This window comes from Streptomyces parvus, from assembly GCF_014648875.1.
Taxonomy (GTDB): Bacteria; Actinomycetota; Actinomycetes; order Streptomycetales; family Streptomycetaceae; genus Streptomyces; species Streptomyces parvus.
This window is the reverse complement of sequence record NZ_BMRY01000015.1, coordinates 115,343-169,139: the sequence shown is the minus strand read 5'-3', so window position 1 is coordinate 169,139 and position 53,797 is coordinate 115,343. Positions and strand designations below refer to the sequence as shown.

Below are 53,797 nucleotides of genomic sequence, written 5' to 3'. Positions count from 1 at the left end.
CGGGCCTGCTCGCCGCCTACGACCCCGCCGAGCTGACCCTGACCATCGACACCGAGCCCAGCAACGGTTCCGTGTCGGTGTCCTCGGCCACGGTGACGTACACCGCGCGGGACGGGTACGTCGGCGAGGACGAGCTGACGTACGAGGTCAGCGTGAAGGGCACGGACGTTCCCGCCGCCACCGCCGTCGTCCGCATCACCGTCACCGCGCCCGCTTCCTGACCGATCCCCGCCCCTATTCGCCCTGGTGACAGAGCTACTGGCGGCCGCAGCAACGGGCGCCTTCGTCTCCAACCGCTGGGGGTGCGGTGGCCGAGCCTGTCCGTGTGCGCAGACTGACCGACCAGGAGGCGCAGAAGCAGCAGCAGATCGTGCGCCGGGGCAGCACCAGCTCGGTGCTCTATCGACGCGCGATGATGCTGCCGGCCTCGGCCGGCGGGAGCCGGGGGACGTCCCCTCAAGACTGCAGCATGAGCACACTTCCCATCCCGTGCACGGCTCCTCGTGAAAGGCTGGGAGCATGATGGGTGGACCGTCCGAGAACCCAGAACTCTGGGCATTCCTGGAATCACTGCACCGCGGCGAGTTGCTTTCCGGCACCGTCACAGCGATCGAACGGTTCGGTGTGTTCGTGGCACTGGACGACGGACCCGACCATCCGGTCTTCCCCGGCGTCGGGTTCATCTCCTTCGCTGAACTGTCCTGGCGACATTTCGAGGCAGCCTCCGATGTCGTGCAGGTCGGACAGCGCCTCTCATGCGAGTTTCTCCAGTTCGACACGTGGAACCTGGAGGCCAGACTGTCCTTGAAGGCCACACAGCCGGACCCTTTTCTGATATTCGCTGACACCATCACGGTGGGGCAGAAACTGCCTGGCCAGGTCACCAAGCTGATCCCGTTCGGCGTCTTCGTCCAGGTCGCCGAAGGAATCGAGGGACTGGTTCACCTGCGAGAGCTCGCCTGGACAGCTGTGAAGACTCCATCAGATGTCGTCCAGGTCGGCGACAAGATCACGGTGGTCGTCACCGAGATTGACCGAGAGCGACGCCGGCTGGCCCTTTCCCGACGCCAAGGCTCATCCGCCGACGTGTGATGCGCTGCCTTACTGTGCATTCTGCGCCCATACCGCCAACTGCAGCCGGAAGAACCCGTTCTGCTCGACCGGTCCGACACAGCCGTCTTCGCGCAGATTCTCGAGTCGGCCTTCTTGCACCTGTTCGTGCTGGAAGTCGATGGAGCCATCGTGGCCACGACGTACCTGAACGTGATCCCGAACCTGACGCGATCCGCGTCACCGTACGCGGTCATCGAAGACGTCGTCGTTGATCAGGCCCTACGGGGAACAGGCCTGGGCACGCAGATCATGGCCGGCACGCTGCAAGCAGCCTGGAACGCGGGCTGCTGCAAAGCAATGCTGCAAACAGGCTCACGCACACCGGCCACGCACGCGTTCTACCTAGCCTGCCTTCCAAGTGCGTACGGTGGCACCGGCTAAGTGCCGGTCGGGCGGACTCCCGTCAGGCGAACCGGGCGAACCCTTCGAACCCGCCGAACCCGTCAAGCGAACTGGTCGAAGCCCATCTTGGCCACCATCCCGGTGACCACGAGGACCAGCACGATCCTGACGAATCCGGACCCCCTCTTCATCGCCGTACGCGAGCCGATCATCGCTCCCGCGATGTTCCCCACGGCCATCCCCAGGCCGAGGGCCCACAGCACGTTGCCCTGCCAGGCGAAGACCGCGAGCGCCCCGAGGTTGGAGGAGGCGTTGATCACCTTCGCCATGGCCGCGCTCTCCAGGAACTGGGTCGCGAGGAGTGTGGTGAAGGAGATGATGAGGAAGGTGCCGACCCCGGGTCCGAACACTCCGTCGTAGAAGCCGATGCCCACGCCCGCGATGAGGATCGCCGCCGTGCGGCGGCGCGGGGTGACGACCAGGTCCCTCTGCTGGACCCCGAAACTCGGCCGGAAGGCCACGAAGAGCGCCACCGAGATCAGCAGGCCCATGATGACCGGCCGGAAATAGCTTGTGGGGACGCTCGACGCCGACAGAGCGCCGAGTGCGCCGAAGGGGACCGCGAGTCCGGCGGCCGGCAGCAGGACCTTCCGGTCCAGCTTCGTGCGGCGCTGGTACATGTACGCGGCGGTCGCCGTGCCCATGACCGCCGCGATCTTGTTGGTGCCCAGCGCCACCGCGGGCGAGTACGTGGGAAAGGCCAGCAGGAGCACGGGTATGAGCAGGACCCCGCCGCCCCCGACCACCGCGTCGACCCAGCCCGCCGCCGTCGCGGCGGCGAGCAGGCCGAGCACCTCGTACAGGTCCACGCTTCCCCGTCCCCGATTCCCGGTTCCCGATGCCCCCCGATGCCCCCGGCCGGCCCGGTCAGCGGTAGTCGTCGGGGTGGTCCTGCATCCAGGCGTTGACGCTGTCACGGGTGCCGACGATCTCGGAGAAGTGCTTCTCCAGATGCGGCTCGGAGCGGTCGTCGCCCAACTTGGTGAACAGGGCCTTCATGTCGGCGAGCGGCTTCTTGAAGTGGCCGGGCCCCTTGGTGTCCGCCCGCATCGACTCGTCCAGCTCGGTGAGTTCCCGGGTCACCCGGCCCAGGAAGTAGGCACAGTCGCCCGCGCCCGGGGTGCAGGTGTCGTCCAGCGTCGCCTGGAGCGTCGCGAAGGCGTCGCGGACCAGGGCCGGGCCCGGTGAGGGGGCAGCGGTGGGGTCAGTCTCACCCGCCTCGGCCGCCTCGGCCGCCTCGCCCGCCTCCCGCTCGGCGCGGTCCGCGTTCTCCACGGAGTTGACGGTCCGGGCGGCGTCCACGTCGGGGCCGTAGCCGCCCGATGCCTGGGTGCAGGACACCAGCGCGGCAGCCGCGACCACGGCAAGTACGCCTGCGCGCAGCCCCGTTCGCGCCGGATGGTGACCGCCGGTACGGGCAGCGTTACGGAACAGCATGAGACCCCCCTCGTGCGAAGGGTCCAGACCTTACCCCGGCTCTCGGATCACTGATGGAGATCACGCAGGTATCGCGCCATCTCCCCGTACGCCGCAGGCATGTTGCATGTTGTCCACGCGGGCGTCGTGGCCGCCGCCTCCTGGGCCGTCACCCGGCGGGCCGAGACCACCTGAGCCGTCCTCGCGGACCCGGTCCGGGACGCCCGACCGGACCAGCCGGGGGCTTCGATCGGCAAAGGCGGTCGACGACCGACGATATCCCGTCCTACGTCCCACAGCGTCTCACCATCAGTCGTGAAAGCGCAGGTCACAGGCATGGTCGTCCCAGGACATCCCATCATGGTGGTGGAACGCGAGCCAGCCTCTAGGCTCCGAAATCGCACCGCCGGCACCGTGGGGAAATGCCCGCCCGGTGGGGAGCACCCACCCAGTGGAAGAGGAACATCATGCCGCGATCGACCGCCCGCCGCCGTACAGCCGCTGTCGCAGCTGTTGTCGGTCTCGCCCTGTCCGGCTCCATCCTGTCGGCGCCCACCGCGCAGGCAGCCCCCAAGCTCACCTGGGAGGAAATCGGCTACAAGAAGGAACTGAAGGAGGACGGCACTCGCGGCTTCCAGCTGTTCCACCACCCGCACAACATCGGTGCGGTCACGTGGGCCGCCGATCCGCTGATCGGCTCGTGGACCGGCGACTCGCTGTACATCACCGACAAGGAGAGTGACGGCTACTACGTCGTGGGGCAGGTGGTCTCGGACGGCAAGACGATCATCAACATCAACACCCAGGGGAAGCCGGCGCCCTCCAAGGTCAAGAAGACGAAGAATCTCAAGGAGAACACCAAAATCAAATTCCGTGCCTGCATCAAGAGGGGCACCACGAGTTACGGCTGCACCAGCTGGTTCCACACCAAGGCCTGACCGGGAGCACGCCACCCGCGTATCCGACTCCTGCTTCAGCCCCGCCCAGGCCGTGTGGCAGGAGAAGCGGTGGGCGTCGCCGCCGTGTCCCGGGCCGCCCCTCGCGTGACATGGTCTGACAGCTGACCGAAAGAAACCCGGCGCCGCGTTGAACGCCCGCCGCCCCGAGCCCGTACTCCCCGGCAACTCCCCCGCGTAGGCCGGGTGCGTACCCGTACCGGACTCGACAGGACCGTACGGGCACGCACCCGGAGCGGCGGGACTCCGAAGGCCACCCGGGGCCCCGAGGTCCCCTCAGCCCCCCAGCGCGTGCGACACCGTGTAGATCGCCAGGCCCGCCAGCGCGCCCACCACCGTGCCGTTGATCCGGATGAACTGGAGGTCGCGGCCGATGTGCGCCTCGATCTTCTTCGAGGTCTGGTCCGCGTCCCAGCCCGCGACCGTCTCGCTGATCAGCGAGGTGATCTCCGCGCGGTACGTCGTCACCACGTACACCGCCGCGTCCTCCAGCCAGCCGTCCAGCTTGCCCTGGAGCCGTTCGTCGCTCGCCAGCCTCGCGCCCAGCGACATCAGCGAGGCGCGCGCCCGCAGTCGCAGTTCGCTGCGCTCGTCCTCCGCCGCCGAGAGGATCATCGTGCGGACGGAGGACCAGGCCGAGGCGATGACGTCCTGGACCTCGCTCCGGCCCAGGATCTCCGACTTCAGGCGCTCCACCCGGGCCCGGGTGTCGGCGTCGGTCTGGAGGTCGGCCGCGAAGTCGGTGAGGAACGTGTCGATCGAGCCGCGCGCCGGGTGCTCCGGCATGTCCCGCATCTCCGTGACGAACCGCAGCAGCTCCTTGTAGACCCGCTCCCCCACTCGCTTGTCCACGAACCTCGGCGTCCAGCCGGGCGCCCCGCCCTGCACCGCGTTCATCACCGAATCGCCGTGCTCCACCAGCCAGTCGTGCGCCCGTACGCAGATGAGGTCGACGACCTTGCGGTGGCCGCCGTCCGTGACGACCTTCTCCAGCATCTTGCCGAGGCCCGGGCCGACCTCCACCGCGTCCGCCCGCCGGGTGATCGCCTCGCCGACCACCGCCTGGACGTCGGAATCCCGAAGGACCGTCAGCGCACCGCGCAGCGCCGTCGCCAGCTCGGCGGTGACCCGGTCCGCGTGCGCCGGCTCCGCGAGCCACACACCGAGCCGCCGGCCGACCCCCAGAGCGTGAATTCGGTCACGAATGACGTCTCCGGAGAGAAAGTTCTCGCCAACGAAGGAACCGAGGGACTGTCCTAGCTGATCCTTCTTGGTGGGAATGATGGCCGTGTGCGGAATGGGCAGACCCAGCGGGCGGCGGAAGAGCGCCGTCACCGCGAACCAGTCCGCCAGCGCGCCCACCATCCCCGCCTCGGCAGCCGCTGCGACGTAGCCCGGCCAGCCCCCCACGCCTGAGTTCTTCGCCCAGGTGGCCAGGACGTAAATGAGCGCGACGAGCAGAAGGAGGCCGGTCGCCGTGAGTTTCATGCGCCGTACGCCGCGCTGCTTCTCCTCGTCGGCGGCGGTGTACGCGAACGAGGCCAGCGGGCCCGCGCCCGCACCCGCACCCGCACCCGCCCTCGGCTCCCGCGCCGATCGCCCCGAAGGCGGCTCCGATCGCCCCGGCGGCAGCGCCGAGCGCTCCGGGCCCTGCGGCCCCTGCGCCGCGTCCTTTCGCACCGCGTCCCCGTCCTGCCCCTGCTCGCCGGATCCGGTCCGTTCCATCCGCTCCACCCGTCCGCGTACGCCTCGCCCCCGTGACGTACGCATTGTCCCTACCTCCCCTACTCCTGGGCCGCATGTGGAGTTCCCGACGGCCTGTCGCATCATGGGACCAGCACGATCATCACAAGGAGAACCACCGCACATGCCAAGGCGCCAGGGGTATGCCCTGCTCATCGCCCTAGTGGCGGGCACCGCCGCGCTCGCCGCCGCCGTCGCCTTCGCAACGACGCTGCTCTCCGGCCCCCGGTCGGCACCGCTCCCGCCCGCCGAGACCCAGGCGGCGGCCCGTAACCCGGTCGACCCCGCCGCCTCCGGCCCCTCGTGGATCGCCACCTGGACCGCCGCGCCCGTCGGCGCCGAAGCGGGCACCGAGGGCGGGCTCCCCGGGCGCACCGTCCGCAACGTCGTGCACACCAGCATCGGCGGGGACGCCGCCCGCATCACGCTGTCCAACCTCTTCGGCACGACCCCCCTGGTCGTCGACCAGGCCACCGTCAACACCCGGCCGGTGACCTTCAAGAACGCCGCCACCGTCACCGTCCCCGCGGGCGGACGGGTCGTCAGCGACCCGGTCGTCGTCCCCGTGGCCCCCGACTCCGACCTCCAGGTCAGCTTCCGCACCCCGCGCGGCGGCGGGCCGGTCACCTTCCACGGCTACACCCACCAGACCTCGTTCCTGATCGACGACCGCGGCACCTTCACCACCAGCAACTGGCGCTACCTGACCGCCGTTGACGTCCGCAGCGAGCAGGCGGTCGGCGCGGTCGTCGCCCTCGGGGACTCCCTGACCGCGGGCAGCGGCTCCACCACCGACGCCAACGCCCGCTGGCCCGACGTCCTCGCCGACCGGCTCGGCGGCCGGTACGGGGTCGCCAACGCGGGCATCGCGGGCAACCGGATCGTGGGCGTCGGCCGCGGCACCGGGGGACAGTCGGGCACCGACCGGCTCGACCGGGACGTCCTGGGGGTCGCCGGGGCCCGGACCGTCGTCATCGCGCTCGGCATCAACGACGTACAGCAGTACCCGCAGGAGGCCGACCCCCAGCGCATCGTGGACAGCCTGCGCGCCCTCACCGACCGGGCGCACGCCCGCGGTCTCCGGGTCGTCGGCGCGACGCTCACCCCGTTCGAGGGCTTCGCCACCTGGACGCCCCAGCGCGACGCCGTCCGCCACGCGGTCAACGAGCAGATCCGGGCGGGCAAGATCTTCGACGCGTACGTCGACTTCGACGCGGCGGTACGCGACCCCGCCGCGCCGAACCGGCTCCTCGCCTCGTACGACTCCGGCGACCACCTGCACCTCAACGACGACGGGTACCGCGCGCTCGGCGACCGGGTGGACCTGAAGTCACTGGACCGGGCCCGCACGCCCCGGTCCGACGCGCTGTGACTCGCGCTGCGACCCGTTGAGGCGAGCCGAAGGGCCTCAGAGCTTCTTGCGGCCGCCGCCGGTGCCGTCGCCGTCGTCCGGGCCCTCCAGCTCGCGGCGGCGGCGCGCCTCCAGCTCCGCCTCCTTCGCCTCCTTCAAGCGGCGGCGCTCCGCCTTCGTCCGCTTGCGGTCCACGCCGACGCCGCCCATCAGGGCGAAGCCGGTGATCCGCACCCGCGGGGAGTCGGGGGCGATCTCGCCGTCCTCGTTGGAGCCCTCGCCGAAGCCGCCCATGATGCCGATGCCCCGGACCTCCATGTTGAGCTCCGGCGGCGCGGTCACATGGATGCCGCCCATGATCGTGAAGCAGCGGATCACGGTCTCGCGGTCCTCGAAGTGCGCCTCGCGCAGATCGATCTCGCCGCCGCCCCACATCGCGAACGCGGTGAACTTCCGGGCCACCGTCCAGCGGCCCTTCCGGTTGAAGCCGCCCCAGAGGGCGAACCCGCCCGTGGAGGTCGCGGGGCCGCCGATCCGCGCGGGCCAGTTCGCGGCCGAGCCCCCCAGCGAGGCGGGCGCGGACGAACCGACCGGAGCGAGCGCCGAACCCGGCGCCGGCAGGTCCTGGACCAGCGGCTCCAACTCCCCGTGCGTACGGGCCTTGTAGGCCGTCTCCAGGCGCTGGTCGAACTCGTCCATATCCAGTCGGCCCTCGGCCACGGCCTCGCGCAGCAGTTCCGCGATCCGCTCACGCTCGGCATCGGAGGCGCGCATTTCCGGACGTTCACTTGTCATACCGCGCAGCCTATTGAACGCACCCGTTCCCGGCACAGACCCGCAGGCCCACGACCTGCGCGCGCCGCGCCACAGCACCCGTCACGGGGTCGACTCGTACATCCTCGCGATCACGGCCTCGATGTCCGGCTCCCGTACCGACAGGTCCACCAGCGGGTAGTCCGCGGCGATCCGCGCCACCAGCGGGGCCGCCGACGCGGCAGCCGGGAACGCCAGCCACTGGCGCGGGCCCTCCACCTTGACGGCACGCACGGCGGGTTGACCGCCACCGTCCGCCGACTCCAGCCGGATCGGCGGGAGTTCGCTCTCCAGGTCCACCACCAGCATGCGCTCGCTCTCCCCCACCTCGTGGAGGCCCGTCAGCGAACCGTCGTACATCAGACGGCCGTGGTCGATCACCATCACCCGGCCGCACAACTGCTCGATGTCGGTGAGGTCGTGCGTCGTCAGCAGGACCGTCGTCCCCCGCTCGGCGTTCAACTCCTTCAGGAACCGGCGCACCTTGGCCTTGGAGACGACGTCGAGACCGATCGTCGGCTCGTCCAGGTACAGCACCTCCGGGTCGTGCAGCAGCGCCGCCGCGATGTCTCCGCGCATCCGCTGGCCGAGCGAGAGCTGCCGTACGGGGACCTCCAACAGCTTTTCCAGGTCCAGGAGTTCGACACAGCGGTCCAGATTCTCCCGGTAACGCCGTTCGGGGATGCGGTACATGCGGTGCATCAGCCGGTAAGAGTCGCGCAGCGGCAGGTCCCACCACAGGGTCGTCCGCTGGCCGAAGACGACACCGATGCGGTGCGCCAGGCGCGTACGTTCGCGGGAGGGGTCGATGCCCGCGACGCGCAGCCGGCCGCCGCTCGGGGTGAGGATGCCCGTCAGCATCTTGATCGTGGTCGACTTCCCGGCCCCGTTCGGGCCGATGTAGCCGACCATCTCGCCGCGCGCGACCCGGAAGCTGATCCCGTCCACGGCCCGTACCTCGTGGCGCTCCCGGCGCAGCAGGCCCGCCCGGCGGCGGACCTCGAAGACCTTCTCGACGCCGTCGAGGCTGATGAACCCGTCGTCCGCCATGTCCGTGCTCTCCCGCGTAGTGCCGTCCGGCCCGGTCGGCTCCTGGTTCCGGTGGTTGCTGTGGTTCCGGTCGTTGTCGTGGTTCCGGTGGTTGCTGTGGTTCCGTTCGTTGTCGTGGTTCCGGTGGTTCCCGTCGTTCCCGTCGTTCCCGTCGTTCCCGTCGTTCCCGTCGTTCCCGTCGTTCCCGTGGTTCCTCAACTGCCCGTGCTCCGGTAGGACCGCAGCCCCGCCCGCCATGCCAGGCCCGCCAGGCCGCAGGCACCCGCCGCGACCAGCGGCGACAGGAAGGCCACCCACCGCGGCAGATCCACCGGGTACTCCCGCCCCAGCACGTACAGCGCGGGCAGCCAGCTCGCGAAGGCCAGCGGCACCACGAAGGTCACACCGCGCACCAGGTCCTTCGCGAAGACCGTGGGCGGGTACTGGAGCAGTGTCGTCCCGCCGTACGTGAAGGAGTTCTGCACCTCCGACGCGTCCTGCGCGACGAACTGGAACGCCGCCCCCGCGATGAAGATCGCCCCGAAGATCGCCGCCCCGCCGATCACCGTCATCGGCAGCATCAGCATCTTCAGCGGCGTCCACGCGATATCGAGCGTGACGAGCGCGTAGCCGAGCACCAGCAGTCCCTGCGTGATCCGGCCCAGCCGGCGCAGCGCGAACCGGTCCGCCGCCACCTGCGCCAGGACCGGCACCGGGCGTACGAGCAGGGTGTCGAGCGTCCCGTCCCGCACCCGCCCGCCGACCCGGTCCATCGACCCCAGCAGCAGGTCGCACACGCCGAACGCCGTCGCCGACAGGCCGTACAGCAGAGCGATCTCCGGCAGGGAGTAGCCGCCGAGCGCGTCGACGTGCGTGAACATCAGCAGGATCGTCACGAAGTCGAAGGCCGTCACCGCGAAGTCCCCGAACAGGGTCATGGCGAACGACGCCCGGTACGCCATCGTCGAACGCACCCACATCGCCATGATCAGCCCGTACGCCCGGACCCCTTCCAGCATCCGGGGCCGGTCCTCGAAGGCGAAGCCGGCCGGCTCGCGTTCCCCGCCGTCGGCCCGTACCGCCACCGGCTCAGCCACCCTGCACCACCACTCTCCTGGTCGCCGCGGTCTGGAGCAGACGGCCCGCCCCGAGCAGCACGAGGGCCCACCCGGCCTGGAACACGTACGCCTGCGCCAGCCCCCATCCGGTGTGCTTGCCGAGGAACACATCGGCCGGCACCTGGAGGAGCGAGGACCACGGCAGCGCCCGCGCCACCTCGCCCAGCAGCCCGGGGAACAGGTTCAGCGGCAGCAGCATCCCGGAGAAGAACAGCCCCGCCAGCATCGCCATCCGCATCGCTCCCGCGCCGTCGAGCAGCCAGAACGCCGACATCGCCACCAGATAGCGGATCGCGAAGCTGACCACGACACCCAGGAACACCGACAGCAGGAACGCCGGCCAGGTCCACAGCGACCCGGGGAACGCCAGGTCGAAGGCGAGCGCCCCCAGGAACATCGGCACCACCCCGCGCCCGAGCAGGTGGAACGCCGCCCGGCCCAGGTCCGCCGCCAGCCACCACAGCTGGAGGTCGACCGGCCGGTAGAGGTCGACGGCGATGTCCCCCGTACGGATCCGCTCGACCAGCTCGCTCTCGAACCCGCCGCCCATCAGGGCACTGCTCATCAACAGGGCCTGGCCGAGCCAGACGTACGTCAGCGCCTGGGAGGTGTCGTAGCCGCCGAGCTGCGGACGCTCGTCCCACAGGGCGATGTAGGTGTACGCCATGATGAAGCCGAAGACGGTGTTGGTGAACACCCCCGCCGCCGTCGCCGTCCGGTAGGTGGCGTAGCGCCGGAACCCGCCCGCCGCCACCACTGCGTACAGCCGCACGCCGCCCCCTCTCCCCCGCCGCCACCGGCTCCTGGCACCAAAGCGCACGACCCTAGTACACGCACGAGAGGCGCGGCGACTTCTTTTCTTCCGGCCGGAGAGCAACGGGCCGACGACCGGAGGAGGGAACGAGACAGTAAGAAACGCAGATTTCCTGACGAACCGGGCACTATGGGAGAACTGACCACGTCTCAGGAGCCCCCACCGACATGAGCGACGAGCCACAGAGCTGGGCCCCCCGCGACTCCTCGGGCGCGGGAGCCTCCCCCGGAAACGACCGCCCGACAGCCTCCGGGGAGCAGCCCGGAAAGCCCGGTGAGCCGGGGAGGAAGCCCGGCAGGAAGGCGCGGCCCCGGCGCACCGGCTGGCGGCGCGCCATCCCCACCTGGCGGATGACCCTCGGCACCCTCGCCGGCCTCGTCGTCCTCCTCGGCGCCGGGATCTTCGCCGCCTACCGGCTCGTCGACATCCCGGCCGCCAACGCGGCGGCCACCGCCCAGTCCAACGTCTACCTCTACAGCGACGGCAGCGTCATCGCCCGGGACGGCGACGTCAACCGGGAGAAGGTCAAGCTCTCCCAGGTCCCCCCGACCGTCCAGCACGCGGTGCTCGCCGCCGAGGACCGGGACTTCTACTCCGACGACCGCGCCGTGGACGTGAAGGCGATGATCCGGGCCGGCTGGAACACCATCACCGGCAAGGGCAAACAGGGTGGCTCGACGATCACCCAGCAGTACGTGAAGAACTACTACCTCGGCCAGGAACGCACCGTCCTGCGCAAGGCCAAGGAAGCCATCATCGCGGTCAAGCTCAACCGCGAGGAAACCAAGGACCAGATCTTCGAGGGCTACCTCAACACCAGCTACTTCGGACGCAACGCCTACGGCATCCAGGCCGCCTCCCAGGCGTACTACGGCAAGAACGTCGAGGAGCTCACCACCGCCGAAGGCGCATACCTCGCCTCCCTGCTCAACGCCCCCAGCGCCTACGACGTCGTCGCCCACCCCGACAGCAAGCCCGCGGCCCAGCGCCGCTGGAACTACGTCCTCAACGGCATGGTCAAGGAACGCTGGCTGACCGCCGCCGAACGGGCGACGACGCGGTTCCCCACCCCCGGCGAGGCCAAACCGCCGAACGGGCTCTCGGGGCAGCGCGGCTACATCGTCCAGGCCGTCGAGGACTACCTGAACCGGCGCGGCATCCTCGACCCGAAGACCCTCGCCACCGGCGGCTACCGCATCACCACCACCCTCGACAAGGCCAAGCAGGACGCCTTCGTCAAAGCCGTCACCGACAACGTGATGTCCAAGACCAGCAGCGACCGCGCCGCCGACCGCAACGTCCGCGTCGGCGGCGCCTCGATCGTCCCGGAGACCGGGAAGGTCGTCGCCCTGTACGGCGGCATCGACTACACGAAGCAGTACGTCAGCAACGCGACCCGCCGCGACTACCAGGTCGGCTCCGTCTTCAAGCCGTTCGTCCTCACCTCCGCCGTCGTCAACGACTCCACCACCCAGGACGGCCGGCGCATCACGCCCAACACCGTCTACGACGGCACCAACAAACGCACCGTCGTCGGCGTGCAGGGGTCCACCGACTACGCCCCCGCCAACGAGGACGACGTCGACTACGGCGACATCACCGTACGCATCGCCACCGACAAGTCCGTCAACTCCGTCTACGCCCAGATGGCGCAGGACGTCGGCCCCGCCAAGGTCCGGGAGACCGCGATCGCCCTCGGCATCCCCGCCGACACCCCCGACCTCACCGCCGCCCCCTCCATCGCGCTCGGCACCGCCAACGCCAGCGTCCTCGACATGGCCGAGGCCTACGCCACCCTCGCCGACCACGGCCGGCACGGCGGCCACGTCCTCGTCGAGAAGGTCACCAAGGACGGCGCCGAGATCGAACTCCCGGAACGCACCACCGAACAGGCCGTCAGCCGCGAGGCCGCCGACACCACCACCGCCGTCCTGCGCAGCGTCGTGGAGGGCGGCACCGGCACCGCCGCCCAGACGGTGGGCCGCCCCGCCGTCGGCAAGACCGGCACCGCGGAGGAGGACCGGGCCGCCTGGTTCGCCGGGTACACCCCGGACCTCGCGAGCGTCGTCGCCGTGATGGGCCAGAACCCGGACACGGGCGCCCAGACCCCGCTGTACGGAGCCCTCGGCCTGGCCCGCGTCAACGGCGGCGGCGTACCGGCCGAGACCTGGGCCGCCTATACGGAAGCGGCGCTGCGCTCGTCCCCGGTCCAGGAGTTCGACCTGCAGACGGCCCCGGGGTCCGACGAGGAGGACGAGCTCCTGGTCGACGAGAACGCCGACGGGGGCACGGACCCGTCCTCCTCCTCGGACCCCGACACCAGCCCCGACGCCACTGCCGGCACCACCCCGAGCGGCAGCGCCCCGCCCACGCCCGGCACGAGCACGGGCGGGACCACAGGCGGCGACACGACGGGCGGGACGACAGGCGGGACGGACGAGGGACCGGTGTCCGTCCCGGACCGAAACGACTAACGGCTGTCGGCTGTCGGCTGTCGGCTGTCGGCTGTCGGCTGTCGGCTGTCGGCTGTCGGCTGTCGGCTGTCGGCTGGAGCCTCAGTGCCCCGAGGTCGCCTTCAGGCCGACCACGGCCACCAGCAGCAGACAGACGAAGAAGATCCGGGCGGCGGTCACCGGCTCGTTCAGCACGACCATGCCCAGGATCGCCGCACCGGCGGCGCCGATACCGACCCATACGCCGTACGCCGTACCGATCGGCAGCGTCTTCGCCGCATGCGACAGCAGCACCATGCTCGCCACGATCCCGAGGCCGGTGAACACACTCGGCCACAGCCGGGTGAACCCCTCGGTGTACTTCATCCCGATCGACCAGCCCACTTCGAGCAGACCGGCGACGACCAGCAGAACCCACGCCATGACAGAACCTCCGACGACGAACACACGGACAACTTCACGGGTGCGTCGTCTTTGCCAACCCGGTACGGCGCATCTCGTCGGGGTGGTTCCACCGTAGCAAGAAATACGGAAAGGGCCTGGTGACACCGGTCACCAGGCCCTGAACAGCACGGTCCTACAGATACAGCCCGGTCGAATCCACCGACCCCTCGAACCGGTCGGCGGCCACCGCGTGCAGGTCGCGCTCCCGCATCAGGACGTACGCCACGCCCCGCACCTCGACCTCGGCCCGGTCCTCGGGGTCGTACAGCACCCGGTCGCCGGGCTCCACCGTCCGCACGTTCTGCCCGACCGCCACGACGACGGCCCAGGCCAGCCGGCGGCCGACCGCGGCCGTCGCCGGGATCAGGATGCCGCCGCCGGAACGCCGCTCGCCCTCGGACGCGTCGTTCCGCACGAGGACGCGGTCGTGCAGCATCCGGATGGGCAGCTTGTCGTCGTGCGGGGCGCCGTGGGTGATGTCGCCGGTGGTGGTGTTCTCGCTCACGCCCGCAACCTACCTGCCGTGCGCCGGGCCGTACGCCCCCGGGTTCGGATCATGCGCGACGGCGGCGCTTCGACACGGTGAGCAGCCCCACCACGCCGACCACCAGCAACGCCGCGGGGATCACCCGCTCCAGCCGGGGCGAGCCGTCCTCCGCGACGAACTGGGCCTTCACCTCCGACACCGAGCGGTTCACCGCGACGAAGGCACGGCCGGCCGTCCGGTCCACGGACTGGGCCGCCTTCGCCTTGGCATCTCCGATGATCGTCTTCGGGTGTACGCGCACCCCGATCTCGTCGAGCACCACAGCGAGCTGCTCGCGCCTGCTGATGATGTCCGCCTCGATCTGCGCAGGGGTCCTGGCATCCGACACTGCGCCGCCTCCGTGGTCGTCGTCCGTTGAACCTTCGTCTGAAACCTTCGTCGACAGTCTGTCAGCTCGAACCTCCGCACACCCGGCGGCACCCCTATTACCCTCGGTCCCGTCCGACCCGCGCACCACCCGAGGAGAACCACATGAGCGAGCGACTGAAGCCCGGCGACACCGCTCCCGCCTTCACCCTTCCCGACGCCGACGGCAACGAGGTGTCGCTCGCCGACCACAAGGGCCGCAAGGTCATCGTGTACTTCTACCCGGCCGCTCTTACCCCCGGATGCACCAAGCAGGCCTGCGACTTCACGGACAACCTCGACCTCCTGGCGAACGCCGGGTACGACGTCATCGGCGTCTCGCCCGACAAGCCGGAGAAGCTCGCGAAGTTCCGCGACACGGAGAACCTCAAGGTCACCCTGGTGGGCGACCCGGCGAAGGAAACTTTGGCGGCGTACGGCGCCTTCGGCGAGAAGAAGCTCTACGGCAAAGTGGTGACGGGCGTGATCCGCTCCACCGTCGTCGTCGACGAGGACGGCAAGGTCGAGCACGCGTTCTACAACGTGAAGGCGACCGGACACGTCGCGAAGATCATCAGGGACCTGGGCGTCTGACGGCGGCCGGGGACACCCCCGGGACACCCTCCCCTCACACGGTCCCGGCCCGTCGCCGCACGCACCGCGGCGTGTCGAGATCGTGTGAGGGAGATCGCATCGACCCATGAAGTCGGTTTGCGGCCGACAACTCTGCGCAGAAGCCTTTCCTGGAACACCCTTCGAGGAAAGGACCCCGGCCATGGCGGCCCCGGACCCCCAGCAGGCGGCCGACCCAGCAGCGGTCAAACGCCACCCCGCGCTCTTCCGGGCCATCCGGAAGCGCCAGAATCCGCGGCTGCGCCGGACGGACATCACGGTCACGGACGACGCAGCGGTGAAGCGGGCCGTGAAGGCCGCCTCCCTGGGTAACGCCATGGAGTGGTTCGACTTCGGGATCTACTCCTACCTGGCCGTGACCATCGGCCACGTCTTCTTCCCGTCCGGGAACGACACGACCCAGCTGCTGTCCTCCTTCGCGACGTTCGCGGTGGCCTTCCTGGTGCGGCCGCTCGGCGGGATGTTCTTCGGCCCGATGGGGGACAAGGTCGGCCGCAAGAAGGTCCTCGCGCTGACGATGATCCTGATGGCGGTCGGCACGTTCGCAATCGGCCTGATCCCCTCCCACGACACGATCGGCGTCTGGGCCGCGGTCCTGCTGATCTTCTTCCGGATGCTCCAGGGCTTCTCGACGGGCGGGGAGTACGGCGGCGCCTCGACGTTCATCGCGGAGTACGCCCCCGACAAGCGGCGCGGCTTCTTCGGCAGTTTCCTGGAGTTCGGCACCCTGGCCGGCTACGTCGGCGCGGCGGGCCTGGTGACGGCCCTGTACGCCCTCCTCACCGACGCCCAGATGGAGGCCTGGGGGTGGCGGATCCCGTTCCTCGTCGCGGGCCCGCTGGGCCTGGTCGGCCTCTACCTGCGACTGAAGCTGGACGAGACCCCGGCCTTCCAGAAGCTGGAGGGTGGCACGGCGCACGCGAGCGAGGCGGCGGACGGCGTCGAGGCCACGGCCAAGGGCGACCTGGCGAAGATCTTCCGGCAGTACTGGCCGACGCTGATCCTCTGCATCTGCCTGGTCGGCGCGTACAACATCACCGACTACATGCTGCTGTCGTACATGCCGACGTACCTCTCCGACGAACTGGGCTACAGCGAGACGCACGGGCTGCTGATCCTGCTGGCGGTGATGGTGTTCCTGATGACGCTCATCGCCCAGGTCGGCAAGCTCTCCGACCGCTTCGGCCGCAAGCCGCTGCTGATGACCGGGATGCTGGGCTTCCTCGTCCTCTCCCTCCCCGCCTTCCTCCTCATCCGGGTCGACGGCATCCTCCCGATCACGATCGGCATGCTGATGCTGGGCCTCTCGCTGGTCTGCATGCTCGGCACGATGTCGGCCGCCCTCCCGGCCCTGTTCCCGACGAACGTCCGCTACGGCTCCCTCTCCGTCGGCTACAACCTCTCCGCGTCGATCTTCGGCGGCACGACCCCGCTGGTGATCACGGCCCTGATCAGCTGGACCGGCTCCAACCTGATGCCGGCGTACTACGCGATGGCGGCGGCCCTGGTCGGCGTGATCGCGGTGGCCTGCATGAAGGAGACCGCCCAGCAGCCGCTGATCGGCTCCCCGCCGTCGGTGGAGACGGACGAGGAGGCAGCGGAACTGGTCCAGGCACAGGCGCCGGATCCGAAGTTCTGAGGGCTGCTGCTTCGTGCGCCCTCCGCCGTGCGCCCTCTCCGGATTGCGGACGTGACCATCCGATAAACGGGTCGTTACTCCGTACGAGGCTGCGAACATGCGGCCGGGACCGGAGGGGGCAGGGGCATGGGGAACAGCCCGTACACGCGGGAGCGGCTGGCGGAGGCGGCAGCGTCGTCGCGGACACTTTCTGAGGCGTTGACGAAGCTCGGGGTCGACCCGAAGAGTCCGACGCGGCGGTATGTCCGTGACCGCATGCGGAAGATGGGCATAGCCACGGAACACTTCGAGCGCGAGGGCACTCGCTGGACCAGAGAAGTGCTGGCGCCCGTGGTCGCCCTGTCGACCAGCGTCTACGACGTGTTGCGGCGCCTCGGCCTGGAGGCTGTCGGGGGCCACCACAGCAACATCAGCAGGCGCATCAAGGCGTACGGCATCGACACCTCACACTTCGCCCCGCCCTCGCGTGCCGGGAAGACGAAGCGTCGCCTTCCGCCCGAAAAGCTGCTGGTGGACGACTGCTCACCGCACCCTCGCCGTATTTCCAGCTCCCGTCTCAAGACCGCCATGGCCGCGCTCGGTGTCGCGGAACGCTGTGCCCTCTGTGGAACGGAACCTCTCTGGCGTGATCGGCCGCTCCCGCTGGAGGTCGACCACATCAACGGCAGGTGGAGCGACAACCGTCCGGAGAATCTTCGGCTCCTCTGCCCCAACTGCCACTCGGCGACGGACACGTATCGTGGCCGCGGCAAGGGGCGTCGCGCCGGGCATGGTGGCGGCAGATGAACGAGAGACAGCAGTACACCCGCGAGCGGCTGGCCGAAGCCGCGGCATGCTGTTCGGACCTCGACGAGGTCGTCGTGTTCCTGGGTACTCGCCCCTACGCGAAGCTCCACCGTCATCTGCTGAGGCGGTTCACCCACTTCGGGATCGATGTCTCGCACTTCAGACACTGCGGCTCGCACACCGCCGCCTCACGCCCGTCACGGGACACGCTCCGCGAGGCGGTCACGGCCTCACGCTCCGTCGCGGAGCTGCTCCGCAGACTCGGACGCCCCGAGAACGGGCAGCAACGCAAGCTTCTGCGGCAGTGGATCGCCGAGGAGTCCCTGTCGACCGCGCACTTCCTCGGTCAGGCGCACCAGCGTGGCAGGCCGGGCCCGACCCCCGCCAGACGCCCCGAGCAGGTACTGGTGAAACACGTCGGCACCCATCGCACGAGGACGGTGCTGCTCCGCCGGGCCTTGCGTGAGATCGGCGTGGCCGAGCAGTGCGACGAGTGCGGAACCGGGCCGGTCTGGCGCGGATCGCCCATCACTCTGGAGGTCGACCACATCAACGGCGACTGGAGCGACGACCGGGCCGAGAACCTCCGGCTGCTCTGCCCGAACTGCCATGCCGTCACGGCTACCTGGTGCCGAGGGGGCGCACGCAGAGTCACGCGCCGGGGAACTCTCGCTCAGGCCGAGCAGCCTCGCCCGGTACGATGACATGCGTCTGGCGGCGGTGGTGCAACTGGCGACACAGCAGACTTAGGATCTGTGGCCCGTGAAACGGCTTGAGGGTTCGAATCCCTTCCGCCGCACGTATACGGCCTGCAAATCGAAGGATCGATTTGCAGGCCGTTCTCGTCCGGTGCACTCCGGCTAGCCCACCAGCTCCCGCACCACCGGCACCAACGCCCGGAACGCCTTCCCCCGGTGGCTGATCGCGTTCTTCTCCGCCGGGGTCAGCTCCGCGCAGGTACGGGTCTCGCCCTCCGGCTGGAGGATCGGGTCGTAGCCGAAGCCGTTGGTGCCGGACGGGGTGGGGCGGAGGATGCCGTTGAGGCGGCCCTCGACCACGCGTTCCGTGCCGTCGGGGAGGGCCAGGGCCGCGGCGCAGGCGAAGTAGGCGCCCCGGTGAGGGGTGTCGATGTCGCCGAGTTGGGCCAGGAGCAGGTCGAGGTTGGCCTGGTCGTCGCCGTGGGTGCCGGACCAGCGGGCCGAGAAGATGCCGGGGGCGCCGCCGAGGACGTCCACGCAGAGGCCGGAGTCGTCGGCGACGGCCGGGTGGCCCGTGGCGCGGGCAAGGGCGTGGGCCTTGAGGAGTGCGTTCTCGGCGAACGTGACGCCGGTCTCCTTGACGTCGGGGATGTCGGGGTACGCGTCCGCGCCGACGAGGTCGAGGTCGAGTCCCGCGTCGGCGAGGATGGCGTGCAGTTCGGTGATTTTCCCGGCGTTGCGGGTGGCAAGGATCAGGCGCTTCATGGGGCCATTGTCGCCGGGCCGGCACTTCCGCCGGCCCGGGGTGGCTCGGCCTACGGGCTGCAGACCTTGCCGATCTCCGTCGCCGCGTCCGTCACCGGGGTCACGTCGGGGGTGGCGTCGCCCGCCTCGATGGACTTGCGGACCTCCGTGACGCCCTTCTGGAGGTCGTCGACGGCCTTGGAGAGGTCGGCGTTGTCCGTGGTGTCGTCGAGCTTCTTCAGCTCGCGGTCGATCTCGTCCAGGGACTCGGAGGCCTGGGTGATGTCCTCGGAGGCGTTGGAGACGGCCTGCTGGAGGTTGCTGACGCTGGTGGCGATGGCGTCGGCGGTGCGGACGCAGTCGAGCGCCTTGTCGAGGCCGGCGCAGCCCACTGCCGTGGTCAGCGTCAGCAGGGTGGCGGCGGTGGCGAGTGCGAGGCGTTGGTGGCGGCGCGAAGCCATGGTGCGGGTCCCTCCCCGGGGGTCGGTACGTGGACGGACGCACGGTTCGACCCGTGCGCCCGCATCCGTAACGACGCTCTGTGGTGCGTATTTGGTTGCTTCTTTACCCGGGGAGGGCGAGTCGCTACGCGTTCTGCGTGGTTGCGAGTGCGTCACGCTGGAGTGCGGCGAGGTCGACGCAGCCCGCGGTGGCCAGGTCCAGGAGGGAGCCCAGCTCCTTGCGGTCGAAGGGGGCGCCCTCGGCGGTGCCCTGGACCTCGACGAAGCGGCCGTCGCCGGTGCAGACGACGTTCATGTCGGTCTCGGCCCGGACGTCCTCCTCGTAGCAGAGGTCGAGGAGCGGGGTGCCGTCGACGATGCCGACGCTGATGGCGGCGACGGTGTCGGTGAGCGGCTTGCGGCCGGCCTTGACGATCTTCTTGCCCTGGGCCCAGGTGACGGCGTCGGCGAGGGCGACGTACGCGCCGGTGATGGCCGCGGTGCGGGTACCTCCGTCGGCCTGGAGGACGTCGCAGTCCAGGACGATGGTGTTCTCGCCGAGGGCCTTGTAGTCGATGACGGCGCGGAGCGAACGGCCGATGAGGCGGCTGATCTCGTGGGTGCGGCCGCCGATCTTGCCGCGTACGGCTTCGCGGTCGCCGCGGGTGTTGGTGGAGCGGGGCAGCATGGAGTACTCGGCGGTGACCCAGCCTTCGCCGCTGCCCTTGCGCCAGCGCGGGACGCCTTCGGTGACGGAGGCGGTGCAGAAGACTTTGGTGTCGCCGAAGGAGATGAGGACTGAGCCTTCGGCGTGCTTGCTCCAGCCGCGTTCGATGGTGACGGGGCGGAGCTGTTCGGGGGTGCGGCCGTCGATGCGAGACATGGGGCCGACTTTATCCGTTGGCGGGGGTGGCTCCGTTCGGGTGCGGCGGATCCGGTGACGGGCGCGGTGGCGTGGCCGTCACCGTACGGGCGCCTGCGCGGTGCGGTGGACCCGGTGGCCTTCGCCGTACGGGGGCCTGCGCGGTGCGGTGGACCCGGTGGCCTTCGCCGTACGGGGGCCTGCGCGGTGCGGTGGACCCGGTGGCCTTCGCCGTACGCGTACGCCGCAGGCCCCGTCCCCCTGCGGTGGGGGTACGGGGCCTGCGGGTGCGGGCGCCTCGCGGAGGCGGGGCCGCGGGGTCCGGCGTGGGGTCAGCCGGTCACATCATGTCTTCGATGTCGGCGGCGATGGGGTCCGCGTCGGTGCCGATGACGACCTGGATCGCGGTGCCCATCTTCACGACACCGTGGGCGCCGGCGGCCTTGAGCGCGGCCTCGTCGACCTTCTCGGGGTCGTGGACCTCGGTGCGGAGGCGGGTGATGCAGCCTTCGATCTCGTCGATGTTGTCGATGCCGCCGAGCCCGGCGACGATCTTCTCAGCCTTGGTGGCCATGTCCTTCTCCCTGTTTCACGCGCAGACGGCCGCCCGCTGCGGGTCCGTTTCGTCACGGTAACGCACGGTTGGCCCAACTTCGCGGGCGGGTAACCGGACGATCCCGAAAGATGACGATCACCGGCCCCCTGCCTTCGGGGCGGGGCCCGGACCGTGACGCAACTGGTCTACACCAGTTTGCAACGACCGCCAAACGTGAAGTGTTCCGGGAGGACGCCCATGAGTTCGAACGCCGCTGCGGCACCGCAGCAGAAATGGTGGAACGGACCGGTCCAGGGCCTGCAGAAGGTCGGGCGGAGTCTTCAGCTCCCGGTGGCCGTCCTCCCCGCCGCCGGTCTGCTCGTCAGCCTCGGCAACCTGTTCAGCTCCTACCTGGACGGCGCGTTCTGGGACAAGACCTCGAAGGTCCTGCTCAACGGCGGCGGCGCGATCCTCGACGGCGAGCTCGGCCTGCCCCTGCTCTTCTGCATCGGGGTCGCCATCGGCTTCGCGAAGAAGGCGGACGGGTCCACCGCGCTGGCGGCGGTCGTCGGCTTCCTCGTCTACCGGGGGGTGCTGACCGCCTTCCCCATCGACGGCACCGTCACCGACGAGCTGCCGGACGGTGAGCCGCAGAACCCGGGGGTGCTCGGCGGCATCCTGATCGGCCTGCTGACCGCCGTCGTCTGGCAGCGCTACCACCGGACCAAGCTGGTCGACTGGCTGGGCTTCTTCAACGGGCGCCGACTGGTGCCGATCATGATGGCGTTCCTCTGCGTGGTCCTCGGCGTGCTCTTCGGGCTGCTGTGGCAGCCGGTGGGCGACGGGCTGACGTGGTTCTCCAAGCAGCTGATCGACCTCGGCTCCTGGGGTGCGGCGATCTTCGGCTTCGCGAACCGGCTGCTGATCCCGATCGGTATGCACCAGTTCCTGAACACGTTCTTCTGGTTCCAGGCGGGCGAGTACACCGGAACGGACGGCCAGACCGTGCAGGGCGACATCTCCCGGTTCTTCGCCGGGGACCCGTCGGCCGGCCAGTTCACCTCGGGCTTCTTCCCGATCATGATGTTCGGTCTGCCCGCCGCGGCCCTGGCCATCACCCACTGCGCGCGGCCCGAGCGCCGCAAGGAGGTGGGCGGCCTGATGGTCTCGGTGGCGCTGACGTCGTTCGTCACAGGGGTGACCGAGCCGATCGAGTTCTCGTTCATGTTCGTCGCGCCGCTGCTGTACGGCGTGCACGCGGTGCTCACCGGGGCGTCCATGGGCATCACCTGGCTGCTGGGGGTGCATGCGGGGTTCAGCTTCTCGGCCGGGTTGATCGACTACGTCGTCAACTGGCATCTGGATACGAAACCCTGGCTGATCATCCCGATCGGCGCGTGCTTCGCCGTGCTCTACTACGTGATCTTCCGCTTCGCGATCACCAAGTTCGACCTCAAGACACCGGGGCGCGAACCCGAGGAGATCGAGCGGGAGATCGAGAAGGATCTGACGAAGTAGCAGAACAGCGGGGCTTTGACCCCGGCGCGCAAGGCCCTCGGACCGCCCGGTCCGGGGGCCTTCGGCATGTCACCGAACGTGCCGAGTCTGCTACTGCGAATGAGATGGGAATTGAAGGTTCCTTATCTATCCCTCACCGTGCTAAAACTGGTCTACACCACTGAGTGGTCCAGACCACGGCGCTCTGCCGCAGGGTCTGCCGAGTCGCCGCCTCCCCGCATCAACGACCTGGGCGGCACCGTGTCCGATGGAGGAAGTTGATGACCACGGCTGAGACCGCACCCGCGGCCGAGAAGAAGAAGGGCGCCGGCGCGATGGCCGTCATGCAGCGCATCGGCCGCAGCCTCATGCTGCCGGTCGCCGTGCTGCCGGCCGCCGCACTCCTGGTTCGCTTCGGCCAGGACGACATGCTGGGCCGCGACTCGTTCCCGACCTTCATCACGAAACTCGCCGGCTACATGGCCGCGGGCGGTGGCGCCCTCCTCGACAACATGCCGCTGCTCTTCGCCGTCGGCATCGCGATCGGTTTCGCGAAGAAGTCGGACGGCTCGACCGCGCTCGCCGCCGTCACCGGCTACCTCGTCTTCCAGAAGGTGCTCGCCACCTTCACGGACAGCAACCTGCCCCAGGTCGCCAGCGTCGTCGACGGCAAGATCGTGATGAACGACGCCCCCGTCAACGCCGGTGTCCTCGGCGGTGTCGTGATGGGTATCGTCGTGGCGCTGCTCTACCAGAAGTTCTACCGGACGAAGCTGCCCGACTGGGCGGGCTTCTTCAGCGGCCGCCGCCTGGTCCCGATCCTCTCCGCCTTCGCGGGTCTCGTGATCGGTATCGTCTTCGGTCTGATCTGGCCGGTCCTCGGCACCGGTCTGCACAACTTCGGTGAGTGGCTGGTCGGCTCCGGCGCCGTCGGCGCGGGCATCTTCGGTGTCGCCAACCGTGCCCTGATCCCGGTCGGGATGCACCACCTGCTGAACTCCTTCCCGTGGTTCCAGGCGGGCGAGTACAACGGCAAGCACGGCGACATCGCCCGCTTCCTTGAGGGCGACCCGAGCGCCGGGCAGTTCATGACCGGCTTCTTCCCGATCATGATGTTCGCCCTCCCCGCGGCCTGCCTCGCGATCGTCCACTGCGCCCGCCCCGAGCGCCGCAAGGTCGTCGGCGGCATGATGTTCTCCCTCGCGCTGACCTCGTTCGTCACCGGTGTGACCGAGCCGATCGAGTTCACGTTCATGTTCATCGCCCCGGTGCTGTACGCGGTCCACGCGGTGCTGACCGGTGTGTCGATGGCCCTGACCTGGGCGCTCGGCATGAAGGACGGCTTCGGCTTCTCCGCCGGCCTGATCGACTTCCTGCTCAACCTGGGTATCGCGTCGAAGCCCTGGATGCTGGTCCTGGTCGGCCTCTGCTTCGCGGCGCTGTACTACGCGATCTTCCGGTTCGCGATCATCAAGTTCAACCTCCCGACCCCGGGCCGGGAGTCGGACGAGGAGCTCGCCGAGCTCCAGAAGGCCGAGGCCAAGTAGCCTCCGCCGCGTCCGCAGCACACCGAAGCCCCCGCCGCCCGAGGAACATCTCGGGTGGCGGGGGCTTCGGTCTGTCCGTCGTGCGGTCGCCTCACACCGCGCGTACGTCAGCGGGCACGTCCAGCCGGTAGATCTGGCGGGAGCCGCCCTCCGGGCCGGGGTCGGTGGGCTCGCCGGGTGCGAAGCCGAGCTTCTCGTAGAAGGCCCGGGCCCCGCTCTCCACCGCCCCCGGGTGGTCGGGCCCGAAGGTGACCACCTCGACGGTGCCGGGCCCGCTGACGTACCGGCGCATCGCCTCGGCCATCAGCCGCCTGCCCACGCCCGCGCCCCGGCAGTGTGCGGCGGTGACGAGCCAGTGCACGTGGTACGTGGGCGGGTCGGCGCCGAACAGCAGGCCGCCGACCGGGCCGGAGGCCCCGGCGGAGGGGGCGGCGGGCTCCGTGGCCTCGACGATCAGCGCCGCCCCGGTACGGATGTGGGCCTCCACCGCCCGGTGGAAGCCCGGCTCCTCGACCATCGGGCCGAACCACTGCTCGACCTGGGCGGCCAGCGTCAGGAAGCCGTCGAGGTCGCCGTCCCGGGCGGGTCTGATCGTGATCATCCGGGCAGTCTCGCAGAGCCGCCCGGCCCCGGGAAGCGGGCGGCAGGTCCTAGAGCTCGTACACCGCTCCCGGGACCGCCAGCTCCACCGGGCCCGGGTAGGCCGCGCGGGCGTCGGCGGCGTTGCGGTCGGCGTCGGTCCACGGCGGGATGTGGGTGAGGACCAGCCGGTGCGCTCCGGCGCGGGCCGCCGCCTCGCCGGCCTCGCGGCCGTTGAGGTGCAGGTCGGGGATGTCCTCCTTGCCGTCGACGAACGACGCCTCGCAGAGGAAGAGGTCCACGTCCCGGGCCAGGTCCTCCAGCGCCTCGCAGGTCCCCGTGTCGCCGGAGTAGGCGAGGGAGGAGCCGCCGTGCTCGACCCGGATGCCGAAGGTGTCGACGGGGTGGCTGAGCTTCTCCGTACGGACCGAGAACGGGCCGATCTCGAAGGATCCCGGCTTCAGGGTGTGGAAGTCGAAGACCTCGCCCATCGCCCGGTCGGAGGGGGTGTCGCCGTGGGCGGCGGTCAGCCGCTGCTCGGTGCCCTCGGGGCCGTAGACCGGGAGCGGGCGGGGGCGGTCTCCGCCGTGGGGGTAGTAGCGCACGACGAAGTACGCGCACATGTCGATGCAGTGGTCGGCGTGCAGATGGCTGAGGAAGATCGCGTCGAGGTCGTAGAGACCGACGTGGCGCTGCAGCTCGCCGAGGGCGCCGTTGCCCATGTCGAGGAGCAGCCGGAAGCCGTCGGCCTCTACGAGGTAGCTCGAGCATGCCGACCCCTTGGAGGGGAACGAGCCGGAGCAGCCGACGACGGTGAGCTTCATGGAGCGTGAACCTCCGGGGCGCGGGAACGGGGAGGGTTCGTGCGATTTCGCCGGAGCCTGGTGGTGGTTCCTGCGGGATCGGTTTTGCGGTTCGTCGAGCGTAAGGCGCGAAACTCCACGTCGCTCCTCCGCTGCCCTCCGTTGTGGGGGAACTCACCTGCTCTGTCACCGGTTCGATGGAAGCGCGCCCACGGTCCGGCCCTCGGGGCGCGCGGCGCCCCGCCGGTACGGTCGGGGGATGAACACGTTCTGGTGGGTGGCGCTGGGCGCCGTGGTTCTGCTCGCGCTCGTCGCCGCGGTGGTGGACGGGCGGGGGCGGTCGGACCGGGGGCCGCGGTCCCGGCGGCCGGGGCGGTCGGGTCGGCCTGCGGGGTCGGTCCGGCCGCCGTCCCGGCCTTCGCGGCCGTCTTCGCCGTCGCGGCCTTCGACGTCGGATGCGCGGGGGCCGCGGGCGGGCGAGGTGTGGTGGGCCGATGTGCCGTACGAGGACGGGCCCGGGTCGAAGGACCGGCCGTGTCTGGTGATCTCGGTACGGGGGCGGGGCCGGGGGCGTACGGCGGTGGTCGCGAAGATCACCAGCAAGCATCACGAGGAGCGGCCCGGGGTGATCGCGTTGCCGGCCGGGGCGGTCGGGGACCGGCAGGGGCGGCGGAGCTTCCTGGAGACGGATGAGCTGCGGGAGGTGCGGGTCGACGCGTTCCGGCGGCGGGTGGGGGTGGTGGACCCGGGGGTGTGGGAGCGCGTGCGGAAGCTGGGGGCGAGGTGAGGGGCGGGGCCCTTCGGGGCGGGGCCCCGGACCCCGCTCCTCAATCGCCGGAGGGGCTGACATGGTGCCCCGGGCCCGCTGGAGGGCAGTCCCTGACGGGCGAAAAGACGTCCTCAAACGCCGGACGGGCTGTAATTGCCCGGACAGGCTGGGATTGCCCGGGCGGCGCGGAATGCGCAGCTCGGGCCTACGCCCAGAGCTGGCCCTGCAGCGTTTCGATCGCCGCTTCCGTCGTCTCCGCCGTGTAGACGCCCGTCGACAGGTACTTCCAGCCGCCGTCCGCCACCACGAAGACGATGTCCGCGCTCTCCCCCGCCTTGACCGCTTTCTTCCCCACGCCGATCGCCGCGTGGAGCGCGGCGCCGGTGGAGACGCCCGCGAAGATGCCCTCCTGCTGGAGGAGTTCACGGGTGCGGGTGACCGCGTCGGCGGAGCCCACCGAGAAGCGGGTGGTGAGGACCGAGGCGTCGTACAGCTCGGGGACGAAGCCCTCGTCGAGGTTGCGGAGGCCGTAGACCAGGTCGTCGTAGCGGGGTTCGGCGGCGACGATCTGGATGCCGGGGCGGTTCTCGCGGAGGTAGCGGCCGACGCCCATCAGGGTGCCCGTGGTGCCGAGGCCCGCCACGAAGTGGGTGATGGACGGGAGGTCGGTGAGGATCTCCGGGCCGGTGGTCGCGTAGTGCGCGCCCGCGTTGTCCGGGTTGCCGTACTGGTAGAGCATCACCCAGTCCGGGTGCTCCTCGCTCAGTTCCTTCGCGACGCGCACCGCGGTGTTGGAGCCGCCCGCGGCCGGGGAGGAGATGATCTCGGCTCCCCACATGGCGAGCAGGTCGCGCCGTTCCTGGGAGGTGTTCTCCGGCATGACGCACACGATGCGGTAGCCCTTGAGCTTGGCCGCCATGGCGAGCGAGATGCCGGTGTTGCCGCTGGTGGGCTCCAGGATGGTGCAGCCGGGGGTGAGCCGGCCGTCCTTCTCGGCCTGTTCGACCATGTGGAGCGCCGGGCGGTCCTTGATCGAGCCCGTGGGGTTGCGGTCCTCCAGCTTGGCCCAGATACGGACGTCCTCGGACGGGGACAGCCGCGGGAGGCGGACGAGGGGGGTGTTCCCCACGGCCGCCAGCGGGGAGTCGTACCGCATCAGCGCATGCCGCCGGCGACGGCCGGGAGGATGGTGACGTTGTCGCCGTCGCTGAGCTTGGTGGAGATGCCGTCGAGGAAGCGGACGTCCTCGTCGTTGAGGTAGACGTTCACGAAGCGGCGGAGCTGTTCGCCGTCGACAATGCGCTCACGGATGCCGGTGTGGCGGCTCTCCAGGTCGGCGAAGAGGTCGGCGAGGGTGTCCCCGTTGCCTTCGACGGCCTTCGCGCCGTCGGTGTAGGTGCGGAGGATGGTCGGGATGCGGACCTCGATGGCCATGGCGTGGGCTCCTGTCGAAAGCGGAGAGAGGTGGCGTGGGGCGCGCGTTTCTGCCCCCGCGCGGGGGGTGGTGCGTCTGGGTGGGCGCGCGGACCGCGGCTCAGGCCGGGCGGCTCACGGGCAGGCTGCGGCTGGGACAGATCGCGCTGGCCAGCCTGCACAGGTCGACGTGCAGCCGCGCGACGAGCAGCGTGCCCGGCGTCTTGTTGCTCACGTCATGGGGAACCATGCGGGCATCGTATCGATTCCCTGTGCGGAAACCCGAGTGTGATCCCACATGGTGGATGGTGAGCGTTCGCTATGTGAGCAGAGTCCGGCCGCCCGGCCCCTCCGGGAGGTAGACGACCGTGGGTGCGCCGGTCTTCGGGTGGGCGCTGACCTCGGCGGCGACGCCGTACACCTCACCCAGCAGCTCCGCCGTGAGGACCTCCTCCGGGGTGCCGGAGGCGACGACCCGGCCGTCCTTGAGGACGTAGAGGCGGTCGCAGTAGTAGGCGGCGAGGTTGAGGTCGTGCAGGGCGAGGAGGTTGGTGGTGCCCAGCTCGCGGACCAGGGAGAGGATCTCCAGCTGGTAGCGGATGTCCAGGTGGTTGGTCGGCTCGTCCAGGACGACGAGCGAGGGCTGCTGGACCAGGGCGCGGGCGACCAGGGCCCGCTGGCGTTCGCCGCCGGAGAGGGAGGCGAACGTACGGGGTTCGAGTGCGGTGATCCCGACCCGGGCCAGGGCTTCGGTGACGAGCGCGGTGTCGGCCGCGCCGTCCGCCTCCCAGAACCGCTTGTGCGGGGCGCGGCCCATCGCCACGACCTGGCCGACGGTGAGCTCGAATCCGGCGTGGCCGTCCTGCGGGACGGTGGCGATGCGCTGGGCGCGGGCCTTCACGGGGAGGGTGGCGAGGTCGTCGCCGTCGAGGAGGACCCGGCCGTGGGTGGGGCGCAGAGTGCCGTAGACGCAGCGCAGCAGGGTGGTCTTGCCGCTGCCGTTGGGGCCGACGAGGCCGACGGTCTCGCCGTCGGCGGCGGTGAGGTCGACGGCGTCGACGAGGTGGCGGCCCTCGCCGGTCCCGTACGAGAGGCCTTCGGTGCGCAGGGTGGTCATGGGCGGGCTCCCTCAGCCGTGCGTACGGTCGTGGTGCGGGCGCTCCGGACCGGAAGTGGCCCCGTGCGGGCGCTCCTTCCGGCGGGCCTCGCGCCGGGGCTCCCCCGGCCGGGGCGTACGCGCCTCATGCCGGTGCTCCTTCCGGCCTGCGCCGCAGCATCCAGAGGAAGAACGGACCGCCGGTCAGCGCGGTGAGCACGCCGACCGGGATGTCCTGCGGGGCGGCGAGCGTCCGGGCGGCCAGGTCCGCGAGGACGAGGAACACCGCGCCGCCGAGCGCCACGACCGGGAGGAGTGCGCGGTGTGCGGCGCCGACCGCCATCCGGGCCATGTGCGGGACCATCAGGCCGACGAAGCCGATCGCCCCGCTGTACGCGACGAGCACCCCGGTCATCAGGGAGGCGAGGACGAAGACGGCGGCCCGGAAGCGGGCGGTGTCGAGGCCGAGGACGGTCGCGCCCTCCTCCCCCACCAGGAGCAGGTCGAGCGGGCGGGCCAGGGTGAGGAGGACGGCGGTGCCCGCGACCAGGGTGATCGCGGGGAGCGCGAGCATGTCCCAGCGGGCGGCGCCGAGGCCGCCGAGGGTCCAGTAGAGGACTTCCTGGAGGTGGTCGGCGCGGGCGGAGGTGACCAGGATCAGGCTGGTCAGGGCGGAGAGGACGTAGGAGACGGCGACCCCGGCGAGGACGAGGCGGTTGGTGGTGATGCCGCCCCCGCCGCGCGCCAGGGTGTAGACGAGCAGCAGCGAGAGCAGGGCGCCGGCGAAGGCGGCGGCGGGGATCGTGACGGTGGTGGCGAGGGACGCGCCGATACCGAGGACGATGACCAGGACCGCGCCCGTGGAGGCTCCGGAGGAGACGCCGAGGAGGAACGGGTCGGCGAGCTGGTTGCGGACGAGGGCCTGGAGGACGGTGCCGATGACGGCGAGTCCGGCGCCGACGACGATGCCGAGCAGGACCCGGGGCAGCCGCACGTCCAGGACGATCGTGCGGAACGGGCTCGCCTCCGCCCGCCCGGTCAGGATGTCGAGCACCTGGCCGGGCGGGATGCGGACGGAGCCGAGCGCGAGGGCGGCGAGGACGGCGACGGCCAGGAGCGCGGCGAGGCCGCCGAGCACCAGGACGTAACCGAGCGGCCGCCGAGGAGCGGAGGCGCGGCAGGTCACGGGGTGGTGGCCGCCTTGACCGCCTCCGGGTGGAGCTGGGCCGCGAGCTTGTCGACGGCGGCGGGGACGCGGACGCCGAGGACCGCGTCGGACAGCGGCATGACGGCGAAGCGCTTGTTCTTGATGGCGGGGACGTCGGCGAGGGCCGGGTCGTCGAGGAGGCGCTTCTTCTTCTGTTCGACGGTGGTGGCGCCGTAGTCGTAGATCACGATGACTTCGGGCTTGCGGTCGACGACGTTCTCCCAGGAGGCGTCACCGAAGGGCTTGTCGAGGTCGGCGAAGACGTTGGTGCCGCCGGCCCGTTCGATCAGCTCGTTGCCGATGCCCTCGCCGCCCGCGGTGAAGGCGGTCTTGTCGCCGCTGTCGTAGACGAAGACGGAGACGGGCTTGAGGTCGGCCAGCTTCTTGGCGGTGGTGGCGTTGTCGGCCTTGGCCTGCTTGATCCAGGCCTCGGCGCGGTCGCTGATGCCGAAGGTGCGGCCGACCTCGCGGATCTCCTCGTAGAGGGTGTCCATGGGCTGGTCGCCCTTGGTGCAGCTCTCGGTGTTGAGGCGGGTCTCGATGCCGGCCTTCTTGAACGCCTCGCGGCCGCGGCCGTCGCCCGCGGCGAAGGCGCTCGCGTAACCGCCGTAGACGAAGTCGGGGTTGGCGGCGAGGACCTGCTCGTAGGAGGGGTACTCCTTGGCGAGGACCGGGACGGAGGCGTAGTCCTTGGCGTACTTCGGCAGGACCTGGTCGTCGAGGTAGGCGGTGCCGACGAGGGACTTCTTCAGGCCCAGTTCCAGCATGATCTCGGTGACGTGCTGGTTCATGGTGACCACGCGCTTCGGCGGGGCCTTGTACGTGGTGGTGACACCGCAGTTCTTGACGGTGTACGGGAAGCCTTCGCTCGTCGCCGACGCCTTGTCCCCGGTGGCGGCGTCGCCGTCGGAGGAGGTGGAGCAGGCGGTGAGGGCGAGCGGGAGCAGCACGGCGGCGGCTATGAGCGCGGGGGTGCGCCGGGACATGGCGGGGCCTCTCCGGGGGATTTCCGCGTCCCCTGGTCGGTGCGAGAAGGCGGCGGGCCAGTTCCTGGCTTCCGGGCCGCCCTCCGGCACGGATTCGGAGTCCGTACGGGAGGGGGCCCGGTCACAGTGGCGGGACCGTGCCGGATTCGCACCGGCTTCCTGGTTCCTGCCGCCTTGATGGGTTCGGGGTGCAGTGTGCCAGACCCGTCCGGCGGCTCCGCGCGGTACCCGGGGGCTCAGTACGCCTCGACGACCTGCACGTCTTCCTCGGTGATCTCGCCGTCCACGATGCGGTACGAGCGGAACTGGAAGGGGCCCGAGCCGTCGGTGTCGGCGGTGGAGACCAGGACGTAGTGGGCGCCGGGCTCGTTGGCGTACGTGACGTCGGTGCGGGAGGGGTAGGCCTCGGTCGCCGTGTGCGAGTGGTAGACGATCACGGGTTCCTCGTCGCGGTCGTCCATCTCGCGGTAGAGCTTGAGGAGGTCGGCGGAGTCGAACTCGTAGAACGTGGGCGAGCGGGCGGCGTTGAGCATCGGGATGAAGCGCTCGGGGCGGTCCGTCCCGGCCGGGCCCGCGACCACTCCGCACGCCTCGTCGGGGTGGTCGGCGCGGGAGTGGGCGACGATCTGGTCGTAGAGCGTCTGGGTGATGGTCAGCATGGCGCCAGGATATGCATGCGGCCCCCTGCGTACCGATGGGTGATACGCAGAGGGCCGGATGCTGGACGCCGTCGGCCTTTGGGGCGGCCGGGCTGTCCGGGAGGAGGGTGGTCGTGGGGCCCGCCCTCGGGGTCGGTGGGGCTCCCGGGGCGGCCCCGGGAGCCCGGCTCAGCGGGTCTCGGTCGTGGCCTTCTCCGACTCCGGGGCGCGCGACTGGAGCACCCGGTAGGAGACGAACAGGACGAGTGCCCACAGCGGTGCGCAGTAGAGCGAGATCCGGGCGTCCCTGTCGATGGCCATCATCACGATGACCATGCCGATGAAGCAGAGCGCGAACCAGCTGGTGAACGGGGCGCCCGGAGCCTTGAACGAGGACTGCGGCAGGAGACCGGCGTCGGCCTTGCGGCGGTAGCGGATCTGGCTGATCAGGATCATGATCCAGGCCCACATGCCGGAGATGGTCGCGAAGGAGACGACGTAGTTGAACGCCTCGCCCGGCCACTGGTAGTTGATCCACACGCCGACGAGCATCAGGGCGGCGGAGAACGTGGTGCCCACCAGCGGCAGGCCGTTCTTCGTCAGCCTGGTGAAGGCGCGGGGGCCCTGGCCGTTGAGGGCGAGGTCGCGGAGCATGCGACCGGTGGAGTACATGCCGGAGTTGCAGGAGGAGAGCGCCGCGGTGAGGACGACGAAGTTGACGATGGCGGCGCCGATGCCGAGCCCCATCTCCTCGAAGGCCTTCACGAACGGGGAGACGCCGGGCTTGAACGTGGACCACGGCACGACCGAGAGGATCATGATCAGCGCGCCGACGTAGAAGACGGCGATGCGCCACGGCACGGTGTTGATGGCCTTGGGCAGCACGGTCTTGGGGTCCTTGGACTCCCCGGCGGTGACGCCGACGAGCTCCACGGCGAGGAAGGCGAACATGACGATCTGGAGCGTCATGAGGGTGCCGGTGATGCCGTTGGGGAAGAACCCGCCGTCGTTCCAGAGGTTGGAGACGGTCGCGGTGTCCCCGGCGTCGGAGAAGCCGACGGTGAGGACGCCCGCGCAGATCAGGATCATGCCGAGGATGGCGGTGACCTTGACCATGGAGAACCAGAACTCCAGCTCACCGAAGAGCTTCACGGAGATCAGGTTGGCGCCGTAGAGGATGACGGTGAACACCAGGGCGGACAGCCACTGCGGAATGTTCCACCAGTACGTCATATAGGTGGCCGCGGCAGTGACTTCGGTGATTCCGGTGACCACCCAGAACAGCCAGTACGTCCAGCCGGTGACGAATCCGAAGAACGGGCTGATGAATTCGCGGGCGTACTCCGAGAAGGAGCCCGAGACCGGGCGGTACATGAGCAGTTCGCCCAGCGCCCGCATGATGAAGAAGATGACCAGACCTGCGATGACGTAGGCCAGGATGAGGCTCGGCCCGGCCCGGTCGATGGCCTTGCCCGCGCCGAGGAACAGCCCGGTGCCGATGGCTCCGCCGATGGCGATCATCTGAATCTGACGAGCTCCCAGACCGCGCTGGTATCCCTCGCCACTGCTTCCGGCGTCCCCGGCGTTTCCGCCGGGCTGACCCTTGTCGACCTGTCCCTCGTCGACGTGCGCCGATGTCATGGTGGTGCGCCTTTCTCCACGCCGATCCGCGCCGTACAAGGCTGCGGATCAGGTCCTGATCCCCCCGGATATGGATGGAGTGCGACCGGCGTTCGGCCGGTGTGCAGCGCCCCCGGGAAACAGGGGTGGCGTCCCCGGGCGGTCGTGAAGATTTAACACGGCCGTCACGGGACACCGTGGGACATTCTGTGGCGCACACCACAGACAGAAGGGGACATAAATCCCCGCTCGGAACGAATGGCCCGAATGACTTGGGGGGATCGTTACTCGGATCTGAGCGTCCGTTGAGCGAACGACGGGCCCCCGCCACGGCATGGCGGGGGCCCGTCGTTCTCCGGAGACACCCCCTACGGCATCAACGTCTCGACCAGGGATTCCTGGAGCGCGCCGAGCCAGAGGTAGGCCATCACCATGGGCTTGCGCGGATCGGTGTCGGGGAGCCGGTAGAGCGAGCCCTCCTCGCCCTGGTCCTCGTCGGAGACCTCCAGCCGGGTGCCGATGGTCAGGCGCAGGTCGTTGAGGGAGCGGAGCCAGCTGAGGCACTCGTCGCCGGTGAGGGTGAGGACGGCCCCGCCGTCCGCGACGGGCGAGAGGGCGTCCAGGGTACGGACGACGGCGAGGGCGTCGTCGCGCTTGCCGGAGCGCAGGTCCATCTCGGTGAACCGGCGGAACTCGGCGGACCGCTCGCGCAGCTCCTCCTCCTCTCCCGGCTTCACTGCCCCGGTGGACCCCTCGGGCCCTCCGGGGCCTCCGTAGGCGTCGGGGAAGAGCCGGGCGAGCGCCGGGTCGGTGGGCGGCTTGCTGGGGCCCTCCGCGAAGAGGGCGGCGAGCGGGTCCTCGCCGTCGGCGGGCTGGTCGCCGGGGCCGATCAGCTCCAGCAGCTGGACGGCGAGGGAGCGCAGGATGGAGATCTCGACCTCGTCGAGCGCGACGGCCGCGCCGCCGCCTGGGGTGGCCTCGAAATGGCCGGCCATGGATTCTCCGATGGTGGGTCGAACGGGGCGGGGTCCTGCGAGAAGTGACTAGTTGCGGTCCTGGGTGAGGGTGGCCCACAGCCCGTAACCGTGCATGGCCTGGACGTCGCGTTCCATCTCCTCGCGGCTGCCGCTGGAGACGACGGCGCGGCCCTTCTGGTGCACGTCCAGCATGAGCTTGTGGGCCTTGTCCTTCGGATAGCCGAAGTAGGCCTGGAAGACGTAGGTCACGTAGCTCATGAGGTTGACCGGGTCGTTGTGGACGAGCGTCACCCACGGGACGTCCGGCTCGGGGACCGCGAAGGTCTCCTCGGCCGAATCGGGACGTTCGATCTCTAGCGGGGTAGCAACGCTCACCTGTCCCATGCTGCCACCCGGGCGGGCCCGGCGCACAAACGGACCCCACATCTCGTCACTTTGACGAATAGGGGGTAGCATCCCAGCCATGAACACAGCGGACCTCGGTCGGCGGGTCGGCGTTCCGTCGACCGCGCTCTTCACCGACCAGTACGAACTGACCATGGTGCAGGCGGCCCTCAAGGCCGGCACCGCCGACCGGCACTCGGTCTTCGAGGCGTTCACCCGCCGGCTGCCCGAGGGGCGGCGCTACGGCGTCGTCGCGGGCACCGGCCGGGTGCTGGACGCGGTGGAGAACTTCCACTTCGACGACGAGATGATCGGCTTCCTGCGGCAGCAGGAGATCGTGGACGAGCCGACCCTCGAATGGCTGGCGGACTACCGCTTCAGCGGCGACATCTGGGGCTACCCGGAGGGCGAGGTCTACTTCCCCGGCTCCCCGATCCTGCGGGTCGAGGGGTCCTTCGCCGAGTGCGTGCTGCTGGAGACGGTGATCCTCTCCATCCTCAACCACGACTCCGCGATCGCCGCCGCCGCCTCCCGGATGTCGGCCGCCGCCGGGGGCCGCCGGCTGATCGAGATGGGCGCCCGCCGCACCCACGAGCTCTCCGCGGTCGCCTCCGCCCGCGCCGCGTACGTCGGCGGCTTCGACGCCACCTCCGACCTGGCGGCGGGGTTCCGCTGGGCGATCCCGACGGTCGGCACCAGCGCGCACGCCTTCACCCTGCTGCACGACACCGAGCGCGACGCGTTCCGGGCGCAGGTGGACTCGCTCGGCCGGGGCACGACGCTGCTGGTCGACACGTACGACGTCACCGAGGCGGTCCGGGCGGCCGTGGAGATCGCGGGTCCCGAGCTCGGCGCCGTACGGATCGACTCCGGGGACCTGCTGCTGGTCGCGCACCGGGTGCGGCAGCAGCTGGACGAGCTGGGGGCTACCGGCACGAAGATCGTCGTGACCTCGGACCTGGACGAGTACGCCATCGCCTCGCTGGCCGCCGCGCCGGTGGACGCGTACGGGGTCGGCACCCAGCTCGTCACCGGCAGCGGGCACCCCACCTGCTCGATGGTCTACAAGCTGGTGGCCCGCGCCGGCTCGGCGGAGCCGGACGCCCCGCTGGTGCCGGTCGCCAAGAAGTCGCTCGGCGCGAAGTCGTCGGTCGGCGGTCGCAAGTGGGCCGCGCGCCGGACCGACGAGCACGGCGTCGCCGAGGCCGAGGTGATCGGCACCGGCCCCGTCCCCGACGAGCTGGCCGGCCGGCAGCTGCTGGTGGAGCTGGTGCGGGGCGGCGAGGTGGTCGCCCGCGAGCCGCTGGACGCGGTCCGGGAGCGGCACGTGGCCGCGCGCGCCGGGCTGCCGATGTCGGCGATCCAGCTGTCGCGGGGAGAGCCGGTGATCCCCACCGAGTACGCCTGAGCGCATCCGCGTACGCCCGGGGCCGCGCCGGGCGTACGGGCCGGGTTGCGGAACCCGGCATACAGCACGGCTCGTCCGCGAATCCGCGCCGGGCGTACCCGGACCGGGCCGGTCCGCAACCGGGGGTTTCGCGGACGGGGCTTGATTGTGACGTTCCAGTGCCTAGGCTCGAACCCCGGCACCCTCCCGGAGACCCCGGACCCCGGACCCCGCACCCCGGACCCCGGGGCCGCCGCTCGATCCCCACCCCGATTCCCGCTCACTCCGCTCCCGCCCCCACCGAAGGACACCCGCCATGCACCGCGCATTGATCGTCGTGGACGTTCAGAACGACTTCTGCGAGGGCGGCAGCCTCGCGGTGGCGGGCGGTGCCGACGTCGCCGCCGCCATCACCGACCTGATCGGTGACGCCCAGCCCGCCTACCGCCACGTGGTCGCCACCCGCGACCACCACATCGACCCCGGCGACCACTTCTCGCCGAACCCGGACTACGTCGACTCCTGGCCGGTGCACTGCGTCGCCGGTACGGAGGGGGTCGGCTTCCACCCGAACTTCGCGCCCGCCGTCGCCTCCGGCGCCATCGACACGGTGTTCGACAAGGGGGCGTATTCGGCCGCGTACAGCGGGTTCGAGGGTTCCGACGAGAACGGGACCGGCCTCGCCCAGTGGCTGCGCGACCGCGAGGTCACCGAGGTCGACGTGGTCGGCATCGCCACCGACCACTGCGTCCGGGCCACCGCGCTGGACGCGGCCCGTGAGGGCTTCGTCACGCACGTGCTGCTCGACCTGACCGCGGGCGTCTCCGGGGCCACCACGGAACGGGCCCTGGCGGAGCTGCGTACGGCGGGCGTGAAGCTCTCCGGCACGCCCGTCGTCGCGTCGTAGTCCAGCCCCTCTCCGGCCGGCCCCGCCCTGCCCGTCCGAGCCCTACGCGGCCGGGCGGGCCGGTCCCGCGTACCCGGAGGGGCCCAGCAGCGCCCGGATCGGGTGCCACAGCTCCTGGCACGAGGACACCGGCGGGGACGCCTGGTGCCCCAGGGCCGACGGCCGGACATCGGCCTGGCCCGGCTGCGGCGCGGCCCGCCAGAGCAGTCCGTCCGGATGGTGCAGCACCGCCGTGACCTCGTCCGGCGTCGGCGGCCGGTCGTTGCCGCGCAGATAGACCGCCCGCAGCCCCAGATTGCGCAGCCTGGTCAGGGCGCGCGCCCGGTTCGCCGCGTGCACCAGCACCCGTACCGGGGCTCCGGGCCCGGCTTCCGTACCGCCGCCGGGACCTGTGCCGTCGGCCGGTCTGGTGAGGGTCAGGGCGACCACCACCGTGCCGTTCGGCAACCTGCAGAAACCTCCGCCTGCCATGCTCCACGCTCCCCCGTGAGACGTCGTGTCAATAAGGATGTGAACAAGACGCACCTAAACACGATCGGCCGCCGCCCGCTAGAGGGCGACGGCCGATCATGGTTTGACCTGCGATTTTACTTGATCAGCGGCCCGAGGGGCTGACCAGGACGGTCATCGTCCGACCATTGAGGGGCTCGTGGACGATGGAGATGCGGGTGTTCGTGTCAGAAACCTTGACACTGCCCGTCGGGTTCTCCTTGTACCAGTAGGTGCCCTTGCGGTCGTCGAAGACCGGCTTGCCCAGGCTGGGCTTGATGTACAGCGGCACGTCCGCGTTGTGGAGCGTGAAGCCCTTGTTCGGGTACCAGCTGAACGGGGCGTCGAACGGCTGGATCTTGTTGCGCAGGAGCGAGCCGTCCTTCCACTTGAGCGGCTTGGCGTGCGCGTCGATCGGCAGGATCAGCCCCTGGCCCGGGTGGACCGAGGTGTTGTTGTCCTTCTGGGAGGTGTCCCAGAGCCAGACCAGCAGACCGGTCTGGTACGCGTAGTGCTCGACCCAGTCCGGACGCGTGGTGGCGAAGCCGAAGTTGTACGGGCCGACCTTCAGGGTCTCGTCGTACGAGACGTACTGGCGGTTCTCCGCGATGTAGTACTGCGGGTAGTCCTGGGTGAAGGACTCGCCGATCCGCGAGAAGCCCTTGGCGGTCCAGCCGTTGTCGTCGCCCTCGGCGTTGTCCGCGAAGAGCTCGGCGCCGTCGGCCGTGATGGTGATGGCGTCGGCCGCGAAGCCCTTGCCGCCCGCGCCGCCGTCCGTCTGGTAGCGGAAGCGGAGGTCGACCTTCTTGCCCGCGTAGGCGTCCAGCGAGAAGGAGAGCTTCTTGTAGTCGCCCGAGACGTCGGTCAGGGCCGGCTTGTCACTGGCGTCGCGCGGGATGGCCTTGCCGTCGGCGGTGCCGTCGAGCGCGGTCCAGCTGGTGCCGCCGTTGTCGGACACCTCGGTGTAGAGGTAGTCGTAGTCGGCCTCGATGTCGTACCAGCCCGAAAGGTCCAGCGTGGCCTTGGACTTGCCGGTCAGGTCGACCGAGCGGGTCAGGGTGTTCGACAGGTCGTCGCCCATGTCGCTCCACCACTGCTTCGAGCCCTCGGCGGGCTTGACGACGGTGGTGGTGACGGCCTTCTTCGGCAGCTCGACGACGAGCGCCTGCGGGTTCTTGGTGTTGTACTCCGAGACGCCCAGCTTGTGCAGCGAGGTCTTGCCGGCCTTGGCCTTGTCGTAGTCGAGCCAGCCGAGCTGGAGCTTGTCCCACGAGGTCATGTCGCCCGGCAGGTCGCCGATCTCGCCCTTGCCCGTGCCGAGCCAGGAGCCCGCCGACATCAGGGACCAGAAGCCGACCGAGTTCTCGCCGCCGCCGGAGGTGTCGTACAGGTCCGGCAGACCGAGGTCGTGGGCGTACTCGTGGGCGAAGACGCCCAGGCCGCCGTTCTCGGGCTGGACGGTGTAGTCGCCGACCCAGATGCCCGTGTCGCCGATCTGGGCGCCACCGGCCTTGTTGTTCTCGGGGCCGCTCGCACCGGCGTTGGTGCCGTACGCGTACCAGCGGTGCGCCCAGATGGCGTTGGTGCCCTCGGCGCCGCCGCCGGCCGACTCGTCCTCGCCGGCGTGGACCAGCTGGAAGTGGTCGATGTAGCCGTCGGGCTCGTTGAAGTTGCCGTCACCGTCGAAGTCGTAGCGGTCCCACTCGTCGTACTCGGCGAGGTTCGCCTTGATCTCGGCGTCGGTGCGGCCCTTGGCCTTCTGGTCGGCGACCCAGGCGTTCACGCCGTCGCGGACCGCGTCCCACACGTTGGCGCAGTTGGACTGGCCGCAGTAGTTGGAGCCGTAACGGGCCTCGTTGTAGGGGACCTTGACCCAGTCGGAGACCTCGCCCTCGACCGAGTAGCGGCCCGAGGAGGTCTTCTCGTAGTAGGTCTTGAGCGAGTGGACGCCCTTGCCCTCGCCGAAGTAGAGCTCCTGGAAGTGCTCCTGGTTGTAGTCGGACTTCCAGGCGGTGCTGTTGTCCTTCTTCGGGTCCGGCTTGGCGATCTTGTTGTGCGCCGGGCCCGGGGCGCCGCCGTACTTCTTGACGGGCGGCTTGGGGCCGTCGCCGTCCGGGTCGTACATCGTGGTGTCGTCGACCTGGTCGCCGAACTCCAGCAGGATGGTGAAGATCTTGTCGGTCTTCTCCCGGCCGAGCTCCACGTACTTCTTGTCGCCGAGCTTGACGACCTTGGAGCCGCTCTTGTTCGCCACCTTCTTGTCGCCGGCCAGCACCTGCTCCAGCGCGGCCTCGCGCTGCTGGGCCTGCTGCTCGCTGAAGGGGCCCTCCAGGTTGTGCTCGACATGCCCCTTGGCCGGCGCCGGGTCACGGCGGTCGACGGTGGAGACACCGGAACCTGATGAGCCGTCATGCGCCTGGGCGGTGGCGAAGGTCGACGCCGTCGCGGCGGTCGCGGCCATGGCCACGACAACGGCGGCGGCGCGAAGCGCCCGTCTCTGATTGGTCACTTGAAGCAGTCCTCCCCGGGCGTCCCGCGCTGCGGCCAGGGGGGTATGGAGAGGGCCGCGCGCGTGAACGCGTCACAAGTGACGACATTCGATCGGAGTTATGAGAGAAAAGACAGACCTTGACTTGAACAGACCAAGTGCACTATGCGGAGCGCTCTTCCGGTATACGGACGGTATGAGAAGGGCATGGGAACGGCAAAGGAACGGCGACCGGCCCGGATCCGTCCGGTCCGGAGGTTCAACAGGCGCGCCCAACCATCCGGTTGGTGAGAGCCATGACTCCGTGCGCCCCCTGTGCACCGGTACCGTGTGTTAGGTCACGCTTACTACCGGTCCGGGTCGGGCATCCACCGTCGTAGGGTCGTTCGGCACGCACGACCGCGCCGAACGCCGCCCGCCCACCCGACGTCCCGAGGACGGAAACCGTCATGCCGCGTCCGACTGCCGCACAGTTCGCCTACGGTTCGGCCACCGTCGTCGCAACGACGCTCGCCCTGCTGCTGCTGTTCCGCACGGAGTCCGGCGTGGGGGTGGCCGCCGTCGGCACGACCGCGCTGATCCTCGGCCTCCTGGTCGCCCTGCGCCTGCCGCACCCCGGCCGCGGGACGGCGGAAGAGGCCGGGCGGACGGCGACCGACCGGGCCTCCGCAGCCGCCCGAACGCACCACGCCCTGGAGGGCATCGGGGCCCGGGAGCGGGTCCCGGCGGCGCGTCCGTCCGCTCGGGCCGACGAGCACTCGCTGCGTCGCTGAGCCGGATCGCCAGGGCCCTAGCGGGCCACGACGACGACCGTCTTGGCCGCCTTGTCCTGGAGTCCCTGCCGGTAGGGCTTGTCGGTGAACATCAGCACGATGTTGATCAGCCACCACAGGCACGGGCAGCACAGCAGCGCCGGGGCCCACAGCACGACCGCCCGCATCAGCGCGGCCCCGGTGTCCGGCACCCGCCCGTCGTTGAGCATCGCGACGCGCAGCTTCAGCAGTCGCTTGCCCAGCGTGCGGCCGTCCTTGTGGGTGAAGTAGGTGTCGTAGGCGACGTAGACGACCAGGCCGATGATCGACCAGAGCAGCTGGTGCCCGCTGTACCCGCTGGCGACCGCGTCGCCGAACCCGTCGTCGCCGTCCCCGTTGACGTCGACCGCGCCGCCCCAGGGCAGCGAGATCAGGTACAGCGGGATCGAGATGATGAGGAAGTCGATGAGCCGCGCCAGGATCCGCTTCCCCGGCTCGGCGAGCGGCGGCATCCCGGCGAGCGGGTCGGGCGCCCCGAACCCCGCGCCACTGCCGTACGGATCGTTCGGCGGGGGCGGCGGCGGAGGGGGCGGCGGGGCACTGCCGTACGGCTGACCGTCGGACGGCGGCGGGGGCTCCTGCGGCTTCTTGAGGAACGGATCGTCGTCCTCGGGCGGCTGGCCGGGCGTCGGCTGGTCGTTGCTCATGGGGGCAGTGCATCCCGCACCACCGGGGCCCGCAACGGCTCAGGTGCGTTCGGGGGACGCGGGGCGGCATACGAGTCTAGACCGGCATGTCGCCGCCCGCCCGGCCGGTCTTTCCGATAAGCGGACGACGCCCCGCGGTTCGCCGGTCCCGCTCAGCCCGCTCAGCCCGCTCAGCCCGCCACGAACGTACGGGCGGCCTTGTCGTGCCAGCACTGGCGCCACGGGCGGTCGAACAGGCACCACAGGACGTTGACCACACCGAGCACGAGCAGCCCCAGCACGCCGTAGACGAGCCAGCGGCGCAGGGCCGCTCCCAGGGACGGGGTGTCATGGGACTCGATGTCCCGTACGTCGAGCCCGAACAGCTTCTTGCCCAGGGTCCGGCCCCACTTGGCCGTCGGCAGGGCCTCCAGCAGGAAGCCGAGGAGCAGGAACGCGGCGAGCAGCGCGCCCAGCAGGGCCCCGGTGGTGGAGTCCAGCAGCCAGACAGTGACGGTCTCTCCCGTCTCCTTCGCCGCGGTGATCTTCCGGTCGATGTGGTCGAGCGCCCGGGCCGACAGCGGGACGGCCACCGCCCCGACGACCGCGCCGAGCACGAGGTTGTCGACGAGCCGGGCGGCGAACCGCTTGCCGAGCCCGGCGGGGCGGGCCGAGGCCTGGTTGCGGGCGAGTTGCTGGAAGGGGTCGTCGACCGGCGGCTTCCACGGCACGACGGGCTGGTCCGCGCCCGCCGCCGGTCCCTGGCTCTGGTGGGCCTGCTGCTGCGGTTCGGGCTGGGCCAGTTGGTGGACCTGCTGCGCCCAGGAGGCCGAGCCGCCGCCCGGACCGGGTGTCAGGGGCGTGTGCAGGGCCGCCGGCGGCGCGGGATCGGGGGACGGCGTGGATACGGGGGCGGGAGCGGGAGCCGGGGCGGGTGCGGAAGCCGACGGCTGGGGCTGCTGAGCCTGCGGTGCGCGCTGCGCCTGCTGGGACTGCGCCGACGCCTGCTGGGCGTGTGCCTGCTGCGGGTGCGCCGGCGCTTGCTGTGCCGGTACCTGGTGGGCCGGTGCCTGGGCCTGCGCCGGAAGGGCGCGGGGCGTCGGGGCCGGCGCGAGGCTGTTCCGCGCCGCGCCCACGTTCTGCGGCCCCTGTGGCGTAACGGCGTTCGACGGTGCCGGACCGGGCTGTCCGTCACCGGCTCCCGCGGTGCCGGACCCCGGGGCGCCGCCCCGTGCCGCGTTCGAACGGGGTCCCACCGCGCGGATCGTGACCGTCCCGTCCGCCGGCGGGCGTGCCCCGTCCTCCTCGGCGGGCCGGCCGCCGCTCTCCCGCATTCCCGGCAGGGCGCCGCCGGTCGGGTCCTGGGCCAGCGGCGCCCTCGGGTCGGCCGGTGGCGACGGGCGTCCCGCGTCGGGGCTCGCGGGCTCCTGCGCCGGTCCGCCCCACTCGACCCGGCGGTCGCGTTCGCCGCCGAACCCGTTCTGGCGTGCGGCGTCCGCCTGCCAGACCGACGCACCGTCAGCGGGCCCCGCCGCCCGGTCCGGGGCGGGTGCGCCGGACCCCGGCGCACCCGCCGCGCTGTCCTGGGGGCCGTCCTCCTCGTCGAAGAAGATCGGCCCGGTCTCCTCGACCGGCGCGGTCCCCGCACCGGCCGCCGGGGCGGGGGCGGTCGCGGCCGGTGCGGTCTGCCGGGGCGCGGGCCGGCTCGTACCGGGGACCCAGGACGCGCCGTTCCAGTACCGGACGTAGCCGGGGATGGAGGGGTCGGGGTAGTAGCCCTCGCGGGGGCTTTCGTCACCGGGTGCCGGAGTTGGCGCGCTCATCAGCGGGTCCCGTATCTCTTCGAGGCCTCAGGCCGTCCCCGCCGGGCGGGCGGACGGCCTCAATACAAGGGTCCACATCTATCAGACAGCCGCCCGCCCCCGGGCCGGTCCACCTGTTTGGGCCCCCTTTCGAGACGGGTCGCCACAGGTTTCGGGACGGCTTCGGAAACGGGCCGAAGTTTTTTCCAGGAGTCGCGTAATAGGTGGCGGGGAGGGCGCTCTCTCCTTGTGCGGGACGGTCACGGGACCGGCCCATGAGCACCGGAAGGTCGTGCATTTCGATGATGAGCAGCGTGGAACGTGAGCTGGAGCTGAAGCTGGTCCTGTCCCCCGAGCGGTCCATCCCGGTACCCGCCCGGCTGACGTACCGCACGAACGACCCGTACGCCGTGCACATCGCCTTCCACATCGGCTCCGAGTCGCCCGTGCACTGGACGTTCGCCCGGGAACTGCTGATGGAGGGCGTGTTCCGGCCGTGCGGGCACGGGGACGTGCGGATCTGGCCGACGAAGGTCGCGGGCCGCAGTGTCATCTGCGTGGCCCTCACCTCCCCCGACGGCAACGCCCTGCTGGAGGTGCCGTCGGCCGCCGTGGCCGCCTGGGTGGAGCGGACCCTGCGGGTGGTGCCGCCGGGCACCGAGAGCGACCGGCTCGGGATGGACGAGGCGCTGGCGGAGCTGCTGGCCCCGCTGCCGGCCGACGACCTGTGGCTGAGCGACCCGTGGGCGGCGGACGAGTCGCCGTCCCAGGACGGTGAGGTGTGAGAGCCGCTGGAAGAAGCGGGGATCAGAAGAGCTTGCCGGGGTTGAGGAGACCGAGCGGGTCGAAGGCGGCCTTGATGGAGCGCTGCAGTTCGACGCCGGTCTCCCCCAGTTCGCGGGCGAGCCACTCCTTCTTGAGGACTCCGACGCCGTGTTCGCCGGTGATGGTTCCGCCGAGTTCGAGACCGAGCGCCATGATGGCGTCGAAGGACTCGCGGGCCCGGCGGGACTCGTCGGGGTCCTGGTGGTCGAAGCAGACGACGGGGTGGGTGTTGCCGTCGCCCGCGTGGGCGCAGACGCCGATGGTGAGGTCGTACTCCTCGGCGATGGCCGCCGTGCCCGCGAGCATCGCGCCGAGCCGGGAGCGCGGTACGCACACGTCGTCGATCATCGTGGCGGACTTGACGGTCTCCAGCGCGGTGAGGGACATGCGGCGCGCCTGGAGGAGGAGTTCGGACTCGGCGGGGTTGTCGGCGGGGACCACCTCGGTGGCCCCGGCGGCGGTGCACAGCTCCCCGACGGCGGCGAGGTCGGCGAGAGGTTCCGGGGTGTCGAAGGCGCAGAGGAGGAGCGCCTCGGTGGTCTCGGGCAGGCCCATGGAGGCCAGCGCGTTGACGGCACGCACGGTCGTACGGTCCATCAGTTCGAGGAGTGACGGGGTGTGACCGCGCTCCATGATCCGGCACACAGCGTCACAGGCGGTGGCCGCAGAGGGGAACTCGGCGGCGAGGACGAGCTGCTGGGGCGGCTGCGGTTTCAGTGCGAGGACGGCCTTGACGACGATCCCGAGGCTGCCCTCGGAGCCGACGAAGAGCCGGGTCAGGTCGTATCCGGCGACGCCCTTGGCGGTGCGGCGGCCGGTGGTCAGGAGCCGCCCGTCGGCGAGGACGACCTCCAGGCCCAGCACGTATTCGGCGGTGACCCCGTACTTCACGCAGCACAGGCCGCCGGACGCGGTGCCGATGTTGCCGCCGATGGTGCACGTCTCCCAGCTGGAGGGGTCCGGCGGGTAGTACAGACCGTGTTCGTTCACCGCGCGTGAGAGCACCGCGTTGACGACGCCCGGTTCGACGACGGCGATCCGGTCGACCGGGCTGATCTCCAGGATCCGGTCCATCTTCACCAGGGAGAGCACGATGCAGCCGTCCGAGGCGTTGGCCGCGCCGGACAGGCCGGTACGGGCGCCCTGTGGGACGACGGGGACGCGCAGCGCGGTGGCGGTGCGCATGACGTGCTGGACCTGCTCGACCGTGCGCGGGAGCACGACGACGGCCGGGGTGCCGGCCTCGCAGAAGCTCGCCATGTCGTGGGCGTAGGACGCGGTGACGTCCGGATCGGTGATCAGCGCCTCGGGAGGCAGTCCCGCGCGCAGCCGTTCGAGGAGATCGCTCATGATCCAAGCGTGTCACCCGGGGCCAATGGTGTGAACCCGTGAGCGGGGGGCGATCCCAAGGCGCGGTGTGCTCGTATGACTGACGCAGAGTGATGGCCATGGATGTCATGCCGCAGCAGGGCCCGGACTCCGGCCGGCCGCCCGAGCCGTCCCCGCAGGACCCCTACGCGCTGCCCGCCGAAGGCGCCACCGCGCTGCCCCCGCCGCCGCCCACGCTGCGGACGACGCTGCGCCGGGCCGCGTTCGGCGCGGTGGCCGCCGGGGTGCTGCTGGCCGGGGCGCTGGTGGCGGTGGACGACGGGGACGGGCGGCCGAAGGAGCCGGGGCCGGTCGAGCGGGCCGAGGCTGCGGCGACCGCGGGGTCCCCGGCCTCGCTCTCGGACCTCACGGCGCTGATCGGGGACCGGCAGAGGTGGGTGGAGTCCCACCCGGAGGACGCCCCGTCCCTGGCGACGCTCGGTACGGCGTACGTGGAGTGGGCGCGGCGTTCGGCGGACACGGCGTACTACGCCCGCGCCGAAGAGGCCCTGAAGCGGTCGCTGGAGGCCCAGCCGGGCGAGCGCGGCAACGGGGAGGCGTGGGTGGGTCTCGCGGCCCTGGCCAACGCCCGGCACGACTTCCTCGCGGCGAAGCGGTGGGGGGAGACGGTGAAGAAGCAGCAGCCGAAGACCTGGAGCGTGTACCCGGTCCTCATCGACGCGTACACCGGGCTCGGCGACCGGAAGGCGGCGACCTCGGCGACGGAGAGGTTCGCCGAACTGCGTAAGGGTGTTCCCGCCCTGGCCCGTACCTCCGACCTCTACCGGGGCAACGGCTGGCGCGAGGACGCGCTGGCCACCGCCCGGGAGGCGGCGGACCGGGCGACGCAGCCCGCCGAGAAGGCCGAGGCGCTGCACCGGCTCGGCGAGCTGGCCTGGGAGCGGGGTGAGCCGGAGGAGGCGGTGGCGCAGTTCGACGCGGCGCTCCGCACGGACGCCGGTCACCACGCCTCGCTGGCGGGCCGGGCCCGGGCCCTGGTGGCGCTGGACCGCACCGACGAGGCGTCGGCCGCGTACCAGCGGGCGCTGGAACAGCTGCCGCGCCCGCAGTACGCGCTGGAGCTGGGCGAGCTGTACGAGTCGCTGGGGCTGGACGGGGACGCCCGCACCCAGTACGCGAAGGTGCGGGAGATGGTGGCCGCGGCGAAGAAGGACGGGGTCGACGAGTCCCTGGTGCTGGCCCGGTTCGAGGCCGACCACGGGGACCCGGAGACGGCGGTGGGGCTGCTGCGGGCCCAGTGGCGGGGGCAGCACCGCAGCGCCGCGGTGGCGGACGCGCTGGGCTGGGCGCTGCACCGGGCGGGGAAGTCCGAGGAGGGCCTGGAGTACGCGCGGCTGGCCGCCGACACGGGCGTGCGGAACGCCTCGTACGCCTACCACCTCGGCGTGATCCAGCGGGCGCTGGCGGACTACGGTCCGGCGCGCCGGAATCTGGAGCAGGCCGTGCGCACCAACCCGGCCTTCTCGCCGCTCGCCGCGCCGCTGGCCCGGGAGGCGCTGGAGGCGCTGGGTGAGCCGCCGCCGGGCGGGCCGGGCGACATGCAGCCGCCCCCGCCCCCGCCGCCGGCCCCCGAGCCGAAGCGGGAGGCGGAACCGGAGCAGAAGGAGAAGCAGGAGCCGGAGCCGGAGAAGAAGCCCGAGGCCCCGGCGCCGGCTCCGTCGAAAACGCCGACCGCCCCTTCGACGTCCCCGTCACCCTCGGCCTCACCCTCCGGGTCGAAAAGTCCGTGAAGCGGAAGCCGTGAACGACACACGCCACCGCGGTCCGGGGTGCTGCCCCGGTCCGCGGTGGCGTCTGTGGAGGGCTCAGAGGTTGCCGCGCTTCTCCTGCTCGCGCTCGATCGCCTCGAACAGGGCCTTGAAGTTGCCCTTGCCGAAGCCCATGGAGCCGTGGCGCTCGATCATCTCGAAGAAGACGGTCGGCCGGTCCTGGACCGGCTTGGTGAAGATCTGCAGCAGGTAGCCGTCCTCGTCGCGGTCGACGAGGATCTTCAGCTCGCGCAGGGTCTCGACCGGCACCCGGGTCTCGCCGGCCCACTCGCCGAGGGTGTCGTAGTACGAGTCGGGGGTGTCCAGGAACTGCACACCGGCGGCGCGCATCGAGCGGACCGTGGAGACGATGTCGTTGGTGGCGAGGGCGATGTGCTGGACGCCCGCGCCGCCGTAGAACTCCAGGTACTCGTCGATCTGCGACTTCTTCTTCGCGATCGCCGGCTCGTTGATCGGGAACTTGACCTTGAGCGTGCCGTCGGCGACGACCTTCGACATGAGGGCGGAGTACTCGGTGGCGATGTCGTCGCCCACGAACTCCTTCATGTTGGTGAAGCCCATGACCTCGTTGTAGAAGCCGACCCACTCGTTCATCCGGCCGAGCTCGACGTTGCCGACGCAGTGGTCGATGGCCTGGAAGGTCCGCTTGGCGGGCGGCTCGACGATCGGCTTGGCCGCGGCGAAGCCGGGGAGGTAGGGGCCGTCGTAGCCGGAGCGCTCCACCAGGGTGTGGCGGGTCTTGCCGTACGTGGCGATGGCGGCGAGGACGACCGTGCCGTGCTCGTCCTTGACCTCGTGCGGCTCGGTGATGCCGCGCGCGCCGTGCTCGACGGCGTACGCGTACGCGGCACGGGCGTCCGGGACCTCGATGGCGAGGTCGACGACACCGTCGCCGTGCGCGGCGACGTGGTCGGCGAGGAAGGTGCCCCACTCGGTGGACGCCTTGATCACGGAGGTGAAGACGAAGCGGGCGGCGCCGTTGGTGAGGACGTAACTCGCGGTCTCGCGGCTGCCGTTCTCCGGTCCGGAGTAGGCCACGAGTTTCATGCCGAAGGCGGTCGAGTAGTAGTGCGCGGCCTGCTTGGCGTTGCCCACGGCGAAGACGACCGCGTCCATTCCCTTGACCGGGAAGCGGTCGGCCTGCGCTGCGGTTTCGGGGCTGGTGTGCAGAGTCTCAGTCATGTTCGAAGGCTCTCCCCACATCGCAAGGTGCGCAATAGTTCGCGCATCCACTGGTCAATATGTGCAGCGGATGGCCATGATGGCCGGACTATCTGTACAGGCTGACTACCGGAGGCGGGCCCATGGCGATCGATCATCTGGACGGCCGGCTCATCGTGCTGCTCGCACGTGAGCCGCGCATAGGCGTCCTCGAAGCATCACGGCGGCTGGGGGTGGCGCGCGGGACCGTGCAGGCGCGGCTGGACCGCCTTCAGTCGAATGGCGTCATCCGGGGGTTCGGCCCGGACGTGGACCCGGCGGCGCTCGGCTATCCGGTCACCGCGTTCGCCACGCTGGAGATCAAACAGGGCCAAGGCGCCGACGTGCGGGCCCATTTGGGCGGCGTACCGGAGGTGCTGGAGCTGCACACCACGACGGGGCACGGCGACATGCTGTGCCGGCTCGTCGCCCGCTCCAACGCCGATCTTCAGCGGGTGATCGACCGGGTTGTCGGATTTGATGGCATTGTCCGGGCCTCCACGGCGATCGTGATGGAAAACCCGGTTCCACTGCGGATCATCCCGCTGGTGGAGCAGGCGGCCGAGGACACCGGCTGAGCCCTGGGGCCCGGCGACACCGACGGAGCCGAGGGAGTGCCGTGTGAGCTTCTGGGAGTATCTGATCACCCGCCACCAGCAGCTCCTGACGGACGCGTTCCAGCACGTCAGCGCGGTCTTCCAGTGCATGGTCATCGCCACCGTGCTGGGTGTGATCATCGGGGTGGTGAGCTATCGCAGCGGCTGGGGCGGCTCGCTGGCCATCACCTCCACGGCGACGATCCTGACCATTCCGTCCCTCGCCGCGATCGGTCTGCTGATCCCGCTGGTCGGCCTCGGGGTCGCGCCGACCGTGATCACGCTGACGCTGTACGGGCTGCTGCCGATCGTCCGGAACTCCATCGTCGGGCTGCGGGGCGTCGATCCGTCGCTGGTCGACGCGGCGACGGGCATCGGGATGTCGCGCACGGCGCGGCTGTGCCGGGTGGAGCTGCCGCTCGCCTGGCCGCCGATCCTGACCGGGATCCGGGTCTCCACGCAGATGCTGATGGGCATCGCCGCGATCGCCGCCTACGCCTCCGGGCCCGGTCTCGGCAACGAGATCTTCCGGGGCATCGCCTCCCTGGGCAGCGCCAACGCGATCAACCAGGTGCTCGCGGGCACGCTCGGCATCGTCATCCTCGCCCTGCTCTTCGACGCCGCGTACGTCCTGCTGGGACGGCTGACCATCCCGAGGGGGATCCGTGCCTGAGACCGAGACCGGCGCTGTCGCTGTGGAGGAGGGGTCCGCGGCCGCCTCCGGGGCCACCATCCAGCTGGAGAACCTCACCAAGAGGTACCCGGGCAACCCGAACCCGGCCGTCGACAACGTCTCCATGGAGATCAAGGCCGGCGAGACGGTGATCTTCGTCGGCCCGTCCGGCTGCGGGAAGTCCACCACCCTGAAGATGATCAACCGGCTGATCGAGCCGACCTCGGGCCGGATCCGGATCGGCGACGAGGACGTCACGGACATCGACCCGGTGAAGCTGCGCCGGAAGATCGGTTACGCGATCCAGTCCTCCGGGCTCTTCCCGCACATGACGGTCGCGGACAACATCGCCCTGGTGCCGAAGATGGTCGGCTGGTCCAAGTCCCGGGTGAAGGACCGGGTGGAGGAGATGCTCGACCTGGTGGGTCTGGACCCGCGCGAGTTCCACGGCCGCTATCCGCGTCAGCTCTCCGGCGGGCAGCAGCAGCGGGTGGGCGTGGCGCGGGCGCTCGCCGCCGACCCTCCGGTCCTCCTCATGGACGAGCCGTTCGGGGCGGTCGACCCGATCACCCGCGACCACCTCCAGGACGAGCTGATCCGGCTCCAGCACGAGCTGCACAAGACGATCGTGTTCGTCACCCACGACTTCGACGAGGCGATCAAGCTGGGCGACCGGATCGCGGTGCTGCGGGAGCGGTCGCACATCGCGCAGTTCGACACCCCCGAGGCGATCCTGACCAACCCGACGGACGACTTCGTCTCGGGTTTCGTCGGCGCGGGCGCGGCCCTCAAGCGCCTCAATCTCACCCGCGTACGGGATGTGGGCATCGCGGACTTCCCGACGGTGACGGTCGAGGACCCGCTCCAGACGATCTTCAACAAGCTGCGCAACGGCCCGCACAACGAGCTGCTGATGCTGGACCGGAGGAACCGCCCGTACAAGTGGCTGCGGCGCGGCGACCTGATGCGGGCGCGCGGTTCGCTGGCGCGGGCCGGGCAGCTGGTGCACGACACGGTGACCCGGGACGCCACGCTGCACGACGCGCTGGAGGCGGTGCTCACCGACAGCGGGGGCCGGGTGGCGGTGACCGGGCGGCGCGGCGAGTTCATCGGGGTCGTCGACATGAAGACGCTGATGGACAACGTGCAGGAGCTGCTGGAGGCCGACCGGCTGACCGCGATGGAGCACCAGCACCAGCTGGAGGAGCAGCGTGTCCACCAGACGGAGCAGGAGCTGGAGGGGGGTGGCGGCGGAGCATGAGCCCCAGCCACCAGTCAGGCTCCGGCAAGGGCCCGGCCGCCCCGACCCGGCCGCCGGGCGAACACGACGTCAAGGGCCACGCGTTCCACGACGAGGAGAGCGACCCCTCCCCCGCCCCGGCCGCGCCGGAGCGCCGGATCACCTGGCGGAAGCTGGTGGTCCTGCCGGCGGTGCTGGCCGTCATCCTGGTCATCACGTACGTCTGGATCACCAACATCCATCTGGACTCGATCGCGGAGAACTCCCTCTCCGGCGGCAATGTGCAACTGCGCTGGTGGCAGCACGTGCGGCTGACGGCGATCTCGACGTTCTGGGTGCTGATCATCGCGATCCCGCTCGGTATCGCGCTGACCCGGCGGCGGCTGCGGAAGGCCGCCCCGGCGTTCACGGCGCTGGCCAACGTCGGGCAGGCGACCCCGGCGATCGGTCTGCTGGCGCTGCTGGTGATCTGGCTGGGCATCGGCCCGCGCACGGCGATCATCGGCATCGTGATCTACGCGGTGCTGCCGGTCCTCTCCAACACGGTGGCGGGTCTGCGGGCGATCGAGCCGAACATGATCGAGGCGGCGCGCGGCATGGGGATGTCCGGGCGGGGCGTCCTGCTGAAGGTGGAGCTGCCGCTCGCGGTGCCGCTGATCCTGGCGGGCGTCCGAACGGCCCTGGTCCTGAACGTCGGCACGGCGACGCTGGCGACGTTCGGCGGGGGCGGCGGGCTGGGCGACCTGATCACCTCGGGGATCCAGACGCAGCGGATGCCGGTACTGATCATCGGCTCGGTGCTGACAGTGGTGCTGGCGCTGCTGGTGGACTGGCTGGCCTCGTTGGCCGAACTGGCGCTGACGCCGCGCGGGCTGGAGGAGCGGTGAGGAAGAGACTTCTGCTGGCGGTGGTGCCGGTGCTGTTGCTGGGCGGCTGCGGGCTCAAGAGCGGTTCGCCGATGGTGGACGACGTGTCGCCGGGTTCGGTCGGGCAGGGCGAGCCGCTGAAGGGCGCGACGCTGACGGTGACGTCGAAGAACTTCAGCGAGAACATCATCCTGGGCCAGATGACCGGGCTGGTCTTCAAGGCGGCCGGGGCGGAGGTCCTGGACCGGACGAACCTGCCGGGCTCGATCAGCGCGCGCGAGGCCATCATCAACGGCGACGCCGACGCCCAGTGGGACTACACCGGCACCGGCTGGATCACCTTCCTGGGCCACGCGGACCCGATCGTCGACCCGAAGAAACAGTACGAGGCGGTACGGGACGAGGACAAGGGCAACGGGGTGATCTGGCTGCCGCCGGCGCCGCTCGACAACACGTACGCGCTGGCGATCAGCAAGAAGAACAACGCGAAGTACAAGCTCAAAACCCTCTCGGACGCGGCCGCCCTCGCGAAGAAGGACCCGGGCGCGGTGACGATCTGCGTGGAGAACGAGTTCGCCTCGCGCGACGACGGGCTCCCGGGCATGGAGAAGAAGTACGGGATGAAGATCCCGGCGGGCAACATCCAGAAGATGGACGCCGGGATCATCTACACCCAGGTGTCGGAGTCCGACTCCTGCCTGCTCGGCGAGGTGTACACCACCGACGGCCGGATCAAGGCGATGAACCTGGACCTCCTGGAGGACGACAAGCACTTCTTCCCCAACTACAACGCCTCCGCGGTCGTCCACGAGGCCACCTTCGAGAAGTACCCGGTGATCGCGGAGCTGCTGGATCCGCTCGCCCGGAAGCTGACCACCGAGGTCGCACAGACGCTGAACGCCAAGGTGGACGTAGACGGGGAGGATCCGCACGAGGTGGCGAAGGAGTGGCTGGTGGAGGAGGGGTTCATCGAGGAGGGGTGAGTTACCAAGAGGTTGTTGCAAAAGAACCCTTGCAAAGGTCTCTTTGCATCTCTACTGTCGAAGCATGACGGAGAACGAGGACACCTCCCGCCCGCACCACCACGACGGCACCGACCGCAGGATGCACACCGTGGACGCCCGCACGCTGCGCAGCCTCGCGCACCCCCTGCGGATCCGCCTGCTGAACGCGCTGCGCGAGTTCGGCCCGGCGACCGCCTCGAAGCTGGGAGAGCGGCTGGGCGAGTCGAGCGGCGCGACCAGCTACCACCTGCGCCAACTGGCGGAGTCCGGGCTGGTCGAGGACGCCCCGGAGCTGGGCAAGGGCCGCGAGCGCTGGTGGCGGGCGGTGCACGAGGGGGCGATCTTCGAGAGCGCCGACTTCCTCGCGCACGCGGATCCGGAGGTGCGCGGCGCCATCGGCGTGGTCATGCACGAGGTGGCCACCACGCACGCCCAGGAGCTGAACACCTGGCTCGGCACGATGAGTGAATGGCCGCAGGAGTGGCGGCAGAGCTCGGACATGAGCGACTTCAAGGTGCGCCTCACCCCCGAGCTGGCACGGGAGCTCTCGGCGAAGCTCCACGCGGTGGTGGAGAGCTACCGCGATGTGGTCCCCGAGGACACCGAGGGCTCGGCCGTCGTCCGCACCCACCTGCACACCTTCCCGCGCCCTTCCGAATGACGGCGCCGCACACCACAACTCCCCACCACTCGAAGGGAAGCCCGTTATGCATGCCGACGTCCACCACCTCATGCACGCGGCCGAGGCAGCCGAACTCCACGCCAAGGCAGGCGAGTTCCGCCTCCCCCGCACCGGCCTGCGCACCCGGGTCGGCTGGGCCCTGGTCGAGGTGGGCCTGCGGCTGACGGCGCAGGGCCGCGACGCGGCCGCGCCCCGCGCCGCCGCTTTCCATCCGGCGTAACCACCAGCCCGGGGGAACCATCGACCCGGGGCATCGATCGACTCGGGGGAGAAAGAACCATGGGGAACCGCACCCCGCTCGCCGCCACGCTCGCGGCCAACTCCATTTCCACCGCAGGCACTTCACTGACCCTGATCGGCGTCCCCTGGTTCGTCCTGGAGACCACCGGAAGCGCGGGCCGGGCCGGGGTCGTCGCGTTCTGCGCGACCCTGCCGATCGTCGTCGCCGCGCTGATCGGCGGACCGGTCATCGACCGGTTCGGCCGCCGCCGGACGGCCGTCGTGTCCGACGCCGTCTGCGCGGCCGCCATCGCCGCGATCCCGCTGCTGCACTTCGCCGGCGCCCTCGACTTCTGGATGCTGTGCGCGCTCATGGCACTCAACGGGTTCGCCCACACCCCGGGCAACACCGCGCGCTACGTCCTG

General features: G+C 70.4%; 58 protein-coding genes, 1 tRNA gene, 1 pseudogene and 2 riboswitches (2 of these 62 cut by a window edge). Of the genes and pseudogenes, 28 read left to right on the top strand and 32 right to left on the bottom strand.

The genetic code is table 11. The features are described 5' to 3' along the window. The 4 genes and pseudogenes from IE140_RS32965 to IE140_RS32955 all read left to right on the top strand — a co-directional run. Window positions 1-221, top strand: the 3' portion of a protein-coding gene (locus tag IE140_RS32965) for an Ig-like domain-containing protein (protein ID WP_229827001.1). 208 nt of this gene lie to the left of the window's left edge; the window shows 221 of its 429 coding nt (coding positions 209-429); its start codon lies beyond the left edge, outside the window; it ends in the stop codon at window positions 219-221. A gap of 86 nt (window positions 222-307) precedes the next feature. Further along, window positions 308-445, top strand: a pseudogene (locus IE140_RS36570) (IS630 family transposase); the annotation flags it as partial. A gap of 74 nt (window positions 446-519) precedes the next feature. Then, window positions 520-1,092, top strand: coding sequence for a S1 RNA-binding domain-containing protein (locus IE140_RS32960; RefSeq protein WP_109178685.1), 573 nt, complete (start codon window positions 520-522; stop codon window positions 1,090-1,092). A 12-nt stretch (window positions 1,093-1,104) separates the two neighbouring features. Continuing rightward, complete coding sequence (locus tag IE140_RS32955; RefSeq protein ID WP_150196158.1) at window positions 1,105-1,494, top strand: GNAT family N-acetyltransferase; 390 nt, start codon at window positions 1,105-1,107, stop codon at window positions 1,492-1,494. Between the two features lie 62 nt (window positions 1,495-1,556). On the opposite strand, the gene IE140_RS32950 is transcribed toward IE140_RS32955, so the two are convergent. Next, entirely contained in the window at window positions 1,557-2,324 is a 768-nt protein-coding gene (locus tag IE140_RS32950) for a sulfite exporter TauE/SafE family protein (protein WP_032774932.1), read from the bottom strand. Window positions 2,325-2,382: 58 nt separating this feature from the next. Then, complete coding sequence (locus IE140_RS32945) at window positions 2,383-2,952, bottom strand: hypothetical protein (protein WP_373296212.1); 570 nt, start codon at window positions 2,950-2,952, stop codon at window positions 2,383-2,385. A gap of 446 nt (window positions 2,953-3,398) precedes the next feature. Between IE140_RS32945 and IE140_RS32940 the strand changes: the two genes are divergently transcribed. Continuing rightward, window positions 3,399-3,869, top strand: a complete 471-nt coding sequence (locus IE140_RS32940; RefSeq protein ID WP_150196156.1) for a hypothetical protein — start codon at window positions 3,399-3,401, stop codon at window positions 3,867-3,869. A gap of 294 nt (window positions 3,870-4,163) precedes the next feature. Here IE140_RS32940 and IE140_RS32935 read toward each other — a convergent pair whose 3' ends face one another. Further along, window positions 4,164-5,657: a DUF445 domain-containing protein gene (locus IE140_RS32935; RefSeq protein ID WP_150196155.1), complete on the bottom strand. Its 1,494-nt coding sequence runs from the start codon at window positions 5,655-5,657 to the stop codon at window positions 4,164-4,166. A gap of 97 nt (window positions 5,658-5,754) precedes the next feature. Between IE140_RS32935 and IE140_RS32930 the strand changes: the two genes are divergently transcribed. Beyond that, window positions 5,755-7,002: an SGNH/GDSL hydrolase family protein gene (locus IE140_RS32930; RefSeq protein ID WP_093438245.1), complete on the top strand. Its 1,248-nt coding sequence runs from the start codon at window positions 5,755-5,757 to the stop codon at window positions 7,000-7,002. Between the two features lie 36 nt (window positions 7,003-7,038). Here the strand turns inward: IE140_RS32930 and IE140_RS32925 are convergent, their stop codons facing one another. The 4 genes from IE140_RS32925 to IE140_RS32910 all read right to left on the bottom strand — a co-directional run bounded on the left by IE140_RS32925 (window position 7,039) and on the right by IE140_RS32910 (window position 10,713). Beyond that, complete coding sequence (locus tag IE140_RS32925) at window positions 7,039-7,755, bottom strand: DUF1707 SHOCT-like domain-containing protein (RefSeq protein WP_093438242.1); 717 nt, start codon at window positions 7,753-7,755, stop codon at window positions 7,039-7,041. Window positions 7,756-7,857: 102 nt separating this feature from the next. Further along, window positions 7,858-8,844: an ABC transporter ATP-binding protein gene (locus IE140_RS32920; RefSeq protein ID WP_150196164.1), complete on the bottom strand. Its 987-nt coding sequence runs from the start codon at window positions 8,842-8,844 to the stop codon at window positions 7,858-7,860. A gap of 194 nt (window positions 8,845-9,038) precedes the next feature. Further along, entirely contained in the window at window positions 9,039-9,920 is an 882-nt protein-coding gene (locus IE140_RS32915; protein ID WP_093438240.1) for an ABC transporter permease, read from the bottom strand. Beyond that, window positions 9,913-10,713, bottom strand: a complete 801-nt coding sequence (locus IE140_RS32910) for an ABC transporter permease (protein WP_093438237.1) — start codon at window positions 10,711-10,713, stop codon at window positions 9,913-9,915. The genes IE140_RS32915 and IE140_RS32910 overlap by 8 nt, the downstream gene beginning before the upstream one ends. Before the next feature lie 209 nt (window positions 10,714-10,922). Between IE140_RS32910 and IE140_RS32905 the strand changes: the two genes are divergently transcribed. Beyond that, window positions 10,923-13,229, top strand: coding sequence for a transglycosylase domain-containing protein (locus IE140_RS32905; protein WP_150196152.1), 2,307 nt, complete (start codon window positions 10,923-10,925; stop codon window positions 13,227-13,229). Between the two features lie 81 nt (window positions 13,230-13,310). On the opposite strand, the gene IE140_RS32900 is transcribed toward IE140_RS32905, so the two are convergent. The 3 genes from IE140_RS32900 to IE140_RS32890 all read right to left on the bottom strand — a co-directional run bounded on the left by IE140_RS32900 (window position 13,311) and on the right by IE140_RS32890 (window position 14,527). Beyond that, window positions 13,311-13,631: a DMT family transporter gene (locus IE140_RS32900; RefSeq protein WP_006124859.1), complete on the bottom strand. Its 321-nt coding sequence runs from the start codon at window positions 13,629-13,631 to the stop codon at window positions 13,311-13,313. A 39-nt stretch (window positions 13,632-13,670) separates the two neighbouring features. Further along, window positions 13,671-13,729, bottom strand: a riboswitch (guanidine-III (ykkC-III) riboswitch). A 56-nt stretch (window positions 13,730-13,785) separates the two neighbouring features. Beyond that, complete coding sequence (locus tag IE140_RS32895) at window positions 13,786-14,088, bottom strand: GroES family chaperonin (protein WP_042498713.1); 303 nt, start codon at window positions 14,086-14,088, stop codon at window positions 13,786-13,788. Between the two features lie 118 nt (window positions 14,089-14,206). Next, window positions 14,207-14,527, bottom strand: a complete 321-nt coding sequence (locus IE140_RS32890; RefSeq protein ID WP_006124861.1) for a DUF3618 domain-containing protein — start codon at window positions 14,525-14,527, stop codon at window positions 14,207-14,209. Between the two features lie 143 nt (window positions 14,528-14,670). Between IE140_RS32890 and bcp the strand changes: the two genes are divergently transcribed. The 5 genes from bcp to IE140_RS32865 all read left to right on the top strand — a co-directional run bounded on the left by bcp (window position 14,671) and on the right by IE140_RS32865 (window position 18,401). Beyond that, the gene (gene bcp / locus IE140_RS32885; protein ID WP_032765002.1) at window positions 14,671-15,138 is read left to right on the top strand and encodes a thioredoxin-dependent thiol peroxidase; all 468 of its coding nucleotides are present in this window, start codon (window positions 14,671-14,673) and stop codon (window positions 15,136-15,138) included. A gap of 181 nt (window positions 15,139-15,319) precedes the next feature. Continuing rightward, the gene (proP, locus tag IE140_RS32880; RefSeq protein ID WP_150196150.1) at window positions 15,320-16,816 is read left to right on the top strand and encodes a glycine betaine/L-proline transporter ProP; all 1,497 of its coding nucleotides are present in this window, start codon (window positions 15,320-15,322) and stop codon (window positions 16,814-16,816) included. A gap of 126 nt (window positions 16,817-16,942) precedes the next feature. After that, a complete protein-coding gene (locus tag IE140_RS32875; RefSeq protein WP_150196149.1) occupies window positions 16,943-17,602 on the top strand; it encodes an HNH endonuclease in 660 nt (219 codons plus the stop codon). After that, window positions 17,599-18,306: an HNH endonuclease signature motif containing protein gene (locus IE140_RS32870; RefSeq protein WP_150196147.1), complete on the top strand. Its 708-nt coding sequence runs from the start codon at window positions 17,599-17,601 to the stop codon at window positions 18,304-18,306. Before IE140_RS32875 ends, IE140_RS32870 begins: the two co-directional genes overlap by 4 nt. A 10-nt stretch (window positions 18,307-18,316) precedes the next feature. Beyond that, a tRNA-Leu gene (locus tag IE140_RS32865) sits at window positions 18,317-18,401 on the top strand. A gap of 61 nt (window positions 18,402-18,462) precedes the next feature. Here the strand turns inward: IE140_RS32865 and rdgB are convergent. The 4 genes from rdgB to IE140_RS32845 all read right to left on the bottom strand — a co-directional run bounded on the left by rdgB (window position 18,463) and on the right by IE140_RS32845 (window position 20,920). Then, the gene (gene rdgB / locus IE140_RS32860) at window positions 18,463-19,065 is read right to left on the bottom strand and encodes an RdgB/HAM1 family non-canonical purine NTP pyrophosphatase (protein ID WP_032774949.1); all 603 of its coding nucleotides are present in this window, start codon (window positions 19,063-19,065) and stop codon (window positions 18,463-18,465) included. Window positions 19,066-19,115: 50 nt separating this feature from the next. After that, the gene (locus IE140_RS32855; RefSeq protein ID WP_093808791.1) at window positions 19,116-19,505 is read right to left on the bottom strand and encodes a hypothetical protein; all 390 of its coding nucleotides are present in this window, start codon (window positions 19,503-19,505) and stop codon (window positions 19,116-19,118) included. A 124-nt stretch (window positions 19,506-19,629) separates the two neighbouring features. Beyond that, on the bottom strand, window positions 19,630-20,367 hold the full coding sequence (gene rph, locus IE140_RS32850) for a ribonuclease PH (protein ID WP_010062049.1): 738 nt from the start codon (window positions 20,365-20,367) through the stop codon (window positions 19,630-19,632). 319 nt (window positions 20,368-20,686) lie between these two features. Continuing rightward, window positions 20,687-20,920: a PTS sugar transporter subunit IIB gene (locus IE140_RS32845; RefSeq protein ID WP_003968866.1), complete on the bottom strand. Its 234-nt coding sequence runs from the start codon at window positions 20,918-20,920 to the stop codon at window positions 20,687-20,689. Between the two features lie 219 nt (window positions 20,921-21,139). Between IE140_RS32845 and IE140_RS32840 the strand changes: the two genes are divergently transcribed. Then, a complete protein-coding gene (locus tag IE140_RS32840) occupies window positions 21,140-22,399 on the top strand; it encodes a PTS transporter subunit EIIC (protein WP_150196145.1) in 1,260 nt (419 codons plus the stop codon). Between the two features lie 260 nt (window positions 22,400-22,659). Then, entirely contained in the window at window positions 22,660-23,925 is a 1,266-nt protein-coding gene (locus tag IE140_RS32835) for a PTS transporter subunit EIIC (RefSeq protein ID WP_093445675.1), read from the top strand. 91 nt (window positions 23,926-24,016) lie between these two features. Here IE140_RS32835 and IE140_RS32830 read toward each other — a convergent pair whose 3' ends face one another. Then, a complete protein-coding gene (locus IE140_RS32830) occupies window positions 24,017-24,526 on the bottom strand; it encodes a GNAT family N-acetyltransferase (RefSeq protein WP_150196143.1) in 510 nt (169 codons plus the stop codon). 49 nt (window positions 24,527-24,575) lie between these two features. Next, entirely contained in the window at window positions 24,576-25,328 is a 753-nt protein-coding gene (locus IE140_RS32825) for an MBL fold metallo-hydrolase (protein ID WP_150196141.1), read from the bottom strand. A 238-nt stretch (window positions 25,329-25,566) separates the two neighbouring features. On the opposite strand from IE140_RS32825, the gene IE140_RS32820 reads away from it, so the two are divergent. Next, window positions 25,567-26,094 (top strand): type II toxin-antitoxin system PemK/MazF family toxin, encoded by a 528-nt coding sequence (locus tag IE140_RS32820; protein ID WP_189460959.1) that lies wholly within the window; start codon window positions 25,567-25,569, stop codon window positions 26,092-26,094. 187 nt (window positions 26,095-26,281) lie between these two features. On the opposite strand, the gene IE140_RS32815 is transcribed toward IE140_RS32820, so the two are convergent. The 10 genes from IE140_RS32815 to clpS all read right to left on the bottom strand — a co-directional run bounded on the left by IE140_RS32815 (window position 26,282) and on the right by clpS (window position 34,397). Beyond that, window positions 26,282-27,232 (bottom strand): PLP-dependent cysteine synthase family protein, encoded by a 951-nt coding sequence (locus IE140_RS32815; protein WP_032765017.1) that lies wholly within the window; start codon window positions 27,230-27,232, stop codon window positions 26,282-26,284. Then, window positions 27,232-27,510: a MoaD/ThiS family protein gene (locus tag IE140_RS32810; RefSeq protein ID WP_006124874.1), complete on the bottom strand. Its 279-nt coding sequence runs from the start codon at window positions 27,508-27,510 to the stop codon at window positions 27,232-27,234. The genes IE140_RS32815 and IE140_RS32810 overlap by 1 nt, the downstream gene beginning before the upstream one ends. Window positions 27,511-27,610: 100 nt before the next feature. Continuing rightward, window positions 27,611-27,739, bottom strand: a complete 129-nt coding sequence (locus tag IE140_RS36480) for a putative leader peptide (RefSeq protein ID WP_255382959.1) — start codon at window positions 27,737-27,739, stop codon at window positions 27,611-27,613. A 69-nt stretch (window positions 27,740-27,808) separates the two neighbouring features. Further along, on the bottom strand, window positions 27,809-28,606 hold the full coding sequence (locus IE140_RS32805; protein WP_109178699.1) for an ABC transporter ATP-binding protein: 798 nt from the start codon (window positions 28,604-28,606) through the stop codon (window positions 27,809-27,811). A 124-nt stretch (window positions 28,607-28,730) separates the two neighbouring features. Next, the gene (locus tag IE140_RS32800) at window positions 28,731-29,771 is read right to left on the bottom strand and encodes a FecCD family ABC transporter permease (protein ID WP_032774957.1); all 1,041 of its coding nucleotides are present in this window, start codon (window positions 29,769-29,771) and stop codon (window positions 28,731-28,733) included. Then, a complete protein-coding gene (locus IE140_RS32795) occupies window positions 29,768-30,778 on the bottom strand; it encodes an ABC transporter substrate-binding protein (RefSeq protein WP_150197734.1) in 1,011 nt (336 codons plus the stop codon). The genes IE140_RS32800 and IE140_RS32795 overlap by 4 nt, the downstream gene beginning before the upstream one ends. Window positions 30,779-30,831: 53 nt before the next feature. Further along, window positions 30,832-30,985, bottom strand: a riboswitch (cobalamin riboswitch). A gap of 29 nt (window positions 30,986-31,014) precedes the next feature. Beyond that, window positions 31,015-31,437 (bottom strand): M67 family metallopeptidase, encoded by a 423-nt coding sequence (locus tag IE140_RS32790; RefSeq protein ID WP_030087623.1) that lies wholly within the window; start codon window positions 31,435-31,437, stop codon window positions 31,015-31,017. A gap of 168 nt (window positions 31,438-31,605) precedes the next feature. Further along, on the bottom strand, window positions 31,606-33,057 hold the full coding sequence (locus tag IE140_RS32785) for an amino acid permease (protein ID WP_150197735.1): 1,452 nt from the start codon (window positions 33,055-33,057) through the stop codon (window positions 31,606-31,608). 347 nt (window positions 33,058-33,404) lie between these two features. Next, window positions 33,405-34,031 carry a DUF2017 domain-containing protein gene (locus IE140_RS32780; protein ID WP_150197736.1) on the bottom strand — a complete coding sequence of 209 codons (627 nt, stop codon included), beginning with the start codon at window positions 34,029-34,031 and terminating at the stop codon, window positions 33,405-33,407. Between the two features lie 48 nt (window positions 34,032-34,079). Next, window positions 34,080-34,397, bottom strand: a complete 318-nt coding sequence (gene clpS / locus IE140_RS32775; protein WP_010062069.1) for an ATP-dependent Clp protease adapter ClpS — start codon at window positions 34,395-34,397, stop codon at window positions 34,080-34,082. 79 nt (window positions 34,398-34,476) lie between these two features. Here clpS and IE140_RS32770 point away from each other — a divergent pair, with 79 nt between their 5' ends. Further along, window positions 34,477-35,805, top strand: coding sequence for a nicotinate phosphoribosyltransferase (locus IE140_RS32770; protein ID WP_093445682.1), 1,329 nt, complete (start codon window positions 34,477-34,479; stop codon window positions 35,803-35,805). 295 nt (window positions 35,806-36,100) lie between these two features. Beyond that, on the top strand, window positions 36,101-36,691 hold the full coding sequence (locus tag IE140_RS32765; RefSeq protein WP_006124884.1) for an isochorismatase family protein: 591 nt from the start codon (window positions 36,101-36,103) through the stop codon (window positions 36,689-36,691). 42 nt (window positions 36,692-36,733) lie between these two features. On the opposite strand, the gene IE140_RS32760 is transcribed toward IE140_RS32765, so the two are convergent. Both IE140_RS32760 and IE140_RS32755 read right to left on the bottom strand, forming a co-directional pair. Next, complete coding sequence (locus tag IE140_RS32760) at window positions 36,734-37,162, bottom strand: hypothetical protein (RefSeq protein ID WP_150198266.1); 429 nt, start codon at window positions 37,160-37,162, stop codon at window positions 36,734-36,736. 124 nt (window positions 37,163-37,286) lie between these two features. Further along, window positions 37,287-39,689, bottom strand: coding sequence for an immune inhibitor A domain-containing protein (locus IE140_RS32755; RefSeq protein ID WP_150198268.1), 2,403 nt, complete (start codon window positions 39,687-39,689; stop codon window positions 37,287-37,289). A 428-nt stretch (window positions 39,690-40,117) separates the two neighbouring features. Between IE140_RS32755 and IE140_RS32750 the strand changes: the two genes are divergently transcribed. Next, entirely contained in the window at window positions 40,118-40,441 is a 324-nt protein-coding gene (locus tag IE140_RS32750; RefSeq protein ID WP_093445685.1) for a hypothetical protein, read from the top strand. 17 nt (window positions 40,442-40,458) lie between these two features. On the opposite strand, the gene IE140_RS32745 is transcribed toward IE140_RS32750, so the two are convergent. Together IE140_RS32745 and IE140_RS32740 are read right to left on the bottom strand one after the other, a co-directional pair. Then, window positions 40,459-41,127, bottom strand: a complete 669-nt coding sequence (locus IE140_RS32745; protein ID WP_010070912.1) for an RDD family protein — start codon at window positions 41,125-41,127, stop codon at window positions 40,459-40,461. 170 nt (window positions 41,128-41,297) lie between these two features. Next, the gene (locus IE140_RS32740) at window positions 41,298-42,929 is read right to left on the bottom strand and encodes an RDD family protein (RefSeq protein ID WP_189460957.1); all 1,632 of its coding nucleotides are present in this window, start codon (window positions 42,927-42,929) and stop codon (window positions 41,298-41,300) included. 281 nt (window positions 42,930-43,210) lie between these two features. Between IE140_RS32740 and IE140_RS32735 the strand changes: the two genes are divergently transcribed. Continuing rightward, window positions 43,211-43,693, top strand: coding sequence for an SsgA family sporulation/cell division regulator (locus tag IE140_RS32735; RefSeq protein ID WP_093445687.1), 483 nt, complete (start codon window positions 43,211-43,213; stop codon window positions 43,691-43,693). A gap of 22 nt (window positions 43,694-43,715) precedes the next feature. Here the strand turns inward: IE140_RS32735 and IE140_RS32730 are convergent, their stop codons facing one another. Then, window positions 43,716-45,083, bottom strand: a complete 1,368-nt coding sequence (locus IE140_RS32730) for an FAD-binding oxidoreductase (protein ID WP_150197012.1) — start codon at window positions 45,081-45,083, stop codon at window positions 43,716-43,718. Between the two features lie 92 nt (window positions 45,084-45,175). Here IE140_RS32730 and IE140_RS32725 point away from each other — a divergent pair, with 92 nt between their 5' ends. Then, window positions 45,176-46,852, top strand: coding sequence for a tetratricopeptide repeat protein (locus IE140_RS32725; RefSeq protein ID WP_229826984.1), 1,677 nt, complete (start codon window positions 45,176-45,178; stop codon window positions 46,850-46,852). A gap of 75 nt (window positions 46,853-46,927) precedes the next feature. Here IE140_RS32725 and hppD read toward each other — a convergent pair whose 3' ends face one another. Next, the gene (gene hppD / locus IE140_RS32720) at window positions 46,928-48,073 is read right to left on the bottom strand and encodes a 4-hydroxyphenylpyruvate dioxygenase (protein ID WP_088575072.1); all 1,146 of its coding nucleotides are present in this window, start codon (window positions 48,071-48,073) and stop codon (window positions 46,928-46,930) included. A 122-nt stretch (window positions 48,074-48,195) separates the two neighbouring features. Between hppD and IE140_RS32715 the strand changes: the two genes are divergently transcribed. From IE140_RS32715 to IE140_RS32680, 8 genes are all read left to right on the top strand, one after another. After that, entirely contained in the window at window positions 48,196-48,669 is a 474-nt protein-coding gene (locus IE140_RS32715; protein WP_010070916.1) for an Lrp/AsnC family transcriptional regulator, read from the top strand. Window positions 48,670-48,712: 43 nt separating this feature from the next. Continuing rightward, the gene (locus tag IE140_RS32710) at window positions 48,713-49,360 is read left to right on the top strand and encodes an ABC transporter permease (RefSeq protein WP_006124899.1); all 648 of its coding nucleotides are present in this window, start codon (window positions 48,713-48,715) and stop codon (window positions 49,358-49,360) included. Then, window positions 49,353-50,621, top strand: a complete 1,269-nt coding sequence (locus IE140_RS32705) for a betaine/proline/choline family ABC transporter ATP-binding protein (protein ID WP_093445689.1) — start codon at window positions 49,353-49,355, stop codon at window positions 50,619-50,621. The genes IE140_RS32710 and IE140_RS32705 overlap by 8 nt, the downstream gene beginning before the upstream one ends. Then, window positions 50,618-51,487: an ABC transporter permease gene (locus IE140_RS32700; RefSeq protein ID WP_032765044.1), complete on the top strand. Its 870-nt coding sequence runs from the start codon at window positions 50,618-50,620 to the stop codon at window positions 51,485-51,487. Before IE140_RS32705 ends, IE140_RS32700 begins: the two co-directional genes overlap by 4 nt. Then, on the top strand, window positions 51,484-52,449 hold the full coding sequence (locus IE140_RS32695; protein WP_150197014.1) for a glycine betaine ABC transporter substrate-binding protein: 966 nt from the start codon (window positions 51,484-51,486) through the stop codon (window positions 52,447-52,449). The genes IE140_RS32700 and IE140_RS32695 overlap by 4 nt, the downstream gene beginning before the upstream one ends. Window positions 52,450-52,513: 64 nt before the next feature. After that, the gene (locus IE140_RS32690) at window positions 52,514-53,131 is read left to right on the top strand and encodes an ArsR/SmtB family transcription factor (protein ID WP_107411686.1); all 618 of its coding nucleotides are present in this window, start codon (window positions 52,514-52,516) and stop codon (window positions 53,129-53,131) included. A gap of 46 nt (window positions 53,132-53,177) precedes the next feature. Further along, window positions 53,178-53,372, top strand: a complete 195-nt coding sequence (locus IE140_RS32685) for a hypothetical protein (protein ID WP_150197015.1) — start codon at window positions 53,178-53,180, stop codon at window positions 53,370-53,372. Window positions 53,373-53,431: 59 nt separating this feature from the next. After that, window positions 53,432-53,797: the beginning of an MFS transporter gene (locus tag IE140_RS32680; protein ID WP_150197016.1), read on the top strand. 993 nt of this gene lie beyond the right edge of the window; only the first 366 of its 1,359 coding nucleotides appear in the window; the start codon lies at window positions 53,432-53,434; its stop codon lies beyond the right edge, outside the window.

Excerpts from the sequence above, each read along its gene's own strand:
- IE140_RS32840 (WP_150196145.1), top strand. The coding sequence starts at position 21,140 with ATGAGTTCGAACGCCGCTGCGGCACCGCAGCAGAAATGGTGGAACGGA.
- IE140_RS32830 (WP_150196143.1), bottom strand. The coding sequence starts at position 24,526 with ATGATCACGATCAGACCCGCCCGGGACGGCGACCTCGACGGCTTCCTG.
- IE140_RS32945 (WP_373296212.1), bottom strand. The coding sequence starts at position 2,952 with ATGCTGTTCCGTAACGCTGCCCGTACCGGCGGTCACCATCCGGCGCGA.
- IE140_RS32730 (WP_150197012.1), bottom strand. The coding sequence starts at position 45,083 with ATGAGCGATCTCCTCGAACGGCTGCGCGCGGGACTGCCTCCCGAGGCG.
- IE140_RS32750 (WP_093445685.1), top strand. The coding sequence starts at position 40,118 with ATGCCGCGTCCGACTGCCGCACAGTTCGCCTACGGTTCGGCCACCGTC.
- rdgB (WP_032774949.1), bottom strand. The coding sequence starts at position 19,065 with ATGAAGCGCCTGATCCTTGCCACCCGCAACGCCGGGAAAATCACCGAA.
- IE140_RS32715 (WP_010070916.1), top strand. The coding sequence starts at position 48,196 with ATGGCGATCGATCATCTGGACGGCCGGCTCATCGTGCTGCTCGCACGT.
- bcp (WP_032765002.1), top strand. The coding sequence starts at position 14,671 with ATGAGCGAGCGACTGAAGCCCGGCGACACCGCTCCCGCCTTCACCCTT.
- IE140_RS32790 (WP_030087623.1), bottom strand. The coding sequence starts at position 31,437 with ATGCTGACCATCACCCAGACGCTCTACGACCAGATCGTCGCCCACTCC.
- IE140_RS32905 (WP_150196152.1), top strand. The coding sequence starts at position 10,923 with ATGAGCGACGAGCCACAGAGCTGGGCCCCCCGCGACTCCTCGGGCGCG.
- IE140_RS32925 (WP_093438242.1), bottom strand. The coding sequence starts at position 7,755 with ATGCGCGCCTCCGATGCCGAGCGTGAGCGGATCGCGGAACTGCTGCGC.
- IE140_RS32930 (WP_093438245.1), top strand. The coding sequence starts at position 5,755 with ATGCCAAGGCGCCAGGGGTATGCCCTGCTCATCGCCCTAGTGGCGGGC.
- IE140_RS32740 (WP_189460957.1), bottom strand. The coding sequence starts at position 42,929 with ATGAGCGCGCCAACTCCGGCACCCGGTGACGAAAGCCCCCGCGAGGGC.
- proP (WP_150196150.1), top strand. The coding sequence starts at position 15,320 with ATGGCGGCCCCGGACCCCCAGCAGGCGGCCGACCCAGCAGCGGTCAAA.
- IE140_RS32770 (WP_093445682.1), top strand. The coding sequence starts at position 34,477 with ATGAACACAGCGGACCTCGGTCGGCGGGTCGGCGTTCCGTCGACCGCG.
- IE140_RS32845 (WP_003968866.1), bottom strand. The coding sequence starts at position 20,920 with ATGGCCACCAAGGCTGAGAAGATCGTCGCCGGGCTCGGCGGCATCGAC.
- hppD (WP_088575072.1), bottom strand. The coding sequence starts at position 48,073 with ATGACTGAGACTCTGCACACCAGCCCCGAAACCGCAGCGCAGGCCGAC.
- IE140_RS32745 (WP_010070912.1), bottom strand. The coding sequence starts at position 41,127 with ATGAGCAACGACCAGCCGACGCCCGGCCAGCCGCCCGAGGACGACGAT.
- IE140_RS32735 (WP_093445687.1), top strand. The coding sequence starts at position 43,211 with ATGATGAGCAGCGTGGAACGTGAGCTGGAGCTGAAGCTGGTCCTGTCC.
- IE140_RS32765 (WP_006124884.1), top strand. The coding sequence starts at position 36,101 with ATGCACCGCGCATTGATCGTCGTGGACGTTCAGAACGACTTCTGCGAG.
- IE140_RS32875 (WP_150196149.1), top strand. The coding sequence starts at position 16,943 with ATGGGGAACAGCCCGTACACGCGGGAGCGGCTGGCGGAGGCGGCAGCG.
- IE140_RS32795 (WP_150197734.1), bottom strand. The coding sequence starts at position 30,778 with ATGTCCCGGCGCACCCCCGCGCTCATAGCCGCCGCCGTGCTGCTCCCG.
- IE140_RS32835 (WP_093445675.1), top strand. The coding sequence starts at position 22,660 with ATGACCACGGCTGAGACCGCACCCGCGGCCGAGAAGAAGAAGGGCGCC.
- IE140_RS32870 (WP_150196147.1), top strand. The coding sequence starts at position 17,599 with ATGAACGAGAGACAGCAGTACACCCGCGAGCGGCTGGCCGAAGCCGCG.
- IE140_RS32760 (WP_150198266.1), bottom strand. The coding sequence starts at position 37,162 with ATGGCAGGCGGAGGTTTCTGCAGGTTGCCGAACGGCACGGTGGTGGTC.
- IE140_RS36480 (WP_255382959.1), bottom strand. The coding sequence starts at position 27,739 with ATGGTTCCCCATGACGTGAGCAACAAGACGCCGGGCACGCTGCTCGTC.
- IE140_RS32855 (WP_093808791.1), bottom strand. The coding sequence starts at position 19,505 with ATGGCTTCGCGCCGCCACCAACGCCTCGCACTCGCCACCGCCGCCACC.
- IE140_RS32820 (WP_189460959.1), top strand. The coding sequence starts at position 25,567 with ATGAACACGTTCTGGTGGGTGGCGCTGGGCGCCGTGGTTCTGCTCGCG.
- IE140_RS32920 (WP_150196164.1), bottom strand. The coding sequence starts at position 8,844 with ATGGCGGACGACGGGTTCATCAGCCTCGACGGCGTCGAGAAGGTCTTC.
- IE140_RS32810 (WP_006124874.1), bottom strand. The coding sequence starts at position 27,510 with ATGGCCATCGAGGTCCGCATCCCGACCATCCTCCGCACCTACACCGAC.
- IE140_RS32805 (WP_109178699.1), bottom strand. The coding sequence starts at position 28,606 with ATGACCACCCTGCGCACCGAAGGCCTCTCGTACGGGACCGGCGAGGGC.
- IE140_RS32785 (WP_150197735.1), bottom strand. The coding sequence starts at position 33,057 with ATGACATCGGCGCACGTCGACGAGGGACAGGTCGACAAGGGTCAGCCC.
- IE140_RS32780 (WP_150197736.1), bottom strand. The coding sequence starts at position 34,031 with ATGGCCGGCCATTTCGAGGCCACCCCAGGCGGCGGCGCGGCCGTCGCG.
- rph (WP_010062049.1), bottom strand. The coding sequence starts at position 20,367 with ATGTCTCGCATCGACGGCCGCACCCCCGAACAGCTCCGCCCCGTCACC.
- IE140_RS32690 (WP_107411686.1), top strand. The coding sequence starts at position 52,514 with ATGACGGAGAACGAGGACACCTCCCGCCCGCACCACCACGACGGCACC.
- IE140_RS32960 (WP_109178685.1), top strand. The coding sequence starts at position 520 with ATGATGGGTGGACCGTCCGAGAACCCAGAACTCTGGGCATTCCTGGAA.
- IE140_RS32825 (WP_150196141.1), bottom strand. The coding sequence starts at position 25,328 with ATGAAGCTCACCGTCGTCGGCTGCTCCGGCTCGTTCCCCTCCAAGGGG.
- IE140_RS32935 (WP_150196155.1), bottom strand. The coding sequence starts at position 5,657 with ATGCGTACGTCACGGGGGCGAGGCGTACGCGGACGGGTGGAGCGGATG.
- IE140_RS32685 (WP_150197015.1), top strand. The coding sequence starts at position 53,178 with ATGCATGCCGACGTCCACCACCTCATGCACGCGGCCGAGGCAGCCGAA.
- IE140_RS32700 (WP_032765044.1), top strand. The coding sequence starts at position 50,618 with ATGAGCCCCAGCCACCAGTCAGGCTCCGGCAAGGGCCCGGCCGCCCCG.
- IE140_RS32940 (WP_150196156.1), top strand. The coding sequence starts at position 3,399 with ATGCCGCGATCGACCGCCCGCCGCCGTACAGCCGCTGTCGCAGCTGTT.
- IE140_RS32815 (WP_032765017.1), bottom strand. The coding sequence starts at position 27,232 with ATGCGGTACGACTCCCCGCTGGCGGCCGTGGGGAACACCCCCCTCGTC.
- IE140_RS32895 (WP_042498713.1), bottom strand. The coding sequence starts at position 14,088 with ATGCTGCACGACCGCGTCCTCGTGCGGAACGACGCGTCCGAGGGCGAG.
- clpS (WP_010062069.1), bottom strand. The coding sequence starts at position 34,397 with ATGGGACAGGTGAGCGTTGCTACCCCGCTAGAGATCGAACGTCCCGAT.
- IE140_RS32900 (WP_006124859.1), bottom strand. The coding sequence starts at position 13,631 with ATGGCGTGGGTTCTGCTGGTCGTCGCCGGTCTGCTCGAAGTGGGCTGG.
- IE140_RS32725 (WP_229826984.1), top strand. The coding sequence starts at position 45,176 with ATGGCCATGGATGTCATGCCGCAGCAGGGCCCGGACTCCGGCCGGCCG.